This is a genomic window from Arthrobacter sp. Soil762, assembly GCF_001428335.1.
In the GTDB taxonomy this organism is placed as follows: domain Bacteria; phylum Actinomycetota; class Actinomycetes; order Actinomycetales; family Micrococcaceae; genus Arthrobacter.
The window spans coordinates 623,521-681,191 of sequence record NZ_LMSG01000001.1 but is presented as its reverse complement, the minus strand read 5'-3'; the positions used below and the strand labels follow the sequence as shown (position 1 = coordinate 681,191).

Below are 57,671 nucleotides of genomic sequence, written 5' to 3'. Positions count from 1 at the left end.
GAGAGGTCTCGAAGGTGTACTTGTTCGTCGCTTGTCTGCCGTTCAGCAGGTATGCGTTCGTGGAGGCGTGCCTGGATATGCGGCAGGATTCGTGGCTGCGCGCGCATGCGGAGATGTTCGCGTTCTTCGGCGGCACGGTCCCGCGGCTCGTTCCCGATTATGTTCTGCGGAACATAATCGGATGGGGTACGGTAACGAACCACTTCGCGACATCCTCCGGCATCAGTTGGTCGTAACGTGACGGGGCTCTGTCGCGGACGCGTCCTGCGAAAATTCGCACCGCAGGAACAGGCCTCGTCATTGGGGCGGATCGGTGGTGGGCGACGACGGAAAAGCGCTGGTACGGGGTGTCCGGCTCCGGGACAACGTGCATGTCCGTCCGGAATTCGGGCCGGATCAGCCGAGTCCGTCGAGAGCGGAGGTCCGCAGGTGCCTGGGAGATGGCTTCAGTTCCCGCAGGAAATATATGCGTGCTGCGCGGAAAAAATCCCCGGGTTTCCGCGGCCATCGGCCGTGCCCTGACACCTCCAACCGCGGCCCCGCAGACGGGGAAACTGCCGGCATTCTCGGTTTTGCACGTTTGTGCAAAACGCTTGAACATATTCCCACCCTATTCGAAGAATGAAAAGGAAGGCGCCTCAGGGTGCGAAGAAAAAGCTGCAAGGGAGCAACTTTGAGCAAGCATGATTACATTAGTGACGGCAGTCCGGCCTCTTCCCGCACCACGGTTGAGAGTCTGCGTGAACGCCCCCGGGCGAAGGTACTGATCATCGGCGGCGGCATCAACGGGGTTGGTACTTTCCGGGACCTGGCGCTGCAGGGCGTGGATGTGGCACTGGTGGAACGCGGGGACTACTGCCAGGGCGCGAGCGGCGCCTCCTCACATATGATCCACGGCGGGATCCGTTACCTTGAAAACGGCGAATTCCGCCTCGTCAAGGAATCCGTCACCGAACGCAACGGGCTCCTCAGGCTCGCCCCACACTATGTTAAACCGCTGAAAACCACCATTCCGATCTTCAGCACGTTCTCCGGCGTCCTGGCCGCCCCGCTGAGGTTCCTGACCCACAAACAGCACGGCACACCCAAGGAACGGGGGGCCTTCGGCGGAACCGTCCCCCGGCACGAGTTCAAGGGACGCACCAAGGCCCTGCAGGAACTTCCCCGCCTCAATCCGGGCGTAAAATACACGGCCACCTACTTTGACGCGTCCGTGCACAACCCCGAGCGGCTCACCCTGGATGTCCTCCAGGACGGACAGAAGGCCGCCGGCGGCAATGGCACAGCCCGAGCCGCCAATTACGTCAGCGTCACCGGAATCGGTGACGAAGGCGTCCAGCTCCGTGACGAACTCACCGGGGAGATGTTCTCCTTCACGGCCGATGTGATCGTGAACACGACCGGGGCCTGGGTTGACCTGACCAATGAGGCACTGGGTTCGCCCTCCCAATTCATGGGAGGGACCAAGGGATCCCATATCGTGCTGGACCACCCCGCACTGTTCGACGCCTGCCAAGGGAGCGAAATCTTCTTTGAACACACGGACGGAAGGATCGTCCTGATCTACCCCATGGGGGACCGCGTCCTGGTCGGCACCACGGACATCCGCGCCGACATGGACGAGGACGCCGTCTGCACCGACGAGGAGATCACATACTTCTTCGACCTGATCAAACACGTCTTTCCTGACATCACGATCACCAGGGAGAGCATCGTGTACAGTTTCGCCGGCGTCCGCCCGCTCCCGCGTGATGACGCCGAACACCCCGGGTTCGTCTCCCGCGATTACCGCATTGAACACGGAGACCGTGAAATCGCCGGCACCAACGTTCCGGTCCTGAGTCTGGTCGGCGGCAAATGGACCACCTTCCGGGCCCTGTCCGAGCATATGACCAACGATGTCCTGACGATCCTTGGTCACAAACGGAAGATCTCAACCGCCAAGCTTCCCATCGGCGGCGGAGCTGACTTCCCTCCCACTGAGACCGACATCCAGGCCTGGATCGCACGGCGCGTGTCAGATGATCTGGACGCCGCCCGGGTGGAAGGACTGCTGACCCGCTACGGCACGCGTGCAACCGACGTAATCACGTACCTCGCCGCCGGCGAGGACCGCATCCTGCACTCAACCCGCGAGCTGAGCCTGCGCGAAATCGAGTTCATGGTCCGGCACGAGCAGATCGGACACCTGATCGATGTCCTCATCCGGCGCACATCCCTGGCCTTCCGGGGCCTGGTCACCGCCGAACTCCTCACCGAGCTGGCCCAGGCCCTCGCGGGCCCGCTCGGCTGGGATACGGCCCGGGTCGCCCAGGAAATCACGCACGCACAAGATGTGCTGCGGCGTTTCCACGGGGTCCCGGTACACAGCCCGATCTCCTGACGCACAGCAAGGCCACGCGCTAAAAGCCGGACCGCACCCTTCGCGCGGATCCGGACCAGTACGATCCGGACCCGCACAGCGGGCCGGCGGGGCGGAACGACGCCTGGCGCCCCCGACCGCCGGTCATCACCCGAGACCGGCCAAAGCAGAACATTAAGAAGGAGTCAAAGATGTCTCTCGGAATTATCTTCCTGTCCGAAATATTCGGCACCGCGATGCTGACGCTGCTCGGCTGCGGTGTCGTCGCCAACGTTGCCCTGAAGGGAACGAAGGGAAACAACGGCGGGTTTCTCATGGTCACCTGGGGCTGGGGCATCGCCGTCTTCGCCGGCGTATTCATCGCAGCAAAATCCGGCGCCCACCTCAACCCGGCCGTCACGCTGGGCCTGATCCTCAACGGTAAGAAGGAATTCGTCCCCGGCATCCCGGTCGATTTCCTGTCGACCATCACCTATTTCGGCGGCGAACTGACCGGCGCCTTCCTGGGCGCCGTCGTCTGCTGGCTGGCGCACAAGCAGCATTTCGACGCGGAGCCTCTGGCAGCCACCAAACTGGCGGTGTTCTCCACCGGCCCGGCCATCCGCTCCACCGGCTGGAACCTCGTCACCGAAATCATCGGCGCGTTTGTCCTGGTCTTCGTCATCCTGACCTTCGGCGGCACGCCCTCCGGACTCGGACCGCTGGCTGTGGCCCTGCTGGTGGTCGGTATCGGTGTTTCCCTCGGCGGCCCCACCGGCTACGCCATCAACCCGGCCCGTGACCTTGGGCCACGCATTGCACACGCACTGCTCCCGATCAAGGGCAAGGGCAAAAGCGACTGGTCCTACTCGTGGATTCCCGTCGTCGGTCCCATGGCCGGCGGAGGGCTGGCCGGCATCGTTGCCGCCGCTGCGCCCATAGTCTTCACCGCCGCACAGTAACCGCGGCACCCGAACACCGTCATTCCCTAGGACAAGGAAGTCATGATGAAGCAGTATGTCATTGCAATCGATCAGGGCACGACCAGCAGCCGTGCCATTATTTTTGACCACAGCGGCAAGATCATATCCAGCGGCCAGAAAGAACACGAACAAATCTTTCCCCAGGCCGGCTGGGTCGAACACGACCCCGTCGAAATCTGGGACAACATCCGCGAGGTCATCGGCTCAGCGTTGTCCAAGGCAAACCTGACCAGCCACGACATCGCCACCGTGGGGATCACCAACCAGCGCGAAACTGCCGTGGTCTGGGACAGGAGGACGGGGCGTCCGGTGTATAACGCCATCGTGTGGCAGGATACCCGCACCCAGGACCTCGTCGACGAGCTGGCAACGTACGGCGGTGTGGACCGTTTCAAGAAGCAGGTCGGCCTGCCGCTGGCCACCTACTTTTCCGGCACCAAGATCAAATGGATCCTGGACAACGTCCGGGGTGCGCGGGCCAAGGCCGAGGCCGGGGACCTGCTCTTCGGCACCACGGACTCCTGGGTGATCTGGAACCTGACCGGCGGCAGCACCGACGGCGGCCTTCACATCACCGACGTCACCAACGCGTCCCGGACCCTGTTCATGGACCTGGAAACACTGCAATGGGATGACAGCATCCTTGAGGCGTTTGATGTGCCCAGGTCCATGATGCCCGAAATCAGGTCCTCTTCCGAGGTCTACGGCATTGTCCACCACTCCCAGCTGCTGCGCGGAGTTCCTGTCGCCGGCATCCTCGGGGACCAGCAGGCAGCCACCTTCGGCCAGGCCGCGTTCGGCAAGGGCGAGGCCAAGAACACCTACGGCACTGGGTGCTTCCTGATCTTCAACACCGGCGAAGAGATCGTTCACTCCAGCAACGGCCTTTTGACAACGCTCGGCTATAAGCTCGGCAATGAGAAGCCGCACTACGCGCTGGAAGGATCCATCGCCGTCACCGGATCGCTGATCCAGTGGCTGCGGGACAACTTGGGTCTGATCGATTCCGCCCCGGAGGTTGAGGCCCTGGCCTCGTCGGTGCCGGACAACGGAGGCGCCTACTTCGTACCGGCATTCTCCGGCCTCTTCGCACCCTACTGGCGTCCGGATGCCCGGGGCGCCCTGGTTGGACTGACCCGTTTTGTCACCAAGGCCCACATTGCCAGGGCGGCACTGGAAGCCACCGCGTTCCAGACCCGCGAGGTGCTGGCGGCCGTCAACGCGGACAGCGGAGTGGACCTGACCGAGCTGAAGGTCGACGGCGGCATGGTCGCCAACGAGGCCCTCATGCAGTTCCAGGCCGACATTCTCGGAGTGGCCGTGGTACGGCCCAGGATCGTTGAAACCACTGCGCTCGGCGCGGCCTACGCGGCTGGCCTGGCGGTCGGCTTCTGGAAAGACCTCGGAGAGCTCACCGCCAACTGGGGCGAGGACAAGCGCTGGACACCGAAAATGGACGACGCCGAGCGTTTCCGACAGCTCCGGCTCTGGAAAAAGGCCGTCACCAAGTCCATGGACTGGGTAGACGAGGACGTGAAGTAGAGCCCGGCCGCCCCCCGCCAGACAGCGGCGGCGGCCGGGAGCCTATTCCGTGCAGGTGGCGCCTGCGGGCCGCCACCTGCACGCCCCGCGCCCCCGGGGCCGGCCCGATGGCCGGGCGCTCCAGTGTTGCCAAGGCTTCCGGCAACGCCCCCGCCAGCCCCCACAGGAAAACAGATCCGCCGCACGCTGACCGCCACGCATCCCCCACTACCAAGAATGAGGCCGCTATGTCTGACGCTTCCAGATCAACCCGCTATTCAACCCTGTCCCCGGCGCTGGCCGTGGGCGACGACGAACCCGACCGGAACCTGGCGCTGGAACTCGTCCGCGTGACCGAAGCCGCCGCCATTGCCGGCGGCCACTGGGTCGGATTCGGCGACAAAAACAAGGCCGACGGCGCCGCCGTCGATGCCATGCGTTCCCTGCTGTCCACCGTCCATTTCAACGGCGTCGTCGTCATCGGTGAAGGCGAAAAGGACGAAGCCCCCATGCTGTACAACGGCGAGCACGACCGTCCATTTCAACGGCGTCGTCGTCATCGGTGAAGGCGAAAAGGACGAAGCCCCCATGCTGTACAACGGCGAGCACGTCGGTGACGGCACCGGCCCTGAATGTGACGTCGCCGTGGACCCCATCGACGGAACCCGCCTGGCCGCCCTCGGCATCAACAACGCCCTTGCCGTCCTCGCCGTGGCCGAGCGCGGCACCATGTTCGACCCCTCCGCCGTCTTCTACATGCAGAAGCTGGTCACCGGACCGGAAGCCGCGGACGTCGTGGACCTGCGCCTGCCCGTCAAGCAGAACCTGCACCTCATCGCCAAGGCCAAGGGCGTCAAAATCAACCAGCTCAACGTTATGATCCTGGACCGCGACCGCCACCGCGGGCTGGTGGAGGAAATCCGCGAAGCCGGTGCCCGCACCAAATTCATCATGGACGGCGACGTCGCCGGCGCGATCGCGGCCGCGCGCTCCGGTACTGGGGTCGACGCCCTCATGGGAATCGGCGGAACGCCGGAAGGCATCGTGACAGCCTGCGCCATCAAGACGCTCGGCGGCGTGATCCAAGGCAGGCTGTGGCCGACCAACGATGACGAGAAGCAGAAGGCCATCGACGCCGGCCATGACCTGGACCGGGTCCTCTCCACCGACGACCTCGTCACCGGCGACAACTGCTACTTCGCGGCCACCGGCATCACCGACGGCGACCTTCTCCGCGGTGTGCGCTACGCCAAGGACAAGGTGCTGACCCAGTCGATCGTGATGCGGTCCAAATCAGGCACCGTCCGCTTCGTCGACGGCGAACACCAGGCCCACAAGTGGGAATCCTATTCACGCCAGAGCTAACCACTGAACCTCACCAGTCGACGCATTCCAACCGGAATGCGCCGCCTGGTGAGTTCGGGTCGGAGGAGGAGCGGTACGTCGGCTGACGCACACATCGAGGCCGCAAGGCAGTGGTTACACCACTCCGGAGTCCACTGCCGCGCGGCTATTCCCAGCACCGCCGCTGTTGACCACCGCAACAGACCCTCCCGCCGTCCACAAAGGACCGGGGACAGAAAGAATTGCCGATGACCATCCCCAAGCGTGGACCTGACCGCCTACCCCTATGGCCACGACGCTCACAACCAGTCGCTGAACTTGCTGTACGTCAATGGAATAGACCCCCTTCACCCTCAAGCACGGAGTGATACAGGTAGTCGGGAACCACCTGACAATATCGACGGACGAGTCGACGCAACGCGCCCTACCGATGAAAGTGCCGCCGGAGGACTATGGACTCCGGAAAACGCGGTTAGCAGCACCGTCTCGGCCGCCAGGAGCCCGACAGGCGCCGACTCGCACAGAGCGGCCTCCGAGCCCCGAAATCGCCTTTAACTGCTCCGGGTCCGGCGCTGTCCGGACCCGCTACCGCCCACCTTCCGATGGGCGCTGACAGGTTCCATCACGCCGGGTTCGTCTTTGTCGGACGCATTTCCAATAAAAAAACCGCCTGTGGAAACAAGTGGTCTCCCAAACTGAACAACGGCGCCACATCACAAAGGAAGGACTCGACCATGACCGACGCTGAGACACGCGTGATCTGGACGTGCCGGGAGCTTTCGACCGGCGACGAAATTGAAGCAAAATACAAGGACAGAGTCATCCACCGGGGACAGGTGACGGAGGTGATTCCGCAACTGGAACTGTTCTGGATCATTGACACCCTGACTGGCGGACCAAAGTTGCTCGACACCGCTGAGTTCGCAATCTTTCGTGTCCCGCTAGCGGAGATCCCGGGAAAACCGGACACGGAGTTGACGCAGTGAAAGGCGGCGGCCAGCTTGAGACGCGCACTGAGTCCCAGACACGGGCGTGACTGGGAGGCTGCCGAGTTCAGCACGAAAGACGCCCACTGGCGGAAGCGCCGCCATGGTCAACTGGTCTGTCTTGGATGCGGAGAACGAGCGATTTTCAAAATGGGGTCCGGTGGACGGATCCCATTCTTCGCAGCACGCCACGGCAATCACTGCCCTCTTCTAAAAGAGGCATGGAGCGCGTTCCGCTACTTGCAGTAGCTGCGATCAGCATCCATCTGCACAGACTGAGAATGATCGCCCTACCCGAGTATTCGTCTGCTGCCGAATCCTGCAGGCCTCAGGAATCTGGAGAACCCACCGAGGCTTCCATCAGAGCCTTCATTGGAAGATGGCGGACCCTCACCAGGGCGGGACCCGAAGACCGATGCCCGCGGGTGCAGCCTTCGTCCACGACGCTGCACGCACCTTGCCCCACCCCACACCTGCTCCACGGATCCGATCGCGACCCGACAAGCGGAGTTCCATTCTGGCGAAGACCTCATGGCCGCCGGAGCGGGCTACGTCGTGAACGACCTCATCGATCCACTTTAAGCAGCAAGGATTTGGACTGACAATGCCTTTCATCAACGCTGACCGCGAACGATTCCCCTGCGATCCATGGAACCTTATTGAGACCCGGCATGACGCCGGCGACAGCGGTGTGCTCGACACGCTATTCGCCGTCGGCAACGGCCGTCTGGGCATGCGTGGAGCCCACAGCACCCTCGGCGATGAGGCGACGCCGGGGACCTACCTCAACGGTTTCCACGAGACGTGGCCGATCCGCCACGCCGAAGACGCCTACGGATTCGCCCGCGTGGGACAAGGAATCATCAGCATCCCTGACCCGAACAGCTTCGACATCCGGGTCGACGGCGAAAGACTGTCCCTGGGATCTTCGGCCGTAACGGACTATCGGCGCTGGGTGGACTTCAAGACAGGAACATACGAGTGCACTATTGTGTGGGCCTGCCGGACCGGTGCGGCCGTGACCACCCACGAACGTCGTGCAGTCGGCCACGACAATGCCGGTACCCTGGCCGTGGAGCTGACCCTGACCTCGGACCGGCCGGCGACCCTGGATGTAACGTCAGCCGTCGTCAACCGGCAAGACCTCCGTCGGGACGACCCGGTCACCATTGATCCCCGCCAGGCCGGCAGGCACACGGGGCGGGTACTCCAAAACCTGTATTCGCGGGCAGAGGGCGGATCGATGCGCCTGGCATGGCAAACAACACAGTCGGGGCAGCAACTCGGGATGGCCGTTGACCACGAGGTCTCTCCGGTGCACCAGCCGTTTGACTCGAGCGCTGACGGTGATTGGAGTGCGGTCCGGTATATCGCAGGGATCAAGGGTGGCGAGCCGTTCCGTGTTCGAAAGACGGTCAGCTATGTGGCAGGCGTCGGCGAGACCGCCGGGCACCTCGTCCGCTTGGCAGAACAACAGCTCCTTCGGGCCGATGCCGTGTTCGCCCAAAGTGCGCGGTTCTACGCGGCTTATTGGCGCACAGCCGACATTGAAATCGGGGCACAGGCCGAACTGCAGCAGGCCGTCAGATGGAACCTCTTCCAGCTCGCACAGGCGACCGCCTGCGCCGGGGTGGCCGGAATCCCCGCCAAGGGTGTTACCGGTGCCGGCTACGACGGCCACTACTTCTGGGATCAGGAAATCTATCTGCTGCCCTTCCTGACGTACGTACTCCCCGAGGCTGCCCGGAAAGTCTTGTCGTACCGTCACGGGCTGCTGCCTCAGGCGAGGCAGCGGGCAGCTGAACTGAACATGGCCGGTGCCCTCTTTCCGTGGCGAACCATCAACGGCGAAGAAGCCAGCGCCTATTACGCGGCCGGGACTGCGCAGTTCCATCTCGGGGCAGCCATCGCGTATGCGGTGAACCGGTACGGCTGGGCGACCGGCGACACTGCATTCGCAGAAGGTCAGGGGGCGGAACTGCTCATTGAGACTGCGCGCATGTGGGTCGCCCTCGGGTTCTTCGGCAAGGACGGTTCATTCCATCTTCACGGGGTCACCGGCCCCGATGAGTACACGGCCGTCGTAAACGACAATTTCTACACCAATGTCATGGCGCGCTTCAATTTGCGGGCGGCCGCGGCGCTTCAACACCCAACCGTCAGTGAGGAAGATCGCTGCCTGTGGAACGAGGCTGCTGACCGGATGACCATCCCCTACGACACGAATCTGGCCGTCCACGCCCAGGACAACAACTTTATGAGCCTTCAAAGCTGGGACTGGGACACGCCGCGTGAGAAATACCCGCTAATGCTGCACTTTCACCCCCTGGTCATCTACCGCCACCAGGTCATCAAGCAGGTCGACGTCGTCCTGGCGATGTTCCTCCAGTGGCAGGAATTCACGGCCGAAGACAAACGCCGGGCTTTTGACTTCTACGACCCGCTCACCACGGGTGACTCAACGCTGTCCGCCTGTGTCCAAGGCATCATGGCGGCCGAGGTCGGTCATCCCTACCTCGCGCTGCAGCACTTCACCACCGCGCTGTTCATCGACCTCGATGATGTCCACCACAACACCGTTGATGGTGTCCACACAGCGGCAGCCGGAGGGACGTGGAGCGCGCTGGTGTGCGGATTTGCGGGCATGCGCGATCAGGGCACAGGACTGTACTTTGATCCCCGGCTCCCCGAGGACTGGTCCCTGCTCACTTTTCACTTGAACTACCGCAGATCCCTGCTCAGAATCGTTCTCGCACCCGAGAGCATGACCTTCGAAGTGGTTCAAGGACCTTCTGTGGAAATACAGATACGTCAGACACACCTTCGCATTGGATCGGCTCCGACGCGGTTCAGCCTGACAGGGCAACGCATCATGGCGCCACAGCAGTCCGGGCCGGGTCACGGCCGCGGACCGGCGGGGGCGCAGGTCCAGCCGGTTCTGAACGCCGCGACCGGCATCGCCGATCGGTATTTGCCCGTGACGTTCGACCCTGCAGTGGCCAGGGCCGTCCAAGACGGCGCCCATGCAGCCATCAAACATGGGTCGCTCACCGACGGCAGAGCGCCCGCCGTCGAACCTGCCGTCGTTTCGGCAGTTTCAGAGTAAGCCCGGCCGCCGGCAGCCCACCCCAGGGCAGCCTCCGGCACAGAGTTGCACCGATTCCGCGCCGCTGGAAGCCAGAGCGGCCGTAAATCCGTTGCACGCCCAAGCCCAGGTTCACGATTCCGCTGTCCTCCGTCCCGTTCTCCTCGTTCCTGCACGCGGCAGAAAGACGGATGTGGCGTCCGCGCGTTCCTGGGCGCGACCGTCCACCGCCGGAAAGACAGCCCGGCGGGTCAAGCCTTCAAGAGGACCCATGACGAACACCGCCCTGACCATTCCCCAGCCGACCGACGCTATCGCGCACACCCGCTCCACCGCCCCTCCCCCCGATGCCGAGGCCCGGCTCGCCAGGATCCGTGCACTCCACCTCAGGGGCCTCAATCCGATGGATCCCATGGGAGCAATGTGGACCAATTCTCATCTATGTCAGGTCGAGGTCCCTTGGCTCACCGAAGTGCTCGAACTGGCACTGCTGAGAATCCAGGAGCTTGAAGACGGACTCACCCGGGCACAGTCCGATGACATGCCGGACAGTAATGCCCTCCGAGAACCGTACTCCGCTACTCGACACATACGGCTTATTTCTTTTAGCTAGGACGTTCAAATGCCCATTCCAGCTGGAAAATCCATCATCTCCGCCCATGCCACCGCATCGGCGGACCAACCGCGTCTTCCACTTGAAATTGCCGAACCCGGAGGAAGTCTCGCCGCTACACCCTTGTCCAAGATGCATCGTTCCAGACGACGGGACGAAAGCCGTCGGCCTACCAACGGGCGATCACGTGAGTATTCAGCCCGGGGTTTCGCCCTTTACGTGGGCGTCGATGAATCAGCGGCCCAAGCAGCTGGTACATCAGTTACCGCACTGGCTCGAAAAATACGCGCCTTTAGCCATTCACTGGCTCAAGGGCTGGAAAGCCATGCAGCAGTGGCGCTCGGCCCCGCCAATGCTCCAGGAGGGGCCCTGGACAGCGTCTTCTCAGCTTTAGGTGACCCGACGAAGCGGGTGCGGCCCCGAACGGATGCGGAGCACCCGGACCGGGAAGAGCAACCCGGTCACATGGGTGTGATCATCGACGCGTCGGGGCGGACTTTGCACCTGGACGGAATGCCCGTGCGCCTGACGCGTGTGGAGTTTAACCTGCTGATTTACCTCATGGGTGCCAGCATGCGTGCTGTCGGCCGGGAAGAACTCCTATGCAACGTCTGGGGTGATGGCCCTGCCGTGCCGATCGACCGAACCATCGACGTCCACATCCGCCGCCTTCGGAACAAGCTCGGGCGATTCGCCAGGACAATTCGGACGGAACGAGGTGCCGGCTACCGTTTCCACGCTCATCCGGAGATCAGCGTGTTCACACCGGAATACGTGATCTAGGCCCGGCGTCCGGGCGCACTTCAGCTCGGGGGAGGGCTGTCCAGCCGGGCGCCTTACGCCGACCTTCGAACATCACGGATCCGCCATAGCCGCGGTGATGCACCTCAAGGGTCCCCACCAAACGCAGCTCGCATTCGTCAGCGATGTGCTCCGCCGGGCGGGCACAAGCAGGTGCCATCCGTGACGACGTGGCGCCCGACGAACTCGCAAGCCACCCAAGAGCCTGAGTGACCGGGTATGGCCGGTTCGGTCCGGGCTGGGCCATCGGCGGGTGCCCCGCGTCCCGGCTGCCGATCTGGCGCATCAGTCCGCGTGGGGGCGACGACAGGAGGAATAGCATGACGCCATGACAGTGCCTGCGAAGCCCAGCACCGAGCGGCGGCAGCGATCGTTGGCGGTCCGCTGAGCTACCTCCTCGGCGAGCTTCTCGCCCCGGCGATCCACGCCTCCACCAACGGGGCCGGGTAGGCCTCCGGGGACACGTACGACCTGGCCGGGCATCTCACCGCACTGGCCTACCCGAACGGGCAAACCGTCTCCCGCGCCTACGACGCGGCCGGGCACCTCACCGGGATCACGGACTGGGCCGGGCACACGAGCACCTTCACTCCGGACGCCGACGGAAACACGGTCTCCACCGTCTACGGCAACGGCGTCACCGCCGCCATCGACGCGGCCGGCCAGGTTACCTCCATCACCGATACCGGCCCGGGAAGCACCGCTCTGGCTTCCTTCACCTACACCCGCAACAACATCGGAGCCCTGGCCACGGCAACAATCACCGGCATCACCCAGCCGGCCGAGAGCTACAGCTACACCACACCATATTTCGGAGCCGGCCTCGAACAGGGTAGAAGGCAGTGCGGACACGCCGCCGTGAACCTTACGCAGAATGCCCCGTCCGACCAGATCGTCAATGTCGTGGCGAACGGTCATGAGGCTGACGCGAGTGGGCGCTGCAAAGGTGGCAGCAGTTGCAAACCCGGCACCGACCACGTGTTCGCCGGGTTCCTGCTGGCCGGCGACGCCGGCCAGTACCCCACGGCGGCACCCCCGGCGATACGGACGAGGTCGGGCCGCCGCAGAGCGGCGGCAGGGTGTTCGCCAGCAAGATCGCGCTTGACTGGTTCTGGCCCGGGCCGGACGTTCGGGGCCGCGCACGACCGTGCTGATAGCGCCCCCCGCCGGCGGCCCCACTTCCCACGTTCTACGCGATCGGCGCGGGCCAGCACCCGACCGAGGGGCGACGACGGAAAAGCGCTGGTACGGGGTGTCCGGCTCCGGGACAACGTGCATGTCCGTCCGGAATTCGGGCCGGATCAGCCGAGTCCGTCGAGAGGGGAGGTCCGCACGTGCCTGGGAGATGGCTTCAGTTCCCGCAGGAAATATATGCGTGCTGCGCGGAAAAATCCCCCGGTTTCCGGGGTCCGCGGCCGGGCGGCGACACCCACCGCGGCCCCGGGCGGAGGGGAAACGGCTGGCATCCTCGGTTTTGCACGTTTGTGCAGAAAGCTTGAACACATTCCCACCGTGTTCGAATAATGAAAAGGAAGGCGCCCCAGGGTGCGAAGAAAAAGCTGCGAGGGAGCAACTTTTGAGCAAGCATGAATCCGCCGGTGAGAACAGTCCGGCCTCGTCCCGCACCACGGTTGAGGGCCTGCGTGAACGCCCCCCCGGGCGAAGGTGCTGATCATCGGCGGCGGCATCAACGGGGTCGGGACTTTCCGGGACCTGGCGCTGCAGGGCGTGGATGTGGCACTGGTGGAACGCGGGGACTACTGCCAGGGTGCCAGCGGCGCCTCGTCCCATATGATCCACGGCGGGATCCGCTACCTTGAAAACGGCGAATTCCGCCTCGTCAAGGAATCGGTCACCGAACGCAACCGGCTCCTCAGCCTCGCCGCGAACTATGTGAAGCCGCTGAAAACCACCATTCCGATCTTCAGCACGTTCTCCGGCGTGCTGTCCGCCCCGCTGCGGTTCCTGACCCACAAACAGCACACCCAAGGAACGGGGGGCCTTCCTGATCAAGATCGGACTGAGGCGGAACCGTCCCCCGGCACGAGTTCAAGGGACGCACCAAGGCCCTGCAGGAACTTCCCCGCCTCAATCCGGGCGTAAAATACACGGCCACCTACTTCGACGCGTCCGTGCATAACCCCGAGCGGCTCACCCTGGATGTCCTCCAGGACGGACAGAAGGCCGCCGGCGGCAATGACACAGCCCGCCGCCAATTACGACCGGTTCTTCGACGCAGCAACCATAAATACCCTGGCCCTGCGCGCCGGGACAGACCGCCACACGCCAGACCCATTCCAAGGGATTCCGGAGAAGTCCAAAAAAGGGCAGCATGACGTATCGCCGATAACAAACCTCCGGCAACCCGTCCCCGCCCAGCCACGGACACTGCCCAGGTGCCGCAATGCGGCACCGACGCATACCTGAAAACTTACCGGATACGTCCCGGTCTCGTACGCCTTAACCAGGAGGGCCTGCGGCCCCGGCTTGGGCGGATGTAAGCGGCCCGCGTGAGTGACGTGCCGCGGGTTCATCACTATTCTTCGAAATATTGCAAATTAGCGTCAAAGACTATGCACAAAACGTGCAGAACGGAGATCCCTTGCCCCGCCCACAACATTCCGAGGCCCTCCGGGCTGCCCAGCTTTACTACCTCCAGGACCTCACGATGGAGACCATTGCGCGGGAACTTCAGACGTCCCGGTCCACGGTGTCCCGGCTCCTTTCAACAGCCCGCGGGACGGGCCTGGTGCAGATCCAGATACGCAGTCCGCTGGACACCGGCCCCGAACTGGAGCGGCTGATCCGCGCCCGGTACAAGGTGAATGTGCACGTGGTGCCCGTCCTGGACACGCTGAACGAAGCGGAAACACTGGACCGTGTGGCCAGGCAGGCTGCCCGGACCATCGGGCCTCTGGTGGATTCGAACGCCATTATCGGGGTGGCCTGGGGCAGCACGCTAAGCGCCGTGAGCCGGCACCTCACGCGGAAGATCACCTATGACACCGTCGTCGTGCAGCTGAACGGAGCGGGCAACATGCAGACCACCGGCATCACGTACGCCAGTGACATCATGCGCCGCTTCGGCAGCGCCTACGGAGCCCGGGTGGAACAGTTTCCCGTACCCGCCTTTTTTGACCATGCGGCAACGAAGGTGGGCATGTGGAATGAGCGGAGCGTTCAGCGCATCCTTGAACTTCGGTCCCGGATGAGCATCGCGATCTTCGGTGTCGGATCCGTGGATGCGGACTATCCCAGCCATGTGTATGCCGGCGGCTACCTTGACGAGGACGACCTGAACGTCCTCGCCGGCTCCGACGTGGTCGGGGACGTTGCCACCGTCTTTTTCCGGGCCGACGGATCCTCGGATGGCATCACGTTGAACGAACGCTCCACCGGACCCTCGCTGGACCAGCTGCGCGAGGTGCGTCGGCGGATCTGCGTCGTGTCCGGCGCCTCCAAGATCAACTGCCTCCGCGGCGCCCTGGCGGCCGGCCTTGCCACTGACCTGATCCTGGACGAGGCGTCCGCCAGGCGGCTCATTGGACCCGACGCAGGGAACTGAACCGGAACGTCGATGCGCCCGTCACCGGAGCCGACACATGGTGTCCGCGATGTCCTGGAGGATGTCGGTGACGGCGGCCGGTGTCGTGAGGATCGCCACATTATGGCCCGTGAGGCGGCGGAAGGGGGTCGGGGACCGTCTCGCGGAAAACTGGCTAAGCCGTCCCTGTCGCCGGACCGTTACGTACTGTAAAACATGCCATGTCCGGGCCAATGCAACGCCTGCGGACGTTTGGGTGACTGCTCATGCTGAACAAAGTGAACTTCCCATCGCGGTATGGGAAAGCTCCAACTTTGGTCATTTTGATGCTTAGCGCTACTTTTCCGCGCAGTGGTCCCCGATGCGCTGTCGCCAAACGCGCCTGCGAGCAACGAATCCGCGCTCATTACGTCCGTATGCCAGACCTCGAGGAAGAATGGATCGCCCAACATGCGCGAACACACAGCACTCGTGAGCGCCCAACCCTGTGACAGAGAGCGTCAGCGGTGCCAAGCCACGCGACGGCTGGCGCTCTCTGGCACGATCCCCGGCGCTCAACCGCACGAATGGGTGGCGCTCAGGGCTTCAAATACTCAAACACAAGCGGACGACGGCGGGAGGTCCCGCCGTCGTCCGCTTCGCATATGCGCGGGCCGTCACTCGGGTGTTACGTAAGCGCCTGAAATGCCGCCGTCAACCAGGAAGGTCGAGGCGGTGATGAAGGATGAATCGTCGCTGGCGAGGAAGGCGACTGCTGCTGCCAGTTCTTCCGGTTCAGCGAACCTGCCCAAGGGAACGTGGACGAGGCGGCGGGCTGCCTTCTCGGGATCCTTGGCGAAGAGTTCCTTCAGCAGGGGCGTGTTGACGGGTCCCGGGCAGAGTGCGTTGACCCGGATTCCCTGTCGGGCGAATTCGACGCCGAGTTCCCGGCTCATGGCCAGCACACCGCCCTTGGAGGCGCTGTAGGAGATCTGAGAAGTGGCAGCACCCATGACCGCAACGAACGACGCAGTATTGATGATTGAGCCCTTCCCTTGCGCCTGCATGTAAGGGAGGGCGTATTTGCAGCAGTAGAAAACGGAGGTCAGGTTCACTTCCTGGACCCTGCGCCACGCATCGATTCCTGTATCGATGATTGAGGCATCGTCTGCCGGCGAAATTCCGGCGTTGTTGAAGCTGATGTCCACGCTTCCGTACGTTTCATTGGTGACGGCGTAGAGGTTCTTCACTTCCTCTTCGCTGGTGACATCCACCTTCACATAGAGGCCGCCGACCTCGTCGGCAGCCCGCTGCCCAGCGGTTGGGTCCAGATCTGCGATGACTACATGAGCCCCTTCTGCGGCGAAGCGGCGAGCTGTGGCGAGCCCGATCCCGCTGGCGCCGCCGGTGATGACAGCGCTGCGTCCCTTGAGGCGGTTGGAAATTACTTCAATCATTTTTTCTTCCTTTTGTGGTGAGGACGTTATGGGTTGGTGGAGATGAAGACGTTTTTTGTTTCGGTGAACGCGTTCAGGGCGTCCGGGCCGAGTTCCCGTCCGAGTCCTGACTGCTTGAATCCGCCAAAGGGTGTGGAGTAGCGCACCGATGAGTGGGAGTTGACTGAAAGGTTTCCCGACTCGAGTCCCCGGGCCATCCTCAGCGCCTGACCGATGTCCCGTGTCCAGATGGATCCGGACAGGCCGTAGATCGAGTCATTCGCCAGGCGGAGTGCGTCGGCTTCGTCCGTGAAGGGAACGACTGCCACGACGGGGCCGAAGATCTCCTCATGCATGACCCTGTCCTCGCGGGAGGGCGTAAGAACGGTGGGGGGAAACCAAAACCCCTTGCCGTCCGGCGCTGATCCCTGGAAAGCCACAGATGAGCCGTCCGGGACGAAACCGGAGACTGTGCGGTGTTGGGCTGCGGAAATCAGCGGCCCCATGAACGAAGCCTCGTCGCTGGGGTCGCCGACCTTCAGGGCCTTCACGACTGGTTCCAGGAGCTCGAGGAATTTCTCGTAGACGCTGTCCTGGACCAGGATTCTGGAGCGGGAGCAGCAGTCCTGTCCGGCGTTGTCAAAAGCGCCTCCGGGTGCTGCTGCGGCAGCGGCATCGAGGTCCGAATCCGCGAAGATGATGTTGGCGCTCTTGCCGCCCAGCTCCAGGGTCACGGGCTTGACCTGCTCAGCGCAGCCGGCCATGATCCGCTTACCGACGCCGGTTGAACCGGTGAACACAACCTTCCGCACTGCAGGATGGGTCACGAACCGTTCCCCGACGACGGAGCCCTTGCCCGGGATGATCTGCAGGACTCCTTCGGGCAGGCCTGCCTCCCTTGCCAGCTGTCCGAGCCGGATGGCAGTCATGGGAGTCAGTTCCGCCGGTTTCAGAACGACGGTGTTGCCAGCGGCAAGGGCGGGGGCGAAGCCCCACGCGGCAATGGGCATGGGGAAGTTCCACGGGACGATTACCCCAACGACCCCGAGGGGTTCGTTGAAGGTGATGTTGACCCCTCCAGCTACTGGAATCTGCTGGCCAAGGTGCCTTTCGGGGGCGGCGGAGTAGTACGTCAGGACATCGCGGACATTCCCTGCTTCCCATCGGGCGTTACCGATGGTGTGCCCGGCGTTGCGTACCTCCAGCTGGGCGAGATTTTCCAGGTCGGCGTCTACTGCCGCAGCAAACCTGCGCAGCAGGAGAGCCCGGTCTGCAGGGGCAACATGGCGCCAGGTCTCGAATGCCTGGACGGCTTTTTCGATTGCCCTGTCAGTGTCCTCGAGTGTTGCAAGGGTTATGGTCTCGATTACCTCTTCCGTTGCCGGATTCAGTACGTCAAACGTGCTGGTGGACATTGCCGGGGCTCTCCGTTCGATTTTTGCGGTAGTTGGTTGCAGCCTCAATGAACCCATTGAAAAGCCGGAGATCGTTGGGATTCTGTTCCGGGTGGAATTGGACCCCTAGCGCCCATCCGCCCGTTGCCGTTTCGAGGGCTTCCACCGTTCCGTCGGCCGCCGCCGCCGTGACGGAAAGGCCGTCAGCGATCCGGTCCATGGCCTGGTGGTGGTAACAGGGTGCGCTGGCCGATGCTCCCAGCAGATGCCGGCTGATGCTGCCCGGCGCCGTCGTGAACTCCACGTTGCCGAATACACCCGGCGCCGGTTGGTAGTCCGCCTCCGGGTTCACATCGGGGATGTGCTGAATCAGTGACCCGCCCATGGCGACATTGAGGATCTGGGCTCCCCGGCAGATGGCGAATAGGGGGACTTCGGCGTCCAAAGCTGCCCTGGTCAGGGCGATATCGTGCACGTCCCTGGCCGGTTGGGCGCGGGTGAGCCGGTGGGGCTGCGCCCCGTACTGTTCCGGGCCCACGTCGCTGCCTCCGGAGATGATCAGTCCGTCCAGGACCTCCACGATCGATGGGTCAGTGCCGACGGGCGGCAACAGGACAGGAGTGCCGCCGGCAGCGACGACCGCCTGGACGTAGGTTCCCGGCAGAACTGCCGCATCCGCTGTCCAAACGCCCCAGGAAGCCTGCTGAAAGTAGGTTGTCAGCCCGATCCGTGGGCGGTAGCTATCAGAGCCGTTCAAAGACACGCTTGCGCTCCCAGTCCGTTACGGCGCTGTCAAAAGCTTTCAGCTCGACATCCGCTGCGAAGACGTAGTGGTCCACAACTTCATCGCCGAAGGATTTGCGTGCAATCTCGCTGTTGGTCAGCAGGGCACGGGAGTCCCGCAGGTTGGTGGGTATGCGATCTGCGTCGGACTGGTAGGCGTTACCGGTCATGATCGGTTCGAGGGGGAGCTCATTCTCGATACCGTGGATGGCGGCGGCGATAAGCGCGGCGGCTGCGAGATAAGGGTTGACGTCCCCGCCTCCAACGCGGTTTTCCACCCGAAGGCTGGGACCGCGGCCGACGATGCGCAGTGCACAACTGCGGTTGTCCAGCCCCCAGGCGATGGCTGTGGGAGCGAAGCTGCCTTCTACGAAGCGTTTGTAGGAATTGATGTTCGGGGCGACGAAGTAGGCCAGCTCCTTCAGCCCGGCGAGTTGGCCTGCGATGAAGTGCTCCATGACAGGGCTGAAGCCATGCTCGCCATCCCCGGCCAGGACCGGATTGCCGTCCAGGTCGGTCAAGCTGAAGTGGATATGGCAGGAACTGCCTTCACGTTCGTTGTACTTCGCCATGAACGTAATGCTCTTGCCCTGTTGGGCGGCGATTTCCTTGGCCCCGTTTTTGTAGAAGACGTGGTTGTCGCACGCAGCAAGCGCTTCTGCGTATCGGAACGTGATTTCCTGCTGGCCCAGGTTGCACTCGCCCTTGGAAGATTCAACGACCAGGCCGGCCTTTTCCATGCCCGTTCGAATGCTCCGGATGACCGGTTCCAGTCTTGCCGTGGCCAGGAGGGAGTAGTCCACGTTGTAGCGGGTTGAGGGGGTGAGTCCCTCGTATTTCTTGTCCCATGCTTCTTCGTAGGTGTCGTCAAACATGATGAATTCGAGCTCGGTGCCGATATGGGCGCGGTATCCCAGGTCCTCCAGGCGTTCGATCTGCGCGCGCAGGATCTGGCGTGGGGACTGGGAGACGGGGCGCCCGTCCAGCCAGAAGATATCGCACTGGATCATGGCAGTGCCTTCCAGCCACGGCACCCGGCGCAGGGTGGAGACGTCGGGCCGCATCACCATGTCTCCGTAGCCGTTCGCCCACGAGGACATGGAGTACCCGTCAATGGTGTTCATCTCCACATCCACGCTGAGTAGGTAGTTGCAGCCTTCTGCCCCGTGCCCCAGCACGTCTTCGAGGAAAGACCTTGCCCCGCAGCGTTTACCCTGCAGGCGCCCCATGGAATCGGTGATGGCAACGACAACGGTGTCGATGTCACCGGAAGCGACCAGGTCCCTCAGCTCATCGACGCCGAGTTGGCCTTGCGCGGAAGTACCGGTTGTTTGATTCGTCATTTGATTTCCGTAACTTTGATCGTATTTATGAGAGAGATTTTTGGACCGTGACGGGATGCGTGTCAGCTCTTGAGTTCGGCCTCGGCTGCAGCCAACTGCGCGAATTCCTCTTCGGGAGCGCCTGCAACGATGCGGTGCCGGCTGTAGAACCAGTAGTAGAGGAGCGCCGCGCCGAAGATTGCAGCTGTTATGGATGCCGCGAATACGTCGACCACAAATGTTGCGACGACCGCGACCGCAGCAAGGACCAGCGCGATTGAGGTGGTGGCGACCCCTCCGGGTGTCCGGTAACCGCGGGGCAGCTCCGGTTCCTTCCTCCTCAGCACAATGTGCGAGAGGTTCAGGAGGACGTAGGAGACTGTTGCACCAAAGACGGCGATGTTGATCAGGAGTGCGCCGTCACCGGTTATTGCTGCCAGCAAAAAGCCGATTGAGCCAGGGACGATCAGTGCCCAATAAGGGGTCCGCCGTTTGCCTGTCAGGGACAGCCATTTGGGAAGATACCCTGCCCGGGACAGCGCGAAGAGCTGGCGGGAATAGGCATAAATGATGGAGAAGAAGCTGGCTACGAGCCCGGCGAGGCCAGCATAGTTGACGAAGTCTGCCAGGAAAGTATTGCCACCGTACGCCAGGCGAAGGGCCTCCGGGAGGGGGTTATCGGATTCACTCATTGCGGCTGACCCTGCGGCGCCCGGAACGAGTACAAGCATCAGGGCCCCGAAGACGACCAGGATCACAACAGCGACCATGATGCCCCGCGGCATGTCCTTCTTCGGATTGGCCGTCTCCTCAGCGGCCAGGGGAACCCCTTCGACTGCAAGGAAGAACCAGATGCCATACACGAGGGCACCGACGGCGCCGCTGATTCCCATCGGGAGAAAAGCGCTCGAGGTGGGCGAGCCGTCAGGGACTATGTCAAAGAGGTTCTGGGCGTTGAAATGTGGGATCAGGCCCACGACGACGGCGGCCAGGGCGACGACGGCGACTGCGGTGATGCCGAAGATCATCTTGAGAGCCTCTCCCACTCCGCGGAGATGGATGCCCACAAAAACAGCGTAGGTCACCAGATACACCGGCCAGGAGTTGGTCAGGCCAAAGAGTCCCAGCGCTTCAACATAGCCGCCAATGAAGATGGCTATCGCAGCCGGCGCAACGGCGTATTCAATGAGCACGGCCATTCCGGTGGCGAATCCGCCCAAGGGGCCAAGTGCGCGACGGGCGAAGCCATATCCGGCGCCTGTGGCAGGAAGCGCCGAGGATAGCTCGGCGAGTCCGAAAGCCATGCAGGTGTACATGACGCCCATGAGAACAAATGCGATGAGGAGACCGCCCCAGCCGCCCTGGGCGAGGCCGAGGTTCCACCCTGCGAAGTCGCCGGAGATGACATAAGCAACTCCGAGTCCGGCAAGCAGGATCCACCCCGCGGCCCCGCGTTTCAGTTGCCGGTGCTGGAGATATCGCTTGTCGTCGGTAAGCTGGGCTGAATCAGAGGATGCCACTGTAGTTCCCATCGTCCAAGGGTATTGGTATGAAATAAGACCATAAGCTCGTTACAGTGTGTGCCAGATCACGAGCACGGTCAAGGGGTTCCTTGATCTCGACGAACTTTTCCTCGGTTCGACCTTGCTTCCGGCCGGTGCGGCGGTTTTTCCCGCTTTAATGAGCCCCTGCCATAGGCCTGTTTTTGGACCGATTAGGATTAGCGTATGGAAGAGGAATTGCTCCGAAGCCCCGCCCCGATTCTCCGCCCGGTCCGGCACGGCAACGCCTTCGAGGAGACCATCGAACGCTTGCTCCAGAACATCAAACTCGGTCTGTTCGGTGTAGGGACCAAGCTGCCAGCTGAGCGGGAACTTGCCGAGATGCTGGGCGTATCGCGCGCCACCCTGCGGGATGCCCTGGCCGAGCTGCAGAAGGCCGGATACGTTGACGTTCAGCGCGGCCGCTATGGAGGAACGTACGTGTGCAGCCGGCCCCCTGCGGGTTCGGGGTCCTACCCGGAACTCGATCCGGCCGAGGTAGACGACGTCCTAACCTTTCGCGGCGTACTCGAGCCGGCGGCCGCATCCTTGGCGGCCAGGGCGACGTTATCACCTGCCCAGCGCGGTCACCTGTTAAGGACTTTGGCCGAGGTGGCCAGTGCACCTGCGAATCTGTACCGGCCGAAGGACGCAAGGTTCCATGTGGCGATCGCAGAAGTGGCCGGATCGCCAAGCCTTGCGCTCGCGGTGGCGGATGTCCGCTCAAAGGTAAGTGACCTGCTGGACCGGATACCTCTTATCCAACCCAACCTGGAACATTCCAACCGGCAGCACCAGGAAATCGTGGACGCCATACTCCGGGGCGACGATGAGGCAGCCTTCAAGGCGGCGCAAGATCATCTGCAGGGAACAGCGTCGCTGCTTCATGGATTCCTCGGATCTTCCCAGCCTGAGGTTTCCCCGCAATCGACTGCACCACAGCGTTGAGTTGACACGGCTTCCCCGCTGACCGCGACACCGCAGCGCCGGGGGAGATGCTCACCGCCGCCGACGCACATGACCGGCTACCTCCAGCCCAAGCAGCAATGGCTGGCCGAGATGCACGCCGTGCAGTTCCGCGACCACGACGCGCAGGAACGGGACCTCGCCCTCGCGCTCGGAGGCGATCATCTGGCAAGAGGGGCGAGGTGCCCTGCTGGCAACCCACGGTTGCTAGTTAAGGTGTTCTTTGTCGATGACGGGAAGTTCGGCCGCCGTGCTCGCGCGAATAAGGGGGATCGGCCAGCGTGCCGCACGGATCGGATCAATCGCGTCGTCTGTGATCCCGGCGGTGAAGTCCTCGAAGCCGAAGACCTTGAAAAGCGCTTCGCGCCCGAATTTCGTGCTGTCGGCTACGAAGAATGCCTCCGCCGCGACGGAGCGCATTTTCCGCTTAAGCTCGATGGAGTAGCTGGAACTCGCGTAGATACCGTCATCCATCACTGCGCCAGCTCCAAAAACCGCCACGTTAATGCGCATGTTCTCCAACTGCTGCAACGAGGCAGGGCCCCACATCGACGTGCTTCCCGGCAGGAGTTCGCCTCCAATAAATACCAGGTTGATGCGCGGTTTGCGTGATACCTCAACGCCAACCAGAAGGTCGTGGGTTACCACTGTCAGGCGCGAGTGGTTGAGGTGTTTGGCAACCTCCAGGCATGTCGTCCCGCTGTCCAGGAGGACCGTTTGATTTTCCAGAATCCGATCGGCCGTCGCAGCACCTATCGCCTGCTTTTCCCTTGTCTGCTGATCCGCTGCTAAGTAGCCAGGGGAAGGCGGCGCGACGGCGGCGGCACCGCCGTGGGTGCGCCGGATCATCTTTTCATCCGCCAATCGTTCCAGGTCCCGGCGGATGGTGGAAGCATCCACTCCGAATTTCCGGGCAAGAGAGTTGACGCTTTGGAAGCCGTGCTCCTCGACGAGCTCGACGATATCTTGGCGGCGCGACATTGGGCCCCTTTCCTCAGTATGGATTAAGGGTAGAGGCATGCGCGATTTCGTGCAACATTTGCACGATTCCTAGCGAATTTGCACGAAAGTATCGACATGTGCGCGTATTTCGTTTAGCGTATGCACAGATCGGAGAAACCGATGCGCGGATTCATGCATCCGCGTTGCGTGATCACAAAGGAGTGAATGATGAAGCTGTTGCGTACCTCAGCGTTTTTGGCCCTAGGGGTCTCGGCCGTGCTCATGACGGGCTGCGGTTCAGTCAATGACGGGGCGGCCGCCAGCGGCGCCTCCGACGGTGCGAAGGCGTCAGACATGACGATGGTGACCGTCGTGAAGCTGAAGGGCATCGCGTGGTTCGACCGCATGGATGAAGGTGTGCTGGCCTACGGTAAGCGAGCAGGAATAGATACCCGCACCGAGGGCGGCGACGATGTCAGCCCCGAGAAGCAGATCAAGATCATCCAGGACCTCATTGCTCAGAAGCCTACGGCAATTACCGTTGTGCCGAACTCTCCGGAAGCCGTAGCCAACGTCTTGGCGCAGGCCAAGGCTAAAGGAATCATCACAGTCGCACACGAGGCGACCGGAATCGAGAATGTCGATATCGACATCGAAGCCTTCGATAACGCTGTCTACGGTGAAAAAATCATGAAGAGCTTGGGCACTTGCACCGAGAGCAAAGGCGAATATGTCCAGTTTGTTGGTGGGCTTACTGCCAAGACCCACATGGAGTGGGTGGGAGCCGCCTATGACTACCAAAAATCCAACTTCCCTGACATGAAGCGGGTCGAAGATCCGATCGAGAGCACGGACAATGAGGCCGCTGCGTACCAGAAGGCCAAGGAGATTCTCGCTAAGCATCCGAACATCAAGGGCTTCCAGGGTTCTGCCGGCAATGACGTCCCCGGCATCGCGCGGGCAGTGGAAGAGGCAGGCAAGACCAAGGATATCTGCGTCATGGGCACCTCCATTCCCTCTGCTGCCAACAAGTACCTGGCTACGGGTGGCATCGACAAGATCTTCTTCTGGGATCCGGCTCTCGCGGGCGAGGCCCAGTTGGAGATCGCACGGATCCTCGCTACCGGAGGCAAAATTGAAGTCGGTACCGATCTGGGCATCAAGGGGTACAACAGCCTGAAGAAGCTCGATGGCTACGACAATGTTTTCCTCGGCGACGCATCGATCGAAGCTGACGCAGAATCCGCGAAGCAATACGACTTCTGATCGTTCGGGGCGTGGGGCGGCCACAAGGCCCGGCCCCACGCCCTCCTGAAAGGTTTCGCTATGACAAGCATTGCCCACGATAAGCCGACCCAACCCTTGCTTGAGGTTCGCAACATCGTCAAGACGTTCGGTGGTGTCACCGCACTGAGCGGCGTCACCCTGGACCTGCTGCCCGGCGAGGTCCTGTGCCTTGCCGGCGAAAACGGATGCGGCAAGTCGACGCTGATCAAGATCATTTCCGGTGCCGAGAAACCCGACTCCGGCGAGATCATTGTCGACGGCATCAGCCACTCCTCGATGGACACCACCAACGCCATCAAGAACGGGATTCAGGTCATTTACCAGGACTTTTCGCTGTTCCCGAATCTCACCGTTGCCGAGAACATCGTCCTGACCTCCGCCGTCGCCAGCCGCCGCCACACATACAGTCAGCGGGCCGCTCGGCCGGCGGCCCAGGCCATTGTTGAAGAACTCGGGCTAAAGCTTGATCTTGACGCCGACGTCGAGCAGCTCTCGGTGGCCGATAAGCAGTTGACCGCCATATGCCGCGCACTGGTCAGCGACGCCCGCATCCTGATCATGGATGAGCCAACCACGGCGCTCACCCACACCGAGGTGGAACGGCTGTTCATTATCGTGGAACGGCTTCGGGCCCGCGGCGTGGGCCTTATCTTCGTCTCCCACAAACTGGACGAGGTGCTGAAGATTTCCCAGCGGGTGGCGATCCTCCGGTCGGGAAAAAACGTCGTCACAGACCTCGCTTCGACGCTCACTCCGAGAACAATCGCCCTGCACATGACGGGCCTGGAATTGGACGAGTCGCGAAACATCAGCGAGCTCCCGCCCGAATCCGGCGTCGTGCTTGAGCTGGACCGAATGAGTTTGGAGGGCGCCTATCAGGATGTCTCTTTCACCTTACGCAGGGGTGAGATCCTAGGGGTCACGGGGCTATTGGGCTCGGGACGGACCGAAATTGCAGAGTCTCTCTTCGGGGTAGTACCCCATGAATCCGGCATCATCAAAATTGATGGGAGCCCCGTGCGGATCCACTCCATCAGCGACGCCATCAAAGCGGGAATCGGTTACGTCCCCGAAGACCGGCTGACGCAGGGCTTGTTCATGGATAAGTCAATCGCAGACAACATCATCGCCGGCTCTCCTGACGAGCACGCAACCAGGCTGCGCATGCTTGACCTGCGCGCAGTCCGCGAAACAATCCAGGCGCTGTTCGCCCGTCTGCGCGTCAAGGCCCCGAACGTTCAGGCCCCCGTGCGGTCGCTGTCCGGCGGAAACGCACAGCGGGTGGTACTGGCTAAATGGCTTGCACGGCGTCCGCGCATTCTAATGCTCAACGGACCAACCGTCGGAGTCGACATCGGCTCCAAAGCGGAGATCCTCGGAATACTCCGTGCCGAGGCGGCTGAGGGGATGGGCATCATCATCATCTCCGACGATGCCCCGGAACTGGTTGCCTGCTGTCACAGAGTGCTTGTCGTCCGGAACGGCAGAGTTGTAGATATCCTCGAGGGCGATGACGTCGCCATCGACACCATTCGAGAGAAGGTGGCCGCATGAGCGCCATCAGCCTATCTCTTCCGACTCGACTCAGCCGGTTGAGGGGAGCCAACAACGAGGGCGTGCTCGCACTGGTTCTTCTGGCGCTGATCGTGGGAATGTCCATCGCGAACCCTGTTTTCTTTACGCTCCCCACAGCATTCAGCATCCTGCGCAGCTCGATTGTCCCCCTGATCTTCGCCCTCGGTGTCCTTATGGTCATCATTTCCGGCGGCATAGACGTTTCTTTCGCAGCGATTGCTGTTTTCGCCGCCTACACCACCGTCCAGATGCACCAAAACGGTGCACCTGACTTGGGCCTCGTCGCCGCTTTCCTTCTTGCCTTGCTTATCGGCGCGTCCCTTGGGGCGATCAACGGCTTCCTCATCGCCAGATTCCGGCTTTCCACCCTCATCGTCACGCTTGGAACCCAGGGCATTTTCAAGGGCGCGCTGCTGACTTACGTAGGCTCGCGTTATGTCGCGGACCTGCCCGATTCGATGGCTGCGGTCTCAACGACGAACCTCTTCGCAGTGGACACGGCGTCGGGAGGTGCCTACCTGCATATTCTGGTCGTGCCGGCGGTGCTCATGGCCGTGGGCCTCGCCTGGGTCCTGCGCTACACCATGTTCGGCCGGAGCATTTATGCCATAGGCGGTGACGTCGAAGCGGCCCGGCGTGCCGGCATCCGCGTCGTACGCACGCAAATGGTGGTTTACGTCATTGCCGGAACCATGGCCGCAGTCGGCGGAATGATCTACGTCATCATGGAGCGCTCCGCCAGCCCCCAGATTCTCGTCGGCAGCGAACTCGATATCATTGCCGCAGTCGTCCTGGGCGGCGCCTCGATCTTCGGTGGGCGGGGGTCAGTACTTGGCACCACCCTGGGTGTCCTCTTGGTTCAGGTGATCTTCAACAGCCTTATCCTGGCAGGCGTTCCCAGCGCATGGCAGCGGACCGCCGTAGGCCTACTTCTCATCCTTGGTGTCGGCATCCAGGCGATCACCTCCCGCAAGTCCTCCCGCGCGAAAGTCATGGACGAGACCATTCAGAAGCAGGAAGTGCCGGCATGAAACTCACCGACCCCCGACTCGAGCCCCTCAGCCGGATGAATGACTCCGTTGAGTCAGGATGGTCCCGGGCACTTGCCCTCGTCCGCATTGAAGGCGGCGTCCGCAGGATGCTTATTCTGCTGGCGGTCGCTTTCGTCATCTTTGCTGCCCTTAGGCCCTCGATCTTCCTCAGCGGGACGAATCTCCGGAACATCGCGCTCAATTCACCGGAAATCGGCGTTCTTGCCATTGCGATGATGCTGGCCATGCTGACGGGCGGGATCGACCTGTCCCTGGTAGCGATGGCTAACCTCTCAGCCATCACGATGGCGACGTTGTTCACAGCGATGGCTGCCAACGATCCAGGCCAGGCCGAGCAGATGTTCCCTGTGATCGTCCTCGCCGGTGTGGCAGTTGGTGTCCTGGGTGGGGCAATCAACGGCCTTCTCATTTCAGGGTTAGGCATCACGCCGATTCTTGCGACGCTCGGAACGATGCAGATTTTCAACGGAATTGCGGTTGCCTGGACCGGCGGCAAAACCCTTTACGGGTCGCCTGAGGTGCTGACGGGCATTGGCGCGTCGACACTCGGCGGAGTTCCAACGCTCTTCTGTCTCTTTGTCCTGGTTGCCGTTGCCATCGGCGTCGTCATCAATCGCACGCCCCTTGGCCTGCGGATCCAGCTCCAGGGTGCGAATCCGACGGCGGCTTTGTACTCGGGCATTGCCAGCCGCAAAATACTCATGAGCACCTATCTGATGACTGGACTCCTCAGCGGAATCGCGGGCGTGTTCTTCATTGCCCGCAACCCCACGGCGTCTGCGGACTACGGGGCCTCTTATGTCCTGCTTGTGATTGTCATTGCCGTGTTGGGCGGTACCAACCCCAACGGGGGTTTCGCGACCGTTTTCGGCGTAGTGCTCGCAACACTCACCTTGGAAATCGTTTCCAGCGGGTTCACCGCCCTGCGGCTGTCGTCCTATCAGTACGCCATCGCGCAGGGCCTGATCCTCGTCGCTGCCATGGCGGCAGAACAAATCAAATGGCGCCGGCGCCGTAACCGAAAACCGGTCCTTCAGCCGACCTAGGCCTGCGCCGCCGGCTCTCCAGCCAACACAGCGCATCTACCCATCGAACTCCTGCATCAACAGAAGGAACAACGTGAAGAAAATCATCAACAATCCCGTCGACTTCGTAGACGAAATGATCGAGGGCATTATCCTCGCCCACCCCAGCAAGCTGAAGACGCCGGGCGAGGACCCCAGGATCATGGTTCGCTCCGACGCGCCAGTCAAGGGCAAAGTGGGCATCGTAACGGGTGGCGGGTCCGGCCACCTGCCGCTGTTCAAGGGCTATGTCGGCCAGGGCCTGTGCTCCGGCGTCGCGATCGGCAATGTGTTCAGCTCGCCCAGTTCACAGCAGTGCTTTGAAGCCACAAAAGCCGTTGACGGTGGGGCCGGAGTGCTCTACCTGTACGGCAACTACGGCGGAGATGTTTTCAATTTCGACCTTGCCGCGGATCTTGCGGAGCTTGAAGACATCGAGACACGGACCGTTGTGGGACGTGACGATGTGGCCAGCCAGCCAAAGGACAACCGCCTGGAGCGCCGTGGTGTTGCCGGGCTGATCTTCGCCTACAAGGCAGCAGGGGCTGCGGCGGAACGCGGGGACAGCCTCGATGAAGTGGCGGCGGCCGCCGAGGACATCGTGGACAACACCGCAACGATGGGAATCGGGCTCTCACCCACCATCCTTCCCACGACAGCTGCCCTGAGCTTCGACCTGCCGGACGGGGAAATGGAAATAGGCATCGGCATCCACGGTGAGCCCGGTATCCACCGCGGTGCACTTGAGTCTGCGGACGCCATCACTGACCGACTGGTTGGGGCGCTTGTCGAGGATCTGGAACTCGCCGACGGCGACCGGGTTGCTGTGCTGGTGAACGGCATGGGCGCGACGCCCCTGGAAGAGCTCTATGTCATGTACCGCCGCGTGCACCAGAAACTCTCAGGGCATGGCGTGACCATTCAAAAAAACTACATTGGCGAATACGCGACCAGCCTTGAGATGGCCGGGGCCTCGATTTCGCTTCTCAAGCTCAACGACGAACGGCTGGCGCTCCTTGAAGCGCCGGCGTCTTCACCTTTCTTCCTGGAGGTTTGAACCATGCGCTCGACAGAACTCACTGAACAGATCCAGGGCAGCCTGAAGGAGGTTGTGGCGTACGCGGACGAATTGCGGGACCTCGACCAGGCATTGGGAGACGGCGATCTCGGCATTACGATCACGCTCGGTGCCGGCGCAGTGATTGAAGCCCTGGCTGAAATTCCGCAGGATGCCAGCCCGTCGGAAATTGCCCGCGCGTGCGCCAAGGCTTTCGCTAACGCCAACCCGTCTACGATGGCAGCGCTGGTAGCGGGCGGGCTTCTCGCCGGATCGAAAGTGTGGAAAGACGTTGAAGACGTGGATATCCGGGCCGCCGCCCGCTTTGTGCGGGCCGCCGGCGAAAACATTGCCCAGCGAGGCAAGACGCAAATCGGCGACAAGACCATCGTGGATGCGATTATGCCGGCGGCGGATGCACTTGATGCCGGCGACGACGGAACGAGCGGACTGGATGCGGCCATATCGGCCGCCGAAAAGGCTGTGATCGACACGCGTTCGCTGCGCTCGAGGCGGGGCCGGGCGGCGTGGCTCCAGGAACGAAGCATAGGTCTCCAGGACCCCGGTGCGACGGCGATGCTGCGGTTCCTCGAATCGTGGCGCACAGCTTCGGTGCGGACCAAGTCCTAGCGGTTCATGCTTTGTGCCGGGACCGGCTGTAGCCGGTCCCGGCACAGCACCTGCACCGGAACTCGGGCGGTTTAAAGCCAGGCAGCCCCCGGCTTTCAGAGGTAACCAAGTCACAGGGAGTGGAAAATGAAAGTTCTCGTTACAGGTTCCCGCGGCAAGGTTGGCACCGCGGTGGTCGGCGCGCTGATCGCAGCTGGGCATGAGGTCACCGGATCGGACCTGGGCCGCCACGCATTTGACCGAATTCTGCCCGGCGAACCGGACTATCAGCAGGCGGACCTCACAGATGCGGGCCAGGTGTACGGGATCGTTCGCGGCTTCGATGCGGTGGTTCATGCCGGGGCGATTCCCGAACCCACCCACAATCCCCCGCACGTGGTATTCCAGAACAACATCATGGGCACGTTCAACATGATCGAGGCATCCGTCCGTGCGGGAGTCAAGGTGTTCGTCAACATTTCCAGTGAAACGGTGCCGGGGTTTTTCTTCCCTGAAGTTCCGGTCCTTCCGGATTATGCACCGGTTGATGAACTTCATCCGATCCGGCCGCAGGACCCCTACGCGCTGTCAAAACTATTTGGCGAGGAACTGTGCGATGCGGCTGTGCGACGCAGCAACATGCGGTGCATCTCCATCCGGCCCAGCCATGTGCAGCATCCTGGAAACTATGAACGAAACCTGGGCAGCCAGGTCCGGGATGCCGCCCAGCTGAGTCCCAATCTGTGGAGCTACGTGGATTCCGAGGATCTGGCTGACGCGATAGTCCTTGCTGTTGAATCAAACATCCCCGGCCACGAGGTGTTCTATATCGCCAATCCTGACAACGTCGGTGGACGGGATTTTGCCCAGATGCTCAAGGAGTATTACGGAGACAAGATCGAGCTGCGGACACTGGACCGGGTGGATTCCTCAGGGATCTCGTGTGAGAAGGCAAACCGGATGCTTGGGTGGAAAGCCAAGCGGTCCTGGCGGGATCACCTGGACGCCGAGGGGCACGCCATCCAGCGATAGGCACTCATCGGGGCACGTCGGGCCCATGGTTTTAGTAGGCCTGTGGTACCGAAGCTGGCCATCAATGATCTGCCCGTCCGCTTCAAAGCGGATGGGCAATGAAGCAGGAAGGCGGCATCCGGTGGTGGACGTTGTCATGGGCGTGGATATCGGCACCTCCAGCAGCAAAGGGGTCTTGGTGGACTTCGAGGGCAAGATTCATGCGACGGCGGTTTGCGTCCACGACGTAAGCCGACCCGCTCCAGGCCAGGTCGAAATGGACGCCGGCGTCTGGTGGGACGAGTTCAAGCAAATATCCCGGGAACTTACGGCTACTGACAATGTCAGCGTGGTGGGGGTCGGCGTGAGCGGTATGGGGCCTTGCGTGCTCGTTGCTGACCAGCAAGCTCGGCCGCTGCGTCCCGCGATTCTCTATGGAGTCGACAGCAGGGCTGTAAACCAGATCCAGTACCTCACCTCAGAACTGGGTGAACAGTCGATCGTCGATCGATGCGGTTCCGGGTTGTCGACACAGTCCGTGGGGCCAAAGCTGGCTTGGATCTCTGACCATGAGCCCGACGTTGCTTCGAGGACGCGCATGCTGTTCATGCCGAGTTCCTGGCTGGCCTACCAGCTGACGGGTGAGTACATTCTCGATCACCACTCCGCCAGCCAGTGCACGCCCATGTACGACACCGGCCGCCATGACTGGCATGCACCGTTTGCGGGAAGGCTGATCCAATCCCTCAATCTGCCTCGGCTGGTCTGGCCCGGTGACATCGTCGGCCACGTGAACACCGAAGTGTCCGGCCTGACGGGTATCCCCGCAGGGACTCCCGTCATCGGTGGAACCATTGATGCCTGGTCAGAAGCCTTAAGCGTGGACGCCCAGAATCCCGGTGATTTGATGTTGATGTACGGCACGACGATGTTCCTGATAAACACTCTTCAGGCCAGGAAAACCTCGTCTTTGATGTGGGGCACGGTGGGCGCAATGCCGGGAACCTATAACCTGGCGGGTGGTATGGCAACGTCCGGTGCTATCACTGGCTGGTTGCGTAAAATCCTTGGCTCGCCGGACTTTTCCACCCTGTTGTCCGAGGCGGAAGGCTCAGGTCCCGGCGCGAACGGGTTGCTGATGCTGCCGTATTTTGCCGGCGAACGGACGCCCATTGCTGACCCGGACGCACGGGGCCTCATCGCAGGACTGACACTGGATCACACGCGCGGGGATCTGTACCGGGCCACCTTGGAAGCCACCGCGTTTGGCGTACGGCACAACGTCGAGGCGCTGGAGAATCTGGGTGGTGAGGTGCAGCGCACCATCGCTGTAGGCGGTGGCACGCAGGGCGGGCTCTGGACGCAGATTGTTTCTGATGTCACCGGGCTGGACCAGGAGATGCCGGCGGTAACCATCGGTGCCAGCTTTGGAGCCGCATACTTAGCTGCGAATGCCCTGAAGCCCGTATCGATTCGACAGTGGAATCCTATTGTGTCAGTGATCAAGCCACGCGAGGAGACCGCAGCGAGGTACCGAGCCTTATACGGGCTGTATCGCGAAATATATGAAGCCACGGCTTCGATCACGCACGGGTTGGTGCGACTTAGAACTGCCTGATGGTTGCCTGAAGGAGGTCCCGCCGTCGTCCGCTCTACCTGTTGCGAAGCTTAGGGTCAACTATCTCTGTCCGGATCACTGCCGCCAAGGTCTGGACCGTTGTGGTGATCCCGGTATTCCGCTTGATTTCCTTGCGGATGATGTCCAGCACCGAGTCGGACAGGATGACGTCGAGCAGCGCATCCGGCGATGTTGCCGCGCGGTGCTTCCACAGCTCATCGATCCGACGGCGCTTGAGCGCCTCTCGGTGGAGGAAGAACATTTTGTCCGCTTTTGCCTCCAGCGATTCAGGGCCGAGGAGGTCAACTTCGAAGGCGAGATTCAAAATCACGGGGAGCCCGCCGGTCAGGTGGTAGGCCTGCCAGACCTGGCCGTTGGTGAGGATCATCCATTCCACACCCTCGTTGACCGCATACATTTGGACCTGGCGAAGGTGGCGCTCATTGAGTTTCTGGCTCACCCGTTTGACCTCTATGAAGGCAATCAGCTGCTTGTCAATTCTGACGCCGTAGTCCGCGAAATCCTGCCTGACCATGTATTCGGTGGTCAGGTCGCGGAATTTGTCATAGCCCAAACCCTCGCAGAGCATGTCCGTAATCAAAAGGCGGGTGTCGCCCTCATTGGCATCACGGGTGAGGAGATCGTGGAGTGGTTTGGTGAATCGCTGAACGGCGCCTTTAACCTGCTCATGGGCCTCGGACTCCCACTTCGGTCCCTTGGCAATGGGGGGAGCGGGTTTGATCTCCGCGATGACTGTGACGGCTTCGGCGGCGTGGCTGCTTCCGTGTTCCGTGTCCGGGGGAACGACCGCCACGAGGCTTACTTCCATCGCCGGCGGCGCCGGCGCGTCGGCTGAATTTTCGTCGGGTGGAACGACTTGGAGAGCGTGGGCCGCACGCACGGGCCGCGACAATTCGTCGGGGAGCTGGACATGCGGGTCCACAACACCAAAAGCAGCCTGTTTCAACAGCCACTGGATTGTCGGCAACCATGGCTGGACGGCCTCCCTGCTCACACCCGGGGCATCGACGGTCCTCGCCGCGGAGATGGCCTCCAGATCGGCGATGCGCGGAACGAGGTGACCCTGCCCAGCTGCCTCAGTCGCCCACTGAGACAGCACCTGCAGACGCGCCTGGTACTTGATGTCTGTCATTTTTCCCCCATTTGAATTCAATCCCTACTGGAAATTGATTTCGTGTGAATGCCTTCCAGCAAGAACCGTCCTGCTTTTGAGATTCGCCAATTAGACGAGACCATACACGGCCGCCTTGTCCGGCTCCGCCCGCGCCACGGCTTCGACATCACCTCTATTCCGGCTAGGATCGCTCTCGAACCTGGCCTGCTCGGCATGGTCTGCGTCTTCACCCCCTCTAACTTCACATGCACGCACGGAACTAGCGCATGGCCGGGGTCGTTGGGACCTGAGGACGCGAGTATTTTCAAACTAGCTGGAGGTTGAGAAATTATGGGATTGAGCTTGCAGAAGGGCCAGTCGCTGTCGCTGACCAAAAAAGACGGCGGTTCGCTCACTAAAACCAAAATGGGGCTGGGCTGGGACTCAGCGGCTCCGGTCAAAAAGGGCTTTTTCGGAAAGGCCAAGACCGTGGAGGTGGACCTCGATGCGTCGGCCATTTTCTTTGACGCGGCCGGCAAGTCGCTGGATCAGGTCTGGTACAACCAGCTGCAGAGCAAAGACGGCTCCACGCGTCATACCGGGGACAACCTGACGGGCGACGGCGCCGGCGATGACGAGACCATCCTGGTCAACCTGGAGCTCGTCTCCCCGGCCGTGGCACACATCGTGTTCGTCATCAGCAGCTACACCGGCCAGACCTTCGACCAGGTGCAGAATGCCTTCTGCCGGCTGGTGGACGACTCCACGGCAGGAAGCCCGGAAATCGCCAAGTACCAGCTGACCGACTCGGGAACCCATTCGGCCATGATCATGTCCAAAGTTTCCCGTGACGGCGCGGGCTGGACCTTTAAGGCCATCGGGGAGCGGGCCCAGGGCCGCTCGGTCGCGGATCTGATCGCACCAGCTGCCGCCGTCCTCTAGTCGTTCGAAGGATCCCTACTGCCGTGTGCTGAACCAGGACACGGATCATGAAGTGGTCCGCTACGATTTGAGCGAGGACGCGGCACCTGAAACGTCGATGATTTTCGCCGAGATTTACCGCAACCGTGCCGAATGGAAGTTCCGGGCGGTTGGCCAAGGCTATTCCACGGGCCTCCGCGGCATCGCCACCGACTTCGGCATCTCGCTGGACTAGTTCGCAAGACCGATTCAACACGAAGGAATGGTACAAACATGGCAGGACTAACCCTTACAAAAGGCAGCAATCTGTCCCTGACGAAGAGCGCACCAGGTCTGTCGAAGGCTGTGGTGGGGCTGGGCTGGGACCCGCGTACGACGACGGGTGAGCCTTTCGACCTCGACGCCTCCGCCCTCCTGGTGGCGGCCGACGGCAAGGTCCGGTCCTCCGCGGACTTCATTTTCTACAACCAGCCCGCTGCCGCGGACGGCTCCGTCAGCCACCTGGGGGATAACCGGTCCGGCGAAGGCGCCGGCGACGACGAACAGATCCTGATCGATCTCTCCCTGGTTGCTGCCGACGTCGAGCGTGTTGTCATCGTGGTCTCCATCGACCAGGGTGAAACGCGCGGCCAGAACTTCGGCCAGGTGCGCAGCGCCTACTGCCGGGTGGTCAACCAGATCGATGAGAAGGAAATCGTCCGCTACGACCTGAGCGAGGACGCGGCGCCCGAAACGTCGATGATTTTCGCTGAGGTCTACCGCAACAACGGTGACTGGAAGTTCAAGGCCGTCGGACAGGGGTACGCCACCGGACTCGCCGGCATCGCCAAGGACTTCGGCGTCGACCTTAGCTGATTAGTCTCCCGGACTGGGTAGAGTCCGGACTGACTACTTCCGCTCCGCATGGTTTCCACCTCAGGTGGTGTCCCGGCCAATTGCAACCGGGACACCACCGATCTCTTGAAAAGGCAGCATCATGAATTCTCCGTTGACTCCCCCCGACGCCGCAGAGGCTTCATTGGTGCTTCAGGCTCCGGACGCCCCTGCCATAGTCCAGCCCGAAGATGCTCCCGGCATGGTGCCGGTCCCCGACGACCGTAGGGCCGAGATCAATCAGCAGGCCAGGGAGTTCGTGGCCGGCCTGGCCCAACTGGACGCGCGCAGTCCGGAGTTCTCCGCGCAGGTCGATGGCATCAATAAGATCGGCAGCGCCGAGATCACCGCGTCCAGCAACTCGTCCAGCAGGCTGCTTGAGCGTTCCTCGACGTCCATTGCCGGCGCCAAGAAGTCCGGGAGCAGCGCCCAGGTTGCGGTGGCCAACACCCTGGGTGAGCTGCGCAGCACGGTGGAGGACCTCACCCCCAACGCGGCAAACATGAGCGTGGGCAAGAAGATCCTGGGCTTCATCCCCGGCGGCAACAAGCTGGCCAAGTACTTCCAGAAGTACGAGTCGGCGCAGACCCAGCTGAACCAGATCATCAAGGCCCTGATGACGGGCCAGGACGAGCTGCTCAAGGACAATGCCAGCCTGGCCAACGAAAAAGTCCAGCTCTGGGAAACGATGCAGGCGTTGAGCGAATATGCCGTCTTCGCCAAGGCACTGGATGCCGCCTGCGTGGAGAAGATCGACTCCACCCGCGCCGCCGGGCAGATTACCGAGGCGCAGAAGATGGAGGCGGACGTCCTGTTCCCGGTGCGCCAGCGCCACCAGGACATCCTGACCCAGCTGGCCGTCTCGGTTCAGGGGTATCTGGCGATGGACCTGATCCGTAAGAACAACGTTGAACTGATCAAGGGTGTGGAGCGGGCGCGGACCACCACCATCTCTGCCCTGCGCACGGCGGTGATCGTGGCCCAGGCCCTGGCCAACCAGAAGATGGTCCTGGACCAGATCGACGCCGTCAATACCACCACCAACAACATGATCCTGAGCACCAGCGAAATGCTCAAGGACCAGACTTCCCGAATCCACCAGCAGGCGTCCAGCTCCGGGGTCAGCGTGGAGACGCTGCAGAAGGCCTTCGACAACGTCTTCGCCACGATGGATGCCATCGACACCTTCCGGTCGGAGGCGGCCAAGAACATGGAGAGCACCGTCGGGGCACTCGAAGCCAGTGTGCAGAAGGCCAAGCCGTACCTGGAACGCGCACGGCAGGGCCAGACAGACTAAGTGACAGCGAAGCAGCAGGCGGTACCGCAGTGATTGGTAAGTTCATCGGCTCCCTGTTCGGCGGAGCCCCCGCGCCGGGCATCGCTGAACAGGCTCCCGAGCCAACGGCCGACGCCGAGCTGGCGCAGACCGCCGGATCCCTGGACAACCTGCGCAGCGCCATCCGGCGGGCCGGCGCTGAGCTGCCGACGTCGGTGTCCTCGCAGCTGCGCCAAATCGACGATGTGCTGCGCCCGCTGGTCAGCCACATGGCCGAGCACGGTGCGTCGATGGAGCAGCAGGTGCTGTTGAATTCCATCGTCTGCAGCTACATCCCGGATCCCCTGCGCACGTATCTGGCGCTCCCGGACAGCGCCAGGACCGAGGAGTCGGGACCGACGGGGCTGCTGGCGGAACAGTTCGCCACGCTCGAGGAAATAGCTCGTGACCTGGCCAACCAGGTGCGGATCGGTGCCATTGCCGAGCTGTCTACCCACGGCCGGTTCCTCGAGGATAAGTTCGCGCCGTCCGCACTTCGGCTGGAAGGCCGCTGATGGGCAATCTGGTGGCCGGGGCCAACGCCGCGCTGACGGCCGAGAACCCGGGACTGAGCAAGATCCTGGTCGGCTTGGGCTGGCAGTCCATTCCCAGCCGGGGGCCCCAGTCCGAGCTGGTTCCCCTGGCGATTATGTGCGACGCCGGCGGCCGGGCCGTCTCGAACGATCACCTGGTATTTTTCAACCAGATCGCCAGCCCGGAGGGCTCGGTGGCCTTCGCCGGCACCGAGGACCAGGAGCAGATCGACGTCGACCTGTCCCTGGTGCCGGCCGGCGTCGCCAAGATTACGTTCATTGTCTACGTGGACCCCGATCTCCGCGGGCCCGGCACCTTCTCCGCCATCCGCGGCCAGTACATCCGGGTGGCTACCGCACAGAATCAGGAGCTGGTGCGCTTCGATATTCCCCAGTCCCCGCAGGACAACATCACCGCCATGATGTTCGGCGAACTGTACCGCCACCGCGAGGACTGGAAGTTCCGGGCCCTGGGCCAGGGCTACACGACCGGCCTGCGCGGCGTGGCAGCCGACTTCCGGTTCGATGTCTAGGCGATGGCACTGAACAGGTCCAGCACCCGCACGGACATCACGTACCTCAGCCGCCGGGTCAAGCCGGCCGCCCGCGCTGAAACATCCGCCCCGGCACCCGCCCCGGCGACAGCGCCGCCGTCGTCTCCGGTGTCCCCTGCGGCCCCGGCAGCCGTGACGTCGCTGTCCCTAAGCCGATCGTCCGCGCCCATATCGCCAGCACCAGCCACGTCAGCGGCGACCCCATGGGCCGGAGCCCGGCCGGCAGCCGAGGCCCGGCCCACCAGGCTCTTTCCGGCTCCCGGGATCGGCGAGACGAGGCTGCTCAACGCCCGGACACCGATGATCCGCCTCGACCGGCGCCAGTCGGCGATTGGCGGCCTGCTGGTGACGGGGGCAACCTCGGCGGCATGGGAAAGCCCAGAACGCGTGACCGGGGCAATGACCGTGCTCGGCGCCGTCTCCGGCACTTCCATCAAGTGCTCGGGAAACCGCCCGCTGGTCGGCTACGTGGACGCGACCGCCGTCGTGGCCCTTCGGCATATCCGCGAGCTGCGCCGGGCGCTTTTTATCGGACAGCCTTCGGCCCCGCTGACCGTGGAGATCTTCGACGGCGGCACCGTGACGCTGCCCGCGGCCAGCGGGGAGCTCAGATACATCCTGTCCCTGACCGCGATCGATGGAGTCATCGAGCTGCGCGCCGAACCGGTGCCGGCCCGCGCCGACGCCGCGGAGCTCTGGCAGGAATTCGGCTTTTCCATGACCACCAACGCTGCCGCCCGTCGGCAGGGACACTGACGGGACGGCATGCGCCATTTCAGTTTTCTTAGCGACGAGAATGCCTCGCGCCTTTTCCACATCGCTCCGCAGGAGCTGAGCCTGGGCTCGGCGCCAGCGGTGCTGGCCGTGGCCTTGGGCGCCACGCTCTACACTCCGGCGGACCGCCCGAACCTGGCGCAGGATATCCGCAAACAGGCGGCCCGCGGCTGCCTGAGCATGGTGATCTGCCTCGAGGATTCCATCGCCGATGATGCGGTGGACTCCGCAGAGACCAACGTCGTGAACACGCTGACCCGGCTGCATGCCGGTTCCGCCGGGCCGCGCCGCGGGAGCGGCATCGGCAGCGACGCTGTCGGAGCCTTTCACTCCGACGAGGGGCCGTTGCTGTTTCTCCGGGTCCGCACGCCGGAACAGATGCTGAGCCTGGCCAGCCGCTGCGGCAAGGCACTGGACCTGCTGGTGGGCTTTGTCATTCCGAAGTTCGAGAATGAGACCGGCCAGGCCCAGCGGTTCCTGGATGCCCTGCATACCATCAACGCTTCCCGCGGGGGCGGCCGCAGGCTGCGGATCATGCCCATCATGGAATCTCCACTCGTGATCCACGGCGAGACCCGGGCCAGGACTTTGTCCGGTATCTGCGACGTGCTGCAAGCCAACAAGGAGGATGTCCTGGCCGTCCGCGTGGGCGCCACGGACATGTCCAGTGCTTTCGGCCTGCGCCGCTCCCGGGACCTGACCATCTATGACGTCAAGGTGGTCGCCTCCGTGATCGGGGACATCGTGAATATGCTGGGCCGGCCGGACAAAGGATTCGTGATCTCCGGCCCGGTCTGGGAGCACTACAGCAACAGCGAGCGGGTGCTGCGCCCCCTGCTGCGGCGCACTCCCTTCGCCGACGCAAATGAGATGCCGCTGCGCGATCGGATTCTGACGGCCAACCTCGACGGGCTGATCCGCGAAATCGAACTGGACCTGGCCAACGGGCTGCTGGGCAAGACGGTCATCCACCCCACCCATGTCCCGCTGGTCCATGCCATGTGCGTCGTCAGCCACGAGGAATACGTGGACGCGCTGGAGATCGCCGGCAAGAACGGCGGCGGCGCCTCGGCCTCGCCGTACGGCAACAAGATGAATGAGATGAAGCCCCATCAGGCCTGGGCCGGCCAGACGCTGCTGCGTGCCGCAGCGTTTGGTGTTGCCGCCGAGAACATCACTTACGTTGACCTTCTGGAAGCGAGCATGAATTGAGCCAGGACATCTGGACCGGCGGTTTTGTGCGGGACGCCCTCGGCGTCGGCATCACGACGGACCACTCCGCGAGCCTGCTACCGGTCGAGGACCTCGTGGGACTGGCACTGCGCCGCAACCCCAAGCGGGCCCACCTCCTGGTGTCCCGGGTGCTCGGCAAACACGTCCCCTCTGAACCCGGGCTGGTCATAGCCGCCGGTGAGTTGCTGGGAGTGCTCGTCGGCGAGGCTCTGTCCGATACCCCGGAATCCGTTTCCGTCACTCCGACCATTGCGGCCGGGCTCGCCGCGCTCCTGCGCGGGGAAACGCACGACGGCGGCCGGCGGGCCGCGTTGCAGAGCCTCCGTCTTCAGCTCGCCGGGTTGAAGACCCGCAACCAGCAGATCATCACCATCGGCTACGCGGAGACCGCCACCGGACTGGGACGGCTTGTGGCTGACACGATCGGCTCGTACTACATCCATTCCTCCCGGCACGCCCCGGCGGGCGCCGCCGCCTACGGGTCCTTCGAGGAATCACATTCGCACGCCACCTCACACCGGCTGCTGCCCACGGATCCGCGGCGCCTGAACGCCCCGGAACCGGTGGTGCTGGTGGACGACGAACTCAGCACCGGGGCCACGATCATCAACACCATCACCGAACTCCACGCCCTGGCTCCCCATCCCAGCTACACGGTGGCTGCGCTCGTGGACCTGCGGACACCGGGGGACCGGGCCCGGTTCGACGAACTCGCTGAGCGGCTCGGGACCCGCATCCGGGTGGTGGCTCTGGGCACGGGGCAGATCACCCTGGGCGCGGACATTCTCCAGCGTGCCGAGGAGGTGGTGGCCGCGCTGCCGCAGGCGCCGGCAACCCCCGATTGGGCACCGGGAACGGTGACCTTCCTCAGGCCCGGGACGGTCGGCGCAGCTGTCCGCAGCGACCGGTTCGGCAACGGCGGTTCCCCCGCCGCGGCTACGCTGGCCGACGTCGGGGAGTCGATCCACCGGGCCCTTCCGCAGGCGGCCGGCGCGGAGTCCGTGCTGGTCCTGGGCAGCGAGGAGTTCATCCACGTGCCCCTGGCCGTGGCCGATGCACTGGACCGGCTGAATCCGGACCGCGGCGTCCGGTTCTCCACTACCACCCGATCCCCGATCGTCGCCCTGGACCGCCCGGATTACGCCATCACGGGCACGGTGCGGTTCGCCAGCCATGACGTCACCGTGGACGGCCCCGGTGTGCGCTTCGCCCACAATGTTTCCTCCGTCCACCGCAGATTCGGCACGATCGTCCTGATGCCCGAACCCGGGACCCCCGCGGAGGTCCTCTCGGGTCCCGGCAGCGTGACGGAGGCGCTTGTCGCCGTGTGCAGCGCGGTCGTGGTCGTCCTCCTGCCCGCCTCACCCGTCCTCCCGGCGCCGCTGGCCGGACCGGCGTTCGGTTCCTACGCACCGGAGGAAGTCACCTGGTTGCTCCAGGACATCGGTGATGCCGCGCTGGAAGCGCCCGCGGCCGATCGTGAAGCCGCGATGCAATCGGGCAGGGCGAGCTATGCACAGTCCCTGCCGATCGAATATTCGCCCTCGCAGCAGTACCAGCAGCTGTACCGGGACGCCTTGAAACGCTCCGCCGCGCGCGTCGCGCAGGCCGTGGGCACCGTGACCGAGATGGCGCTGGCAGCGCGCCGGAACCGGCCCGTGTTGGTTTCCCTGGCCAGGGCCGGCACACCGGTCGGCATCCTGATGCGCCGCTGGGCCCAGCAGATCCACGGCATCGACCTTCCCCACTACACGATGAGCATCGTGCGCGGCGTCGGGCCGGACCAGACGGCCCTGCGATACCTGGCCGCCCACCATGACCCGGAGCAGATCCTCTTTGTGGACGGCTGGACCGGAAAGGGCGCGATCACCCGCGAGCTCTCGGCCGGCCTCGACCGCTTCGCCGAAACCGACGGTGTTGCCTTCCCCAAGGACCTCGCCGTGCTCGCCGATCCCGGGCACTGCGCCGCCATGTACGGCACGCGCGAGGACTACCTCATACCCTCCGCCTGCCTGAACTCGACGGTGTCCGGGCTCGTGTCCCGCACGGTCTTCAACACGGAGTTCATCGGCCCCGACGACTTCCACGGGGCCAAGTTTTACCACCAGCTGCGCGGTGACGACGTCTCGCGGGAGTTCTTGGCCGCCGTCTCTGGCCATTTCCCAACCGTCGAATCGTTCGCCCGGGCAGAAGCCGGGGCGCTGCTGGCCGCGGACCGGACGCCCACCTGGGCCGGCAGGCTCGCCGTGGAAAGCCTCGGCCGGGAACACGGGATCGAGGACCTGAACCTCATCAAACCCGGAGTCGGCGAGACAACACGCGTGCTGCTGCGCAGGGTGCCGTGGAAGATCCTGGTGCGTCCTGATGCCGCGCCCGAGATAGCCCACATCCTGCTGCTGGCCCAGCAGCGCGGTGTCCCGGTGCTGGAGGTGCCGGACCTGCCCTTCAGCTGCGTGGGGCTCATCGATCCGACGTTCAGCGGGGTATCCGGCGCCGATGGAGTCACTGCGGCGGCCGCCCTGTGAATTCCGTCCTGGTGGCCTCGGACCTTGACCGGACCCTCATCTACTCCGCGAAGGCCTTCTTTCTGGACGTCCCCGACCACCTGGCACCGGACATGGTGGTTGCGGAGCTCCACGAGGGGGTGCCGATCTCGTTTATGACCCGCACCGCCGAGCGGCTGCTGCTCGAACTGACCCGGACAACCATCTTCGTCCCGGTGACCACCCGGACCGAGGCCCAGTACCGGCGGGTCCGGCTGCCCGGTGCCGTGCCTGAATACGCGGTCACCACCAACGGCGGTGTCCTGCTCAAGAACGGCGAGCCGGACATCGAGTGGCAGACCACAGTCGGGCAACGGGTCTCGGAAGGCTCCGCGCCGCTGGCCGTCATCGAGGAGTTTTTGTCCCGGGAGGCCTACCGGTCCTGGATTCTCCGGCTGCGCCAGGCCGAAGAGCTCTTCCTCTACGCCATCGTGGACCGGGAGCTCATGCCCGCGGAATTCGTGCGGGAGCTGGACGCATGGTGTGCCTCGCTCGGCTGGACGGTGTCCGTTCAGGGCCGCAAGCTCTACTGTGTGCCGCACGCGGTGACGAAGAACAGCGCCGTCGCAGAAGTCGCCCGGCGGACTGGGGCCTCCCGGGTGATCGCCGCCGGGGATTCGCTGCTGGACGGGCCGATGCTGGCCGAAGCTGACGTCGCCTTCCGTCCCTCCCACGGAGAACTCGCCGACGTCGACTTCCGCAGGGATCACCTGCGCGTCACCGATGCCCGCGGCATCCTGGCGGGTGAAGAAATCTCCCGACGCATACATGCGCTGGTCCAGCGCTGAGCACACGTCTACAGGCGGCCGCCTGCCCGGCCTTGGCCTGACCAGGAACTCGGCCGTGATGTACGGGCCCAAGGGCCTGCGCTTCAATGCAGTGGACCCCGGCCCCACCATCACCAACATCAACGGGGCCATCCTTGCGTCCGACGGCGGGAGGTCCCGCCGTCGTCCGCTCGCATTTGTAAATCCTCATTGTGGTGGGCGCCCAACAGGGCCACCATGTTCGTATGGACGCTGAAACACCGAAGGCGGCGGAGCTGAACCTTCCCCAGGCCTTCCTCCTTCTGGCAACGAACGACATGAACGGCAAACCTGAAGTGCCGGTGTTCGCACTCAGGACCACCGTGGCAGGGGCAATATTGGCCGAGCTGGACCTGATCGGTGCGATCGAGCTGCAGGGGAAGCGCATCAGGGCCACCGGCGACGCCCCGGCAACGGACTTCCAGCGCGAGCTGGAAGTCATCCGTGGCAAATCCCGGCCCCACACCCCCAAAGGGTGGGTAGGCATGCTGGAGGGCCGCGCCGTAGTGCAGCGTGTCTACGAGGGCATGGCGTCACTGGGCATCGTGGAACATGTCGGCGAAAAGCACCTGGGCCGGTTCCGGGCCGTGCGGTACCCGGAGAAGGACCACGCTCCGGAGTCGGCGCTCCTGGAAAAGATCCAGGCCGCACTCAGCGGTGCGCCGTCCGATCTTGAGCCGCCCGCCACCACGGCGCCTGATTCCGTGGCGGCCGATGCGGGGACGACTGATGCCGATTCCGCGACCAGGGACGCCGGGGCGCCCGGTTCCACGCCGGACGCCGTGGCGCCTGCTGCGAAGCCCGTTTCCAAGGGGCCCGATGCCAGGACCATCGTGCTGATCGCCCTCCTTCAGGCGTCCGGAATGCTCGGCAAGCTCTTCCCGGCGGCAGATCTGACCCGGGCAACTGAGCTGTCGAAGGACTATTGGCCGTCCCGCGCGGTGGAGGACGAACTTCGTATGATCAGGCTGGCGGAGCAGGAAGCCGCAAACTTGTAGCGCCTGAAACCGCGCCGGCACACGTGATGGACATGGCGCTGTACCGGACGTATTTAACCCAGCCGTGTCGCTGAAACTAGGCCCGTAAAATGGGGCCATGGTGAAATCAGTTCCGCGGTCCGCGGGATGAAAAGTGTTGGTGGGCGTCTGTTGGCCGGACTTGAGCTCGACCGCGCCGCGCCGCAGCCCCTGCACCAGCAGCTGTACGCGCAACTGCGCACCCAGATCCTGATGGGTTCGCTGCCGACCGGAACCCGTTTGCCCTCGACCCGCACACTGGTCACCGAGCTGGGAGTCTCGCGGATCACCGTTGTATCCGCGTTCGAGCAACTCACCGCCGAGGGGTTCCTGCGCTCACGCGCGGGAGACGGCACGTACGTCGACACCCTGTGGAGCGATGCCGCCCCACAGCGGCCGACGTCCCGGCCACCGCTGTCCGAACGCGGCGCCGCCACTTCGTCGCGGGGCACCGACCTGTTCAGCGAGGCGCCGCATGCGTGGGCGGCCGAGACGGAATCGTTCGTCGCCAGCCAGGTGGCGTCCTCGGCTTTCCCCGCGGCGACGTGGAAACGCCTGCTGGGACGCCACGCCGGGCGCACCGATCCGCTGGCGATCGGCTACAGCGATCCGCACGGCCATCGCCCACTGCGGGAAGCGATCGCGGACTACGTCAACGACGTCAGGGGCCTGGGGTGCACGGCGGGCCAGATCGTCGTCACCTCCGGCGCGCAGCAGGCGTTCAACGTGCTGGCGGTTCTCCTGCTCGACGCCGGCGACCCCGTCGTCGTCGAGGACCCGGGGCACATCTCCGGACGGCTCGCCTTCCAGTCCCAGGGCTGTCCTGTCCGGGGCGTCCCCGTCGACAACGAGGGAGCGGTCCTCCCGGAAGAGCACGACGGCGCGCCCCCGGCCCGCCTGGCCTGCCTGACTCCCGCGCGGCAGCATCCGCTCGGTATCGCGATGAGCCCGGCACGGAGGGCGGAGTGGATCGCCTGGGCGCAGCGAAACGGGAGCTGGATTGTCGAGGACGACTGCGACAGCGAGCTGCGCTACCGCGGGAAACTCCTTCCCACGCTATTCGGGCTCGATCTGAGCCGGCAAGTGATCACCGTGGGCTCCTTCAGCAAGGTGCTCGCACCATCGATCCGCCTCGGATACTGCGTGCTGCCGGAGGACCTGGTGGAGCCGTTCGCATCCGCATCATCGGTCATCGGACGCCCGCCCGCGATGGTGCTCCAGATGGCACTCGCGGACTTCCTGTCGGAAGGACACCTGCACTCCCATCTGCGCCGGACCCGTCGCCTCTATGCGGCACGCCAGGACGCCCTGCTCGACGCGATCGATCAGCAGTTGGGCCACAGGATCCAAGCCGGCCCGGTGGACGCGGGCCTGCACGTCATGGGCTGGCTCCGTGAACCGGTGGACGATATCCAGGTAGCGCGGGGACTGGCCGCGGGCGGGGTGTACACCTACCCCCTCGGCGAGTACCGGCTCACCCGACAGCTTCCCCCGGCGCTGCTGATCGGCTTCGCCGGCACCGCGGCGGAGCACATGCCGCAGGCCGTCGGCAGGATGGCCGCCGCATGGGACCGATGGGAGCGGACCCCCTCAGGTTCCTGAATGGACTTAACAGCTGAGTGCATAATGGATCTTTTTCGAAATCCATTAACGGCGTACAAATGAGGAGTGACATTCGCCACCACCCCAGATATGCCTCCCGAGGAGCCCACGATGCCCCCAGCCAACGCCCGATTCCAGGCGCTCCTGAGACCCCGCCTCAACGACGAGGAAATGGAGTCCCTGCCCCGCCTGACCGACGGGCTGGCCCGGACCCTGATCGACCGGATCGACCGTGCCCCCCTGTTCGCCCACGCCTACGCCCTCCTCGGCAACCTGACCTACGGCGGGTACGGGCCCGATGATGTGCTCGACTTCGCGCACCGGCACGGCCTGGCCGGCGCATGCATCCACCTCCTCGACGGTGAGGAGCGGAGCCTGGGCCGGATGAGCGACGACAGGCTGGGCGAGTTCGCCGGCCGCGCCCGCCGCCTGGGTCTGAGCATCCACCTCGAAATCAGCACCACCCTGCGCGCGGACGTGGACGAAGTGGTCCGGATCGCCGGGATTCTCGGTGTCCAGAACATCCGCGTTTACTCGCGTTTCGAAGGCACCCTCTCCGGCGTGATGACACTGATCGAGCAGGACCTGCGCCGGCTCGCCGCGCTCGCAGACGAACACGATCTGCACTTCTCCTTTGAGCAGCACGAGGAACTGCGCTCCACCGAGATCGCCGAGTTGCTGCGCCGGGTCTCCCATCCGCGCCTGCACGCCATGTTCGATTTCGGGAACATGATTAATGCATGCGAGCGCCCGATGGATGCCCTGTCCGCGCTCGCCCCGCACATCCTGCAGGCGCACCTGAAAGGGGTGCATGTTCTCCCCGAGGGGGACGGCTACGGTCACCGCGGTGTGCTGCAGGGAAGCCCCGAGGACGACCTGCCCGGTGCCCGGATGCTCTTCGAACTCCTGATGCTCGGTGCGGACAAGCCCCAGGTCATCGCCCTGGCCCTCGAACAGGAAAACCTCTACTACGCGCCCGCCTTCCGCCACGCCGGCGAGGGCGAGGACCCGTTCATCCCGTACCGCGACCTGAGCACCACCGGCATCCCGGCCGGATGGACCCGGGATGATCTGCTCGCTGCAGAACCAGGCTGGGCCGACCACCAGGTGGCCTACGTGAAGGATCTGCTCACCTCGCTGCGCGACATCGCCGTCGCGCAGCTCGACACAACGAACTCCATGGCAGGTGCACGATGACCACGATGTCTAAAACCTCCGAGAAGGCCACGAAACCAGTCGACTGGAGCAAATGGATCCGCTTCGCTCTTCTCGTTATGGCCGGCGGCACGATTTATAAGCTCACCAACCTCAAGGACGCGTTCTACGTCCCCATGCAGGAGGCCATGGGCCTCAGCCACACCGAGATCGGTACGCTGCTGAGCGTCAACTCGATCGTCGCGACGGCGCTCTTTATCGTCGGCGGCTACCTCGCCGATCGCTTCTCCACCCGGATCCTCATCCCGCTTGGCCTGGTCGGCACCGGAGCGCTGGGCCTGTTCCTCAGCACTTTCCCGGGCTTCGGCACGCTCCTCCTGGTGTTCGCGCTGCTCGCCGTGTGCTCGGACTGCCTGGTCTGGCCCGCGTTGCTCAAGAGCATCCGGCAGCTTGGCGGTTCGAAGGAACAAGGGCGGCTCTTCGGCCTGCTCGAGGGCGGTCGCGGCGTCGTCGACACCGCAGTGGCGTTCTCCGCACTGGGAATCTTCGTCCTGCTCGGTTCGGGGACCGGCGGATTCCGCGCGGCCATCGCCTTCTACGCCATCATCGACGTCGTCGTCGGCGTGCTGCTGTTCCTGCTGCTCCGCACGCAGACCAGCGAGCAGGCGGGCGCGGTTCCCGCCCAGAAGAAGCAGAAGGCCGGCCTCGGCGAGATCTGGCGCGCGGCGAAGCTGCCCCAGCTGTGGTGGGTGAGCTTCACCGTGTTCATGGTGTACGTCGTGTACTGCGGCCTCACCTACTTCATCCCCTATCTGACCTACATCTACGGGCTGCCCGTCGCACTGGTGGGCGCCTACGGCATCATCAACCAGTACGGCCTGAAGATCCTCGGCGGCCCGCTCGGGGGAGTTCTCGCGGACAAGGTGTTCAAGGGTGCGAGCAGGTACATCCGGCTGGCGTTCCTGTGTCTGATCCCGGTGGTGGCGGTCCTGCTGCTCCTCCCGGCCGATCCGAGCAGCCAGATCCCGGCCATGATCGTGACCCTGCTGTTCTCGCTGATCGTCTTCACCATGCGGGGTGTGTTCTGGGCGCCGATGGACGAGGTGGGGATCCCTGAGGAGACCAGCGGCACCGCCTTCGGAATCGCCTGCCTGGTCGGCTATGCACCCGGGATGTTCGCGTTCATCGTCTACGGGGCAATCCTCGATGCGAATCCGGGAGCCGGCGGCTACCACATCGTGTTCATCGTGCTCGCGGCGCTCGCGCTCGTGGGAGCGGTCGTGTCCAGCGGGCTCGTGCGGGCCGCCCGGGCCCGACGGGCAATGGCCGAGGTCTGATCTTTTACCCGACGCGGACGACGACGGAACCCCCGGGATCTCCCGGGGGGTTCCGTCGTGAGGTGGTTCCGTGAGGGGCATTGGACCGACCCGGTTCACCCGCCGTAACGGCGCCCTTCAGCCAGTAGGCACCAGACGGAAGCGGACGACGGCGGGACGTCCCGCCGTCGTCCGTTGGCGTGGGCTCCAATAATGAGAAGCGCCAGCCACAGGGCAGTGGCAGGGGCCCGGTCGTCAAACCGCGACAGCCTGGCCATAAATTTCTGCCGGGAATACGACGGGAACTCCCGGCAATCACCGGGAAGGCGGACTACTGCGCGTCGGTCCACAGGCCCCCGAGCAGTTGCTGCACCTGTTCCGGCTGCTCGACGTTGGCGAAGTGGCCGCAGAGCGGGATCGTCACAGTCCGGACGTTCGGAATTGTGGCGGCCAGCCGGTCCAGGTCGGAAGGAGACGTGAACACATCAGTGTCCCCGCGGGTCGCCAGCACGGGGCAGCGGATGCCGCGCCACTGGTCAAAGTCGTAGTGCGCCACTGCCCGGGCAGCCGCGGAGAAGCTGGCCGGCCGGGCGTCACGGCCGAGCCCGCGGATCACCCCTGCGGATATGCCTGCGGGATCGGCGAACAGCGGTGCCGTCAACGGTCCCATCACGGGTGTGGCGCCGATTGCACGGACCAGCGCCGGCCCGGCCGGGCCCAGGGCCGCCAGTGAGCGCATGAGCAGCCTCATGCCGACAAACGCCGGGAATCGGGACACGCTGCGCAGCGGCTCGCGGGCGGCCTCGGACACGCCGAATGTCGTGGCCGAAATGGCGGCGACGCTCGCGGTCCGCTCCGGCCATGCCGCGGCTATATGCAACGCCAGGAAGCCTCCCATGGAGTGGCCCACGAGGTTCCACCGCGGGTAGCCGAGCAAGGCCAGCACCTCAGTGACGGCGCGTGCCATCGCCTCGATGCCGAAGAGTTCCAGCCTGGCACGCTTGGTGGATTCGCCCCACCCCGGCAGATCAATCAGAACACGATCGTGGGGCGAAGCTGCGGAAAGCAGCGGCTCAAAAGTGGTCCAGGATCCCGCGGCGCCGTGAAGATAGACCTCCGCTGTGCCGGACGCCTCCGGTGCCATGCTGGACACGCACCGTGCACGGGCCCAGCCCGGTTGGAACCATGTGCCGCCGCAGCGTGGCTGCCCACGTCGCGGGTTCCTGCCGAACGCTCATGCCCGCCTTCCTCTGGTGTTCCCTAACGCTGTTGATCTCTACAAAGGATTCGGAGCCGTGGCGTTACTGGACCGGACCGGACGTGCAGAGCACAGCTGCCTGGTGAGGCACCAAACGGAAACGGACGACGGCGGGAGGTCCCGCCGTCGTCCGCTTAACTGGGCGGCAGGAAGGTTAGAGGTCCAGCACCAGCACGGGGCAGGTGGCGCGGGAGACGCAGACCATCATGCAGCTGTTCTCGGCTTTTTCTTCGAGGGTGAGGACGGAGTCGCGGTGGTCGATGGTTCCCTCGATGACCGTGGTTTCGCAGGTACCGCAGGTCCCTTCGCCGCAGGAGGAAAGGATGCGTGTGCCGGCTTCTTCGAGAACACTCAGGACGGATTTATCCGCCGGGACGGTCAGCCGCACGCCGCTCGTTGCCAGTTCGATTTCGAACGCCACATCGTGCGCGGTGTCCACCTTCTTTGCCGTGAACCGTTCCAGGTGCAGGGACCCGGAGGGCCACTTCTCGGCACAGATTGCCTCGACGGCGGCCAGGAGCGGTTCCGGACCGCAGGTGTAGACGGCTGTGTGGCAGTCCGGGGAGCCCAGGGCCGTGGGCAGATCGATGATCCCCTTCTGGTCCTGGGGCCACAGGGTGGTTCGGGTGCCGTAGGCGGTCAGCTCATCCCTGAAGGCCATGGAGGAAAGTGTCCGGCCTCCGTAGACAAGCGTCCACGGCTTCCCCTGCTGCTGTACTTCGCGGATCATCGCGGCAATGGGCGTGATTCCGATGCCACCGGCGACGAACAGGTAGCTGGGGGCATCGACCAGCCGGAAGTGGTTCCGCGGACCGCGGACGGTCACCGAATCGCCGGTGGCCAGTGACTCGTGAACGAACCGCGAGCCGCCGCGGCTGTTGGGCGCATTGAGGACACCAACGACGTAGCTGCTCCGATCTGCCGGATCGCCGCAGAGGGAGTACTGCCGCGTCAGGCCGTTGGAAAGGACCAGATCGATGTGGGCGCCGGGACGCCACGGCGGAAGGTCTTCGCCGTCCTGGTGCCGGAGGGTGAGGAGTACGACGTCGTCGGCCGCGTGTGTTTTCGCCGCGACGCGGGCAAAGAAATGGGCCTCTTCGAGGGTGAGGTCCGAAATCGGCCCGGAGATGGTCTCTGTTGTGCTCATGGTCCTGCTCTCAATCTGAAAGTCGTCGCGTGGGATGCGCTGAGGGGAAGTGTGTTTAGTACTGCGTGAGTGACAGACGGCTGAGCCGCCCGCCGATGAACCACTCGGTGACGTAGAGCCAGTGGCCGTCGGCGGCGATTCCGTGGGGGCTGTTGAAGAAGCCCGGGTCCACAACCGGTCCGTTCAGGCCCCCGGGAACGCGACGGTTGGGCCAGGCATCGTCCTCGTTCGACCGGGGCCGGGCCCGTTCCAGAACGCGGGTGAATGCATCGCCGTCGAACCTCGCGACTCCGCCGAAGAGTTCGGTAACGTAGATCCGGTTCTCCACGAGCACGAGCGAGGACGGGCTGTCCAGGACTCCTTCGCCCAGGATCCGCGGCTGTATTCCGCTCCGGTCCATGACGACGATTCTGCAGTTGGTGCGGTCCGCCACGTAGATTTCGAGGCGCCCATGGTCGGTCCGCAGCATTATCCCGTGCGGGCAGGCGAAGGCGGTGCCCGTTTCTGCGCCGTCCCGAGTTCCGAGATAGCGGCCCGAGGCGTCGAAACGGTGCACCAGGCTGGCGCCGTACCCGTCGGCTACCCAGATGTCACCGCTATCGGTGTATCGGGAGTCGTCGACGGCGATCGACGTCGGGCGCCATGACTCAAGTGCATAGTCCAGCAGTGGCGGGCATTTCAGTTCCAGGAGGACGCTTCCGTCCCTGTTCAGGATCACTGCGCGCCCGGGCGAGAAGTGATCGGCGTAGGCCGATGTGTCGGCGGGATCCTCGACGAAGCGGTGCCCGGGGTCGGCCACGGCGATGACTTCCTCGCCGTCGCGTTGGCAGGTGAAAATGCTGTGCATTTCGGTCAGGGACGTTGGTATGGTTTCGGAGCGACCCGAAGGATCGATGACCAACAGGTCGCGGCCTTCCGGGTGGGCGCAGAGGACTCTGCCGTCGCTGAGGACTGCGACACCGGAGTGCATCCAGCCGCGTGACTGTGGCAGGAGTCCGGAGAGGTCCTCCCAGCCTTTGACCTCAGTCAACGAACTTCACCGGAAGCTTTGCGAAGCCGCGGACCATTTGCTTGGCCCAGCGCTCGGGCAGCCCGACGACGCGGATCTCAGGGCCTTCGAGGAGAGTCTCCACGAGGACGCGTCCGGCGAGCCGGGCCAGGGGTGCGCCCAGGCAAGCGTGGATACCGTCGCCGAAGGTCATGATGCGGTTCTCCGGCGTCAGCTCGCGGCTGATATCAAAGAAGTCCGGGTTCTGGAAGACCCTTTCGTCCCGGTTGGCGGAGCCCAGCAGGAACATCACCCGGGAGTCCGCCGGTATGGTCACGCCGGCGATGGTGATCTCGGCGGTGGTCTGCCGGCAGAGGTTCTGGCCGGGGGTGTCAAAGCGGAGTGTCTCCTCCACAAAGGCCGGAATGGTGGCCGGGTCCTTCGCAAGGCACTGTTGGAAGGCCGGGAACTTGTCGAGGGTGGCCACGAGGTTGGTGAGGAGGGCGGCGGGGGCGTCGATGGCTGCCGACAGAATCAGATGGGCGAGGCCCACCTGTTCACCCGGCTCCACTTTGCCGGCGTGCATGCCGAGGATGATTTGGGTGATGGCATCCGACCCTGTGGCGGCGCCGCCGGCTTCGACCTCTTCGCTCCGCTTCCCAAACACGTCCGCGAGGTGCTCTTCGGCTTCCTGATTGGAGAAGGCGGCGTCGTCCGGCACGCCGAACTCGCCCACCGTCCGCACCATGGAGCGCAGGAGATGTTCCTGCAGCATTCCGCTGTCCTCGACGGCCATGCCGATCATTTTCGTGGCCGCACCGATAGCCAACGGAAGCGCCACCTCAGTGGCAAAATCACCGCCGCCGTTCGCGCGGAGCTCCGTGATCAGGTGGCGGGCCAGTTCCCTGATGCCGTCTTCCTTGGACAGTATCTCGCGTCCGACAAAGACGCGACGGACGGCCGATCGCAGAGAGGTGTGCCGGGGAGCGTCGACCATGATCAGGTTGCCTGCCCCGTAGGACGCATGGGTACCGTCCATGTCATTGCCCAGGGCGCTGGAGAGCTGCCCGTGGTTTCGCAGGCCTGCCTGGACATCGGTGTAACGCGAGACGACGTACAAGTCGCGGCGCTCGTTGTAGTAGACCGGCGCCTTGTCCCGCAGGATTTTGTACAGCTCATAGGGATGGTCATACGCGGCGTAGGAGAGCGGATCGTAGAAGACGCCGGGATCTGTCTCCAGGCCGGGATTCGGGCCAATCCCGGGCGCCGCGACAGGGTCCGGCGTGCGTGATTCCTCGCCGGCGAGAGCGGCGCCGCTGAAAGGGCATCGCTGGATGTCGGTGGTGTTCGGATCAGTGGCTAGCGACATTGGTAGGCCCTGCTTTCGTGCGTTTTGCGTGGATGGGAGAACGAGACCTCAGCCGTGTGAGGAAGGGCATTTGGGCTGGATTTCCTAAAGACTAGCACGTGCTAGGTTTTCGTCAAGGGATGTCCTGACAAACCCGGCGGAGAGCCATCAACCCTCCGCGTATAGGATGTCCAAGTGATCTCTAAACGGCCGACCATGATGGACGTCGCCACGCGCGTCGGCGTTTCACGGCAGCTTGTGGGGCTCGCCTTCCGCAATGAGGCCGGCGTCAGTTCCTCGACACGGGAGCGCATCTTTGAGGCGGCTTCCGAGCTCGGATACAGCCCGGACATAGCAGCGCGGTCGCTTCGCCGGCGGAGCAGCAACTACATCGGTGTGCTCTTCAATCCCGCCCACTCATCCGCGGACGACATTGTCGAAGCCCTCTATGCGGCGGCCCACGAGCGTGGCTACAACCTGATTCTCGGTGCCCTGACGGCGACGCGGGACGAGCGGGATGCCATCACGGAACTGCTCGGGTTCCGCACTGAGTCCGTCATCCTGATTTCGCCGGAAACGCCTGTAAACGAGCTGCGGAAACTGGCAAAGCGGCTGCCGGTGGTCAGCATCGGCAGACCTCTGCCGCAGGGTGTCTGCGGTGCCGTCCGGTCAGACGGGCAGCGGGGGATCGCGGCGGCGGTGGACCATTTGGTGGAACTCGGGCACCGGGATATTGCCTACGTTCTGACGCGGTCACTTCCTGAATTCGCTGCCCGCCACCAGGGATACGTGACAGCCATGGACAGGCACGGACTGCCCTCTCGGGTCCGGGAGATTGACGGGGACTTCACCGAGGAATCCGGTGCAAGTGCCGCCGAGTCGCTTCTCGCGGAGCCGGTCATGCCCACCGCGGTAGTCTGCTCCAATGACCATGCTGCCATGGGCCTCATCAATAGGCTTCTGCGTGCCGGCTTGCGGGTGCCCGAGGATGTTTCGGTCACGGGCTACGATGACAGCCGCATCGCCAGGCTGTCGTTTGTTGACCTGACGAGCGTCCGCCAGGATCCCGAGGAAATGAGCACGGCGGCCGTCGAGGCCGCCGTTCAGATGATGTCAGACGAGGAGTCGGCGCCCCGGGAACGCATGATCGTTCCCACGCTGGTCATCAGGGGAAGTACGGGCCAGCCCCGGTCAGAGGCGCAGCTGCACCCCAGGTGAGCGGGCGCGGACGTCGACGTCCGGGCGCAGTGTCTTTCGCGGGAGGTGTATGCCCGCAGCCGCAATCCATACCATGTGCCCCGCGTCACAAAACTGGCACGAGACAGATTTTTCTCGAAGGGTCTTGCACGTGCCAGTTATTGTGCGTAAGAATGTCCTGACAATAAGTCGAAGATCGGCACTCCCCACGAGCATCAGTTCTGGATGGGGGCAGGCTTCGGCACCTATGAGAGGGACACGACGAAGTGAAACCTATTTCTACCTTCAAGCGGGGACTCGGCGTAATTGCCATGGCAGGCGTGGCTACGCTGGCTCTGGCAGGCTGCACCGCAACGTCCAATGCATCATCAACCACCGGCCTGGCCGACAAGTTTGGCAGCCGCGCCGAAAACCGCAGCGTTTACTTCCTGACGTATTACAACCCGGCCGGCGACGCATTCTGGGCCCAGATCCTCAAGGGGGCGGAGGATGCCTCCACCCTCGGTGGCCTGCAGCTGACGCACCAGACCGCCGATGCCGATCCGGACAAAATGGTGGACCTCGTGGCAACAGCCACGGCGTCCAAGCCCGCAGTCATCGTGATGCCGTTCAACGAAGGCGAGAAGTGGGTCAAGGTGGCGTGTGACGCCTCCAAGGCAGGCATCAAGGTCGTCGCCTACAACGTGCCGGCACCCGAGAGTGCCGCCGACTGCGTCAGCGGTTTCGTCGGTCAGGACTTCTTCGAGGTCGGCACGCTCGTTGGCGAGCGTCTCGCCGCGGAGGCCAAGCTGGGCGCCGGCGACAAGGTCCTCTTCCCGGCGGAAGAACCCGAGCAGAACTACGCCATCCAGCGCGGCGGCGGCGTGCAGAAAGCGTTCGACAAGGTGGGTGCGAAGGGCGAGTACCTCCGGACCTCCGCCTCCGATGAGGAAGCTCTGAACTCCCTCACCTCATGGCTCATCGCCAACAAGGACGTCAAGGCAGTGGCGCCCCTGGGAGGCACCCCGCACCGCAACATCCTGGCTGCCATGGAGGCAGCCGGCGTGAAGGTTCCTATCGTCGGCTTTGACACCTCCCCGCAGGTTATCGACGGCATCAAGGCCGGGGACATCATCGCCACGGCTGACCAGCAGGCTTCGTCCAGGGATTCCAGTCGCTGATGCAGAGCGCCCTTGCCATCGACTTCGGCCTGGCACCGGCAAACATCAACTCCGGCGGCGTCTCCCTCATCGACAAGACCAACGTGGAAAACCTCGAAGCGCCGGACCTCCAGGGCGTCCGCTGGTAACTGCGCCCTAAGGGGATGGAGCGGCGGCCACGCCCCCGCTCCATCCCCTCTCCGGGCCTCAGCGCCCACCTCTCCCATTCCGCGGCATCGACGCCGCTGCCATCGAAAGATCAGGTCATGTCACCACAAGAGACAGGCACCGGCCAACACGTCCTCACGGCGCCGTTGGAAACAGGGGCCATCACCAAAGTCCGCCGCCTTGCCGATAACCAACCCGTCACAACAGCCGAGAAATTCAAGGACTACATCCGCTACACCCGTGGCCGCGGAGCCCTCGAAATCGGCGCGATCCTGGCGGTCGTCATCATCGGCTTCGTCATCGCCAGCATCGCCAGCCCCGCCTTCCCATTCCTGTCGGCCAACAACCTCTCGGGCGTCATCTCCCAGAGCATTCCGGTATTGGCCATCCTGGCCATCGGAGTCGGCATCCTGATGATCGCCGGAGAATTCGACCTCTCCCTGGGCGCGAGCATCGGGTTCTCTTCCATCACGTTCATTCACGTCTCCAACTCGTTCGGCTGGGGCTGGGGGGTCCTGGCCGCAATCGCCGCGGCCACCGGTATTGCCCTGATCAACGGACTGATCGTGGTCATCACCGGCATCCCGTCCTTCATCGCGACTCTTGGCATGGCATTCTTCTGGACCGGCGCCAGCATCTTCATCAACGGCACCGCGCCGGCGCTGCTGCGCAAAGGAAAAGACGAAGCACTCGTCACCCTCTTCGCCGGCGATTTCGGTTTCTTCCGCTCGCAGCTGGTCTGGATGATCGTGGTGGGAGTAGTGGCGTGGTTCTTCCTGCACCGCCACAAGCTCGGCAACCACATCTTCGCCGTCGGCGGCAACGCGTCGGCCGCGAGGGCCATCTCCATCAACCCTTTCAAGGTCAAGCTCCTCTCCTACGCCCTGTTCGGAGCCATGGTGGGCTTGGCCAGCATCCTGATCTCGGTCCGGACCTCGTCCATGCAGCCCGGTTCCACGGAGGATTACACCCTGATGGCGATAGCGGCTGCCGTGGTCGGCGGAACCTCCCTCCTCGGAGGCCGGGGCACTATCATCGGCATGATCGTCGGCGCTGCCCTGATCCGCATCATCGAAAACGGCCTGATCCTGGGCAAGGCGCCCGGCTTCTACATCCAGCTCTTCGTCGGCCTGATCATCGTGGTCGCCGCCATCTTCAACAAGCTCATGGAAGGCAAAGCATCATGACCATCAACGAGGACTACCTGCTCCGGATTGAGGGCATCACCAAGAAGTACGGCGTCAACACCGTCCTGGACGACGTGTCTTTCGATATCGGAAAAGGCGAGGTTGTGGGCCTCCTCGGCGACAACGGTGCTGGCAAGTCGACCCTGGTCAAGATCATGTCAGGCGTGGTCGCGGCCACCGCAGGCGACTTCTCCTGGGACGGAACCAAGCACCCGCACGTGAACAGGGCCCTGACCGAGAGCCTGGGCATCGAAACGATCTTCCAGGACTCGGCGCTGGTCCCGCAGATGTCCATTAGCCGCAACATCTTCATGGGCCGCGAGATCACGAACCGCCTGGGTCTGATGAAGATCAAGGAGATGGATGCCATCACCTCCGAAATCCTGGACTCCGTGGTGACCATTGAAGGCATCAAGAGCTCCAAGCAGCTTGTCTCGTCGCTGTCCGGAGGTCAGGCGCAGGCGGTGGCCATTGCCCGGGCCGTCCACTTCAAACGGAGTCTGCTGATCCTTGACGAGCCCACCTCCGCGCTTGCGGTTCGCGCCACAGAAGCGTTGCTGGACTACCTGCGGGCACTGAAGGCCGACGGAATCAGCTCCGTGCTGGTCACCCACAACCTCCACCACGCCT

At 63.6% G+C, this 57,671-nt stretch carries 49 protein-coding genes and 4 pseudogenes (2 of these 53 only partly in view); 39 read left to right on the top strand and 14 right to left on the bottom strand.

Annotation, left to right across the window (positions count from 1 at the left end; genetic code table 11):
• From ASG77_RS03200 to ASG77_RS21025, 8 genes and pseudogenes are all read left to right on the top strand, one after another.
• Window positions 1-179, top strand: a pseudogene (locus tag ASG77_RS03200) (IS21 family transposase); its annotated part reaches 404 nt to the left of the window's first position; the annotation flags it as partial.
• Between the two features lie 494 nt (window positions 180-673).
• Window positions 674-2,383 (top strand): glycerol-3-phosphate dehydrogenase/oxidase, encoded by a 1,710-nt coding sequence (locus ASG77_RS03195; RefSeq protein ID WP_056340991.1) that lies wholly within the window; start codon window positions 674-676, stop codon window positions 2,381-2,383.
• 170 nt (window positions 2,384-2,553) lie between these two features.
• Window positions 2,554-3,303, top strand: coding sequence for an MIP/aquaporin family protein (locus ASG77_RS03190; protein ID WP_056340989.1), 750 nt, complete (start codon window positions 2,554-2,556; stop codon window positions 3,301-3,303).
• Between the two features lie 45 nt (window positions 3,304-3,348).
• Window positions 3,349-4,866: a glycerol kinase GlpK gene (glpK, locus tag ASG77_RS03185; RefSeq protein WP_056340987.1), complete on the top strand. Its 1,518-nt coding sequence runs from the start codon at window positions 3,349-3,351 to the stop codon at window positions 4,864-4,866.
• 227 nt (window positions 4,867-5,093) lie between these two features.
• A pseudogene (gene glpX, locus ASG77_RS03180) lies at window positions 5,094-6,210 on the top strand (class II fructose-bisphosphatase).
• 713 nt (window positions 6,211-6,923) lie between these two features.
• Window positions 6,924-7,175 carry a hypothetical protein gene (locus tag ASG77_RS03175; protein WP_056340985.1) on the top strand — a complete coding sequence of 84 codons (252 nt, stop codon included), beginning with the start codon at window positions 6,924-6,926 and terminating at the stop codon, window positions 7,173-7,175.
• 604 nt (window positions 7,176-7,779) lie between these two features.
• Entirely contained in the window at window positions 7,780-10,281 is a 2,502-nt protein-coding gene (locus tag ASG77_RS03170) for a glycoside hydrolase family 65 protein (protein ID WP_082575799.1), read from the top strand.
• A 601-nt stretch (window positions 10,282-10,882) separates the two neighbouring features.
• Window positions 10,883-11,656, top strand: coding sequence for a winged helix-turn-helix domain-containing protein (locus ASG77_RS21025; protein ID WP_082575798.1), 774 nt, complete (start codon window positions 10,883-10,885; stop codon window positions 11,654-11,656).
• Window positions 11,657-11,959: 303 nt separating this feature from the next.
• Here the strand turns inward: ASG77_RS21025 and ASG77_RS22885 are convergent, their stop codons facing one another.
• Entirely contained in the window at window positions 11,960-12,952 is a 993-nt protein-coding gene (locus ASG77_RS22885) for a DeoR family transcriptional regulator (protein ID WP_327019608.1), read from the bottom strand.
• A 298-nt stretch (window positions 12,953-13,250) separates the two neighbouring features.
• Between ASG77_RS22885 and ASG77_RS03155 the strand changes: the two are divergent.
• The 3 genes and pseudogenes from ASG77_RS03155 to ASG77_RS22965 all read left to right on the top strand — a co-directional run.
• Window positions 13,251-13,869, top strand: a pseudogene (locus ASG77_RS03155) (FAD-dependent oxidoreductase); the annotation flags it as partial.
• Between the two features lie 407 nt (window positions 13,870-14,276).
• A complete protein-coding gene (locus ASG77_RS03150; RefSeq protein WP_056340977.1) occupies window positions 14,277-15,239 on the top strand; it encodes a sugar-binding transcriptional regulator in 963 nt (320 codons plus the stop codon).
• A gap of 341 nt (window positions 15,240-15,580) precedes the next feature.
• Window positions 15,581-15,658: pseudogene (locus ASG77_RS22965) on the top strand (ATP-binding protein); the annotation flags it as partial.
• A gap of 216 nt (window positions 15,659-15,874) precedes the next feature.
• Here ASG77_RS22965 and ASG77_RS03145 read toward each other — a convergent pair.
• The 5 genes from ASG77_RS03145 to eat form a co-directional block, all read right to left on the bottom strand.
• On the bottom strand, window positions 15,875-16,654 hold the full coding sequence (locus ASG77_RS03145) for a 3-oxoacyl-ACP reductase (protein ID WP_056340975.1): 780 nt from the start codon (window positions 16,652-16,654) through the stop codon (window positions 15,875-15,877).
• A gap of 26 nt (window positions 16,655-16,680) precedes the next feature.
• Window positions 16,681-18,048, bottom strand: a complete 1,368-nt coding sequence (locus tag ASG77_RS03140) for an aldehyde dehydrogenase family protein (RefSeq protein ID WP_056340973.1) — start codon at window positions 18,046-18,048, stop codon at window positions 16,681-16,683.
• Complete coding sequence (locus tag ASG77_RS03135) at window positions 18,029-18,790, bottom strand: gamma-glutamyl-gamma-aminobutyrate hydrolase family protein (protein WP_235564259.1); 762 nt, start codon at window positions 18,788-18,790, stop codon at window positions 18,029-18,031. The genes ASG77_RS03140 and ASG77_RS03135 overlap by 20 nt, the downstream gene beginning before the upstream one ends.
• The gene (locus tag ASG77_RS03130) at window positions 18,771-20,153 is read right to left on the bottom strand and encodes a glutamine synthetase family protein (RefSeq protein ID WP_056340971.1); all 1,383 of its coding nucleotides are present in this window, start codon (window positions 20,151-20,153) and stop codon (window positions 18,771-18,773) included. Before ASG77_RS03130 ends, ASG77_RS03135 begins: the two co-directional genes overlap by 20 nt.
• Before the next feature lie 62 nt (window positions 20,154-20,215).
• Window positions 20,216-21,664 (bottom strand): ethanolamine permease, encoded by a 1,449-nt coding sequence (gene eat, locus ASG77_RS03125; RefSeq protein ID WP_056340969.1) that lies wholly within the window; start codon window positions 21,662-21,664, stop codon window positions 20,216-20,218.
• Between the two features lie 195 nt (window positions 21,665-21,859).
• Between eat and ASG77_RS03120 the strand changes: the two genes are divergently transcribed.
• On the top strand, window positions 21,860-22,621 hold the full coding sequence (locus ASG77_RS03120) for a FadR/GntR family transcriptional regulator (protein ID WP_056340966.1): 762 nt from the start codon (window positions 21,860-21,862) through the stop codon (window positions 22,619-22,621).
• Window positions 22,622-22,672: 51 nt separating this feature from the next.
• Here the strand turns inward: ASG77_RS03120 and ASG77_RS22805 are convergent, their stop codons facing one another.
• The gene (locus ASG77_RS22805; RefSeq protein ID WP_268760639.1) at window positions 22,673-22,804 is read right to left on the bottom strand and encodes a hypothetical protein; all 132 of its coding nucleotides are present in this window, start codon (window positions 22,802-22,804) and stop codon (window positions 22,673-22,675) included.
• A 42-nt stretch (window positions 22,805-22,846) separates the two neighbouring features.
• Window positions 22,847-23,620 (bottom strand): DeoR/GlpR family DNA-binding transcription regulator, encoded by a 774-nt coding sequence (locus tag ASG77_RS03115; RefSeq protein WP_056340964.1) that lies wholly within the window; start codon window positions 23,618-23,620, stop codon window positions 22,847-22,849.
• 186 nt (window positions 23,621-23,806) lie between these two features.
• Between ASG77_RS03115 and ASG77_RS03110 the strand changes: the two genes are divergently transcribed.
• The 8 genes from ASG77_RS03110 to ASG77_RS03075 all read left to right on the top strand — a co-directional run bounded on the left by ASG77_RS03110 (window position 23,807) and on the right by ASG77_RS03075 (window position 32,854).
• Window positions 23,807-24,847: a substrate-binding domain-containing protein gene (locus ASG77_RS03110; RefSeq protein ID WP_235564256.1), complete on the top strand. Its 1,041-nt coding sequence runs from the start codon at window positions 23,807-23,809 to the stop codon at window positions 24,845-24,847.
• Between the two features lie 60 nt (window positions 24,848-24,907).
• Window positions 24,908-26,422, top strand: coding sequence for a sugar ABC transporter ATP-binding protein (locus ASG77_RS03105; protein WP_056340960.1), 1,515 nt, complete (start codon window positions 24,908-24,910; stop codon window positions 26,420-26,422).
• Entirely contained in the window at window positions 26,419-27,474 is a 1,056-nt protein-coding gene (locus ASG77_RS03100; protein WP_056340958.1) for an ABC transporter permease, read from the top strand. Before ASG77_RS03105 ends, ASG77_RS03100 begins: the two co-directional genes overlap by 4 nt.
• Before the next feature lie 107 nt (window positions 27,475-27,581).
• Window positions 27,582-28,541, top strand: coding sequence for an ABC transporter permease (locus ASG77_RS03095; RefSeq protein ID WP_082575835.1), 960 nt, complete (start codon window positions 27,582-27,584; stop codon window positions 28,539-28,541).
• A gap of 73 nt (window positions 28,542-28,614) precedes the next feature.
• Complete coding sequence (locus ASG77_RS03090; protein WP_082575796.1) at window positions 28,615-29,616, top strand: dihydroxyacetone kinase subunit DhaK; 1,002 nt, start codon at window positions 28,615-28,617, stop codon at window positions 29,614-29,616.
• A 3-nt stretch (window positions 29,617-29,619) separates the two neighbouring features.
• Window positions 29,620-30,246: a dihydroxyacetone kinase subunit L gene (locus ASG77_RS03085; RefSeq protein ID WP_056340953.1), complete on the top strand. Its 627-nt coding sequence runs from the start codon at window positions 29,620-29,622 to the stop codon at window positions 30,244-30,246.
• 126 nt (window positions 30,247-30,372) lie between these two features.
• Window positions 30,373-31,257, top strand: coding sequence for an NAD-dependent epimerase/dehydratase family protein (locus tag ASG77_RS03080; protein WP_056340951.1), 885 nt, complete (start codon window positions 30,373-30,375; stop codon window positions 31,255-31,257).
• A 91-nt stretch (window positions 31,258-31,348) separates the two neighbouring features.
• Entirely contained in the window at window positions 31,349-32,854 is a 1,506-nt protein-coding gene (locus tag ASG77_RS03075) for an FGGY-family carbohydrate kinase (protein ID WP_082575795.1), read from the top strand.
• 34 nt (window positions 32,855-32,888) lie between these two features.
• Here the strand turns inward: ASG77_RS03075 and ASG77_RS03070 are convergent, their stop codons facing one another.
• Window positions 32,889-34,007, bottom strand: a complete 1,119-nt coding sequence (locus ASG77_RS03070; protein WP_056340949.1) for a type I restriction enzyme HsdR N-terminal domain-containing protein — start codon at window positions 34,005-34,007, stop codon at window positions 32,889-32,891.
• Between the two features lie 312 nt (window positions 34,008-34,319).
• Here ASG77_RS03070 and ASG77_RS03065 point away from each other — a divergent pair, with 312 nt between their 5' ends.
• The 6 genes from ASG77_RS03065 (at window position 34,320) to ASG77_RS03040 (ending at window position 38,143) form a co-directional block, all read left to right on the top strand.
• Window positions 34,320-34,910, top strand: coding sequence for a TerD family protein (locus tag ASG77_RS03065; RefSeq protein WP_056340947.1), 591 nt, complete (start codon window positions 34,320-34,322; stop codon window positions 34,908-34,910).
• Between the two features lie 25 nt (window positions 34,911-34,935).
• Window positions 34,936-35,124 (top strand): TerD family protein, encoded by a 189-nt coding sequence (locus ASG77_RS03060; RefSeq protein ID WP_056340945.1) that lies wholly within the window; start codon window positions 34,936-34,938, stop codon window positions 35,122-35,124.
• 38 nt (window positions 35,125-35,162) lie between these two features.
• On the top strand, window positions 35,163-35,744 hold the full coding sequence (locus ASG77_RS03055) for a TerD family protein (RefSeq protein ID WP_056340943.1): 582 nt from the start codon (window positions 35,163-35,165) through the stop codon (window positions 35,742-35,744).
• A 121-nt stretch (window positions 35,745-35,865) separates the two neighbouring features.
• A complete protein-coding gene (locus tag ASG77_RS03050; protein ID WP_056340941.1) occupies window positions 35,866-37,059 on the top strand; it encodes a toxic anion resistance protein in 1,194 nt (397 codons plus the stop codon).
• A 29-nt stretch (window positions 37,060-37,088) separates the two neighbouring features.
• Window positions 37,089-37,592, top strand: a complete 504-nt coding sequence (locus ASG77_RS03045; RefSeq protein ID WP_056340939.1) for a hypothetical protein — start codon at window positions 37,089-37,091, stop codon at window positions 37,590-37,592.
• A complete protein-coding gene (locus ASG77_RS03040) occupies window positions 37,592-38,143 on the top strand; it encodes a TerD family protein (protein WP_056340938.1) in 552 nt (183 codons plus the stop codon). The genes ASG77_RS03045 and ASG77_RS03040 overlap by 1 nt, the downstream gene beginning before the upstream one ends.
• On the opposite strand, the gene ASG77_RS03035 is transcribed toward ASG77_RS03040, so the two are convergent.
• Window positions 38,140-38,451, bottom strand: a complete 312-nt coding sequence (locus ASG77_RS03035) for a hypothetical protein (protein ID WP_156380157.1) — start codon at window positions 38,449-38,451, stop codon at window positions 38,140-38,142. The genes ASG77_RS03040 and ASG77_RS03035 overlap by 4 nt on opposite strands.
• A gap of 13 nt (window positions 38,452-38,464) precedes the next feature.
• Between ASG77_RS03035 and ASG77_RS03030 the strand changes: the two genes are divergently transcribed.
• From ASG77_RS03030 to ASG77_RS02995, 8 genes are all read left to right on the top strand, one after another.
• Window positions 38,465-38,920, top strand: a complete 456-nt coding sequence (locus ASG77_RS03030; protein ID WP_056340934.1) for a hypothetical protein — start codon at window positions 38,465-38,467, stop codon at window positions 38,918-38,920.
• Window positions 38,921-38,929: 9 nt separating this feature from the next.
• Complete coding sequence (locus tag ASG77_RS03025; RefSeq protein ID WP_056340931.1) at window positions 38,930-40,150, top strand: HpcH/HpaI aldolase/citrate lyase family protein; 1,221 nt, start codon at window positions 38,930-38,932, stop codon at window positions 40,148-40,150.
• Entirely contained in the window at window positions 40,147-42,696 is a 2,550-nt protein-coding gene (locus ASG77_RS03020) for a phosphoribosyltransferase domain-containing protein (protein ID WP_056340929.1), read from the top strand. The genes ASG77_RS03025 and ASG77_RS03020 overlap by 4 nt, the downstream gene beginning before the upstream one ends.
• Complete coding sequence (locus tag ASG77_RS03015) at window positions 42,693-43,502, top strand: hypothetical protein (RefSeq protein WP_056340926.1); 810 nt, start codon at window positions 42,693-42,695, stop codon at window positions 43,500-43,502. The genes ASG77_RS03020 and ASG77_RS03015 overlap by 4 nt, the downstream gene beginning before the upstream one ends.
• A 224-nt stretch (window positions 43,503-43,726) precedes the next feature.
• Window positions 43,727-44,518 (top strand): GOLPH3/VPS74 family protein, encoded by a 792-nt coding sequence (locus ASG77_RS03010; RefSeq protein WP_056340924.1) that lies wholly within the window; start codon window positions 43,727-43,729, stop codon window positions 44,516-44,518.
• A 150-nt stretch (window positions 44,519-44,668) separates the two neighbouring features.
• Window positions 44,669-46,138 carry a MocR-like pyridoxine biosynthesis transcription factor PdxR gene (gene pdxR / locus ASG77_RS03005; protein WP_162254912.1) on the top strand — a complete coding sequence of 490 codons (1,470 nt, stop codon included), beginning with the start codon at window positions 44,669-44,671 and terminating at the stop codon, window positions 46,136-46,138.
• Between the two features lie 111 nt (window positions 46,139-46,249).
• Complete coding sequence (locus ASG77_RS03000) at window positions 46,250-47,335, top strand: sugar phosphate isomerase/epimerase family protein (protein ID WP_056340920.1); 1,086 nt, start codon at window positions 46,250-46,252, stop codon at window positions 47,333-47,335.
• Between the two features lie 5 nt (window positions 47,336-47,340).
• Window positions 47,341-48,630 carry an MFS transporter gene (locus ASG77_RS02995; protein WP_056341605.1) on the top strand — a complete coding sequence of 430 codons (1,290 nt, stop codon included), beginning with the start codon at window positions 47,341-47,343 and terminating at the stop codon, window positions 48,628-48,630.
• Between the two features lie 310 nt (window positions 48,631-48,940).
• On the opposite strand, the gene ASG77_RS02990 is transcribed toward ASG77_RS02995, so the two are convergent.
• The 4 genes from ASG77_RS02990 to ASG77_RS02975 all read right to left on the bottom strand — a co-directional run bounded on the left by ASG77_RS02990 (window position 48,941) and on the right by ASG77_RS02975 (window position 53,371).
• Window positions 48,941-49,753: an alpha/beta fold hydrolase gene (locus ASG77_RS02990; RefSeq protein ID WP_056340918.1), complete on the bottom strand. Its 813-nt coding sequence runs from the start codon at window positions 49,751-49,753 to the stop codon at window positions 48,941-48,943.
• A 268-nt stretch (window positions 49,754-50,021) separates the two neighbouring features.
• The gene (locus ASG77_RS02985) at window positions 50,022-51,014 is read right to left on the bottom strand and encodes a PDR/VanB family oxidoreductase (RefSeq protein WP_056340916.1); all 993 of its coding nucleotides are present in this window, start codon (window positions 51,012-51,014) and stop codon (window positions 50,022-50,024) included.
• A gap of 55 nt (window positions 51,015-51,069) precedes the next feature.
• Window positions 51,070-52,044, bottom strand: a complete 975-nt coding sequence (locus tag ASG77_RS02980) for a hypothetical protein (protein WP_056340913.1) — start codon at window positions 52,042-52,044, stop codon at window positions 51,070-51,072.
• Entirely contained in the window at window positions 52,037-53,371 is a 1,335-nt protein-coding gene (locus tag ASG77_RS02975) for a cytochrome P450 (protein ID WP_056340910.1), read from the bottom strand. The genes ASG77_RS02980 and ASG77_RS02975 overlap by 8 nt, the downstream gene beginning before the upstream one ends.
• Before the next feature lie 174 nt (window positions 53,372-53,545).
• Here ASG77_RS02975 and ASG77_RS02970 point away from each other — a divergent pair, with 174 nt between their 5' ends.
• The 5 genes from ASG77_RS02970 to ASG77_RS02955 all read left to right on the top strand — a co-directional run.
• Window positions 53,546-54,568, top strand: a complete 1,023-nt coding sequence (locus ASG77_RS02970; RefSeq protein ID WP_200950616.1) for a LacI family DNA-binding transcriptional regulator — start codon at window positions 53,546-53,548, stop codon at window positions 54,566-54,568.
• Between the two features lie 245 nt (window positions 54,569-54,813).
• Window positions 54,814-55,707 (top strand): substrate-binding domain-containing protein, encoded by an 894-nt coding sequence (locus ASG77_RS02965; protein WP_156380155.1) that lies wholly within the window; start codon window positions 54,814-54,816, stop codon window positions 55,705-55,707.
• Window positions 55,707-55,835 carry a hypothetical protein gene (locus ASG77_RS22800; RefSeq protein WP_268760636.1) on the top strand — a complete coding sequence of 43 codons (129 nt, stop codon included), beginning with the start codon at window positions 55,707-55,709 and terminating at the stop codon, window positions 55,833-55,835. The genes ASG77_RS02965 and ASG77_RS22800 overlap by 1 nt, the downstream gene beginning before the upstream one ends.
• A gap of 117 nt (window positions 55,836-55,952) precedes the next feature.
• Window positions 55,953-57,041, top strand: a complete 1,089-nt coding sequence (locus tag ASG77_RS02960; protein WP_162254911.1) for an ABC transporter permease — start codon at window positions 55,953-55,955, stop codon at window positions 57,039-57,041.
• Window positions 57,038-57,671: the 5' portion of an ATP-binding cassette domain-containing protein gene (locus tag ASG77_RS02955; RefSeq protein ID WP_104061666.1), read on the top strand. It continues 152 nt past the right edge of the window; 634 of the gene's 786 nt are visible here — the first part of the coding sequence; the start codon lies at window positions 57,038-57,040; its stop codon lies off the right edge, out of view. The genes ASG77_RS02960 and ASG77_RS02955 overlap by 4 nt, the downstream gene beginning before the upstream one ends.

Coding starts and splice junctions, on each gene's coding strand:
- ASG77_RS03080 (WP_056340951.1), top strand. CDS start 30,373: ATGAAAGTTCTCGTTACAGGTTCCCGCGGCAAGGTTGGCACCGCGGTG.
- ASG77_RS03145 (WP_056340975.1), bottom strand. CDS start 16,654: ATGATTGAAGTAATTTCCAACCGCCTCAAGGGACGCAGCGCTGTCATC.
- ASG77_RS03110 (WP_235564256.1), top strand. CDS start 23,807: ATGATGAAGCTGTTGCGTACCTCAGCGTTTTTGGCCCTAGGGGTCTCG.
- ASG77_RS03085 (WP_056340953.1), top strand. CDS start 29,620: ATGCGCTCGACAGAACTCACTGAACAGATCCAGGGCAGCCTGAAGGAG.
- ASG77_RS22800 (WP_268760636.1), top strand. CDS start 55,707: ATGCAGAGCGCCCTTGCCATCGACTTCGGCCTGGCACCGGCAAACATC.
- ASG77_RS03140 (WP_056340973.1), bottom strand. CDS start 18,048: ATGTCCACCAGCACGTTTGACGTACTGAATCCGGCAACGGAAGAGGTA.
- ASG77_RS03115 (WP_056340964.1), bottom strand. CDS start 23,620: ATGTCGCGCCGCCAAGATATCGTCGAGCTCGTCGAGGAGCACGGCTTC.
- ASG77_RS03030 (WP_056340934.1), top strand. CDS start 38,465: ATGATCCGCCTCGACCGGCGCCAGTCGGCGATTGGCGGCCTGCTGGTG.
- ASG77_RS03170 (WP_082575799.1), top strand. CDS start 7,780: ATGCCTTTCATCAACGCTGACCGCGAACGATTCCCCTGCGATCCATGG.
- ASG77_RS03010 (WP_056340924.1), top strand. CDS start 43,727: ATGGACGCTGAAACACCGAAGGCGGCGGAGCTGAACCTTCCCCAGGCC.
- ASG77_RS21025 (WP_082575798.1), top strand. CDS start 10,883: ATGCCCATTCCAGCTGGAAAATCCATCATCTCCGCCCATGCCACCGCA.
- eat (WP_056340969.1), bottom strand. CDS start 21,664: ATGGGAACTACAGTGGCATCCTCTGATTCAGCCCAGCTTACCGACGAC.
- ASG77_RS03095 (WP_082575835.1), top strand. CDS start 27,582: ATGCTTATTCTGCTGGCGGTCGCTTTCGTCATCTTTGCTGCCCTTAGG.
- ASG77_RS03025 (WP_056340931.1), top strand. CDS start 38,930: ATGCGCCATTTCAGTTTTCTTAGCGACGAGAATGCCTCGCGCCTTTTC.
- ASG77_RS03055 (WP_056340943.1), top strand. CDS start 35,163: ATGGCAGGACTAACCCTTACAAAAGGCAGCAATCTGTCCCTGACGAAG.
- ASG77_RS03175 (WP_056340985.1), top strand. CDS start 6,924: ATGACCGACGCTGAGACACGCGTGATCTGGACGTGCCGGGAGCTTTCG.
- ASG77_RS02985 (WP_056340916.1), bottom strand. CDS start 51,014: ATGAGCACAACAGAGACCATCTCCGGGCCGATTTCGGACCTCACCCTC.
- ASG77_RS03040 (WP_056340938.1), top strand. CDS start 37,592: ATGGGCAATCTGGTGGCCGGGGCCAACGCCGCGCTGACGGCCGAGAAC.
- ASG77_RS03105 (WP_056340960.1), top strand. CDS start 24,908: ATGACAAGCATTGCCCACGATAAGCCGACCCAACCCTTGCTTGAGGTT.
- ASG77_RS03050 (WP_056340941.1), top strand. CDS start 35,866: ATGAATTCTCCGTTGACTCCCCCCGACGCCGCAGAGGCTTCATTGGTG.
- ASG77_RS22805 (WP_268760639.1), bottom strand. CDS start 22,804: ATGATCGCCTCCGAGCGCGAGGGCGAGGTCCCGTTCCTGCGCGTCGTG.
- ASG77_RS02975 (WP_056340910.1), bottom strand. CDS start 53,371: ATGTCGCTAGCCACTGATCCGAACACCACCGACATCCAGCGATGCCCT.
- ASG77_RS02990 (WP_056340918.1), bottom strand. CDS start 49,753: ATGGCACCGGAGGCGTCCGGCACAGCGGAGGTCTATCTTCACGGCGCC.
- ASG77_RS02995 (WP_056341605.1), top strand. CDS start 47,341: ATGTCTAAAACCTCCGAGAAGGCCACGAAACCAGTCGACTGGAGCAAA.
- ASG77_RS02960 (WP_162254911.1), top strand. CDS start 55,953: ATGTCACCACAAGAGACAGGCACCGGCCAACACGTCCTCACGGCGCCG.
- ASG77_RS03065 (WP_056340947.1), top strand. CDS start 34,320: ATGGGATTGAGCTTGCAGAAGGGCCAGTCGCTGTCGCTGACCAAAAAA.
- ASG77_RS03190 (WP_056340989.1), top strand. CDS start 2,554: ATGTCTCTCGGAATTATCTTCCTGTCCGAAATATTCGGCACCGCGATG.
- ASG77_RS03070 (WP_056340949.1), bottom strand. CDS start 34,007: ATGACAGACATCAAGTACCAGGCGCGTCTGCAGGTGCTGTCTCAGTGG.
- ASG77_RS03130 (WP_056340971.1), bottom strand. CDS start 20,153: ATGACGAATCAAACAACCGGTACTTCCGCGCAAGGCCAACTCGGCGTC.
- ASG77_RS22885 (WP_327019608.1), bottom strand. CDS start 12,952: ATGCACGTTGTCCCGGAGCCGGACACCCCGTACCAGCGCTTTTCCGTC.
- ASG77_RS03000 (WP_056340920.1), top strand. CDS start 46,250: ATGCCCCCAGCCAACGCCCGATTCCAGGCGCTCCTGAGACCCCGCCTC.
- ASG77_RS03100 (WP_056340958.1), top strand. CDS start 26,419: ATGAGCGCCATCAGCCTATCTCTTCCGACTCGACTCAGCCGGTTGAGG.
- ASG77_RS03075 (WP_082575795.1), top strand. CDS start 31,349: ATGGGCAATGAAGCAGGAAGGCGGCATCCGGTGGTGGACGTTGTCATG.
- ASG77_RS03120 (WP_056340966.1), top strand. CDS start 21,860: ATGGAAGAGGAATTGCTCCGAAGCCCCGCCCCGATTCTCCGCCCGGTC.
- glpK (WP_056340987.1), top strand. CDS start 3,349: ATGAAGCAGTATGTCATTGCAATCGATCAGGGCACGACCAGCAGCCGT.